The sequence below is a fragment of the Streptomyces sp. NPDC051738 genome (genome assembly GCF_044453205.1).
Lineage (GTDB): Bacteria > Actinomycetota > Actinomycetes > Streptomycetales > Streptomycetaceae > Streptomyces.
This window is the reverse complement of record NZ_JBITCM010000015.1, coordinates 161,114-218,223: the sequence shown is the minus strand read 5'-3', so window position 1 is coordinate 218,223 and position 57,110 is coordinate 161,114. Positions and strand designations below refer to the sequence as shown.

General features: G+C 71.2%; 47 protein-coding genes (1 of these 47 cut by a window edge). 32 read left to right on the top strand and 15 right to left on the bottom strand.

All coding sequences use genetic code 11. The features are described from left to right. The 4 genes from ACIA8X_RS31645 to crcB (ACIA8X_RS31630) form a co-directional block, all read right to left on the bottom strand. Window positions 1-652: the 5' portion of a FadR/GntR family transcriptional regulator gene (locus tag ACIA8X_RS31645; RefSeq protein ID WP_393444383.1), read on the bottom strand. It extends 26 nt beyond the left edge of the window; only the first 652 of its 678 coding nucleotides appear in the window; its start codon is at window positions 650-652; its stop codon lies beyond the left edge, outside the window. Between the two features lie 135 nt (window positions 653-787). Continuing rightward, entirely contained in the window at window positions 788-1,162 is a 375-nt protein-coding gene (crcB, locus tag ACIA8X_RS31640) for a fluoride efflux transporter CrcB (RefSeq protein ID WP_393444045.1), read from the bottom strand. Then, window positions 1,159-1,554: a DUF190 domain-containing protein gene (locus ACIA8X_RS31635; protein ID WP_393444047.1), complete on the bottom strand. Its 396-nt coding sequence runs from the start codon at window positions 1,552-1,554 to the stop codon at window positions 1,159-1,161. Before ACIA8X_RS31635 ends, crcB (ACIA8X_RS31640) begins: the two co-directional genes overlap by 4 nt. Next, on the bottom strand, window positions 1,551-2,012 hold the full coding sequence (gene crcB / locus ACIA8X_RS31630) for a fluoride efflux transporter CrcB (RefSeq protein ID WP_393444049.1): 462 nt from the start codon (window positions 2,010-2,012) through the stop codon (window positions 1,551-1,553). The genes ACIA8X_RS31635 and crcB (ACIA8X_RS31630) overlap by 4 nt, the downstream gene beginning before the upstream one ends. Before the next feature lie 279 nt (window positions 2,013-2,291). On the opposite strand from crcB (ACIA8X_RS31630), the gene ACIA8X_RS31625 reads away from it, so the two are divergent. Beyond that, complete coding sequence (locus tag ACIA8X_RS31625; protein WP_393444051.1) at window positions 2,292-2,762, top strand: SRPBCC family protein; 471 nt, start codon at window positions 2,292-2,294, stop codon at window positions 2,760-2,762. 66 nt (window positions 2,763-2,828) lie between these two features. On the opposite strand, the gene ACIA8X_RS31620 is transcribed toward ACIA8X_RS31625, so the two are convergent. The 3 genes from ACIA8X_RS31620 to ACIA8X_RS31610 all read right to left on the bottom strand — a co-directional run bounded on the left by ACIA8X_RS31620 (window position 2,829) and on the right by ACIA8X_RS31610 (window position 7,019). Continuing rightward, window positions 2,829-3,116 carry an ArsR family transcriptional regulator gene (locus ACIA8X_RS31620; protein WP_393444053.1) on the bottom strand — a complete coding sequence of 96 codons (288 nt, stop codon included), beginning with the start codon at window positions 3,114-3,116 and terminating at the stop codon, window positions 2,829-2,831. 193 nt (window positions 3,117-3,309) lie between these two features. Next, on the bottom strand, window positions 3,310-4,884 hold the full coding sequence (locus tag ACIA8X_RS31615) for an arabinogalactan endo-beta-1,4-galactanase (protein WP_393444055.1): 1,575 nt from the start codon (window positions 4,882-4,884) through the stop codon (window positions 3,310-3,312). A 113-nt stretch (window positions 4,885-4,997) separates the two neighbouring features. Then, complete coding sequence (locus ACIA8X_RS31610; RefSeq protein WP_393444057.1) at window positions 4,998-7,019, bottom strand: beta-galactosidase; 2,022 nt, start codon at window positions 7,017-7,019, stop codon at window positions 4,998-5,000. Window positions 7,020-7,202: 183 nt separating this feature from the next. Between ACIA8X_RS31610 and ACIA8X_RS31605 the strand changes: the two genes are divergently transcribed. The 6 genes from ACIA8X_RS31605 to ACIA8X_RS31580 all read left to right on the top strand — a co-directional run bounded on the left by ACIA8X_RS31605 (window position 7,203) and on the right by ACIA8X_RS31580 (window position 12,421). Beyond that, a complete protein-coding gene (locus ACIA8X_RS31605) occupies window positions 7,203-8,519 on the top strand; it encodes an ABC transporter substrate-binding protein (RefSeq protein WP_393444059.1) in 1,317 nt (438 codons plus the stop codon). After that, a complete protein-coding gene (locus tag ACIA8X_RS31600) occupies window positions 8,516-9,451 on the top strand; it encodes a carbohydrate ABC transporter permease (RefSeq protein ID WP_393444061.1) in 936 nt (311 codons plus the stop codon). The genes ACIA8X_RS31605 and ACIA8X_RS31600 overlap by 4 nt, the downstream gene beginning before the upstream one ends. Then, entirely contained in the window at window positions 9,448-10,356 is a 909-nt protein-coding gene (locus ACIA8X_RS31595; protein WP_393444063.1) for a carbohydrate ABC transporter permease, read from the top strand. Before ACIA8X_RS31600 ends, ACIA8X_RS31595 begins: the two co-directional genes overlap by 4 nt. After that, window positions 10,353-11,384 carry a LacI family DNA-binding transcriptional regulator gene (locus ACIA8X_RS31590; protein WP_393444065.1) on the top strand — a complete coding sequence of 344 codons (1,032 nt, stop codon included), beginning with the start codon at window positions 10,353-10,355 and terminating at the stop codon, window positions 11,382-11,384. Before ACIA8X_RS31595 ends, ACIA8X_RS31590 begins: the two co-directional genes overlap by 4 nt. 212 nt (window positions 11,385-11,596) lie before the next feature. Then, on the top strand, window positions 11,597-11,947 hold the full coding sequence (locus ACIA8X_RS31585; protein WP_393444067.1) for a VOC family protein: 351 nt from the start codon (window positions 11,597-11,599) through the stop codon (window positions 11,945-11,947). An 84-nt stretch (window positions 11,948-12,031) separates the two neighbouring features. Beyond that, window positions 12,032-12,421, top strand: a complete 390-nt coding sequence (locus ACIA8X_RS31580) for a MarR family winged helix-turn-helix transcriptional regulator (RefSeq protein WP_393444069.1) — start codon at window positions 12,032-12,034, stop codon at window positions 12,419-12,421. A gap of 25 nt (window positions 12,422-12,446) precedes the next feature. On the opposite strand, the gene pqqB is transcribed toward ACIA8X_RS31580, so the two are convergent. Together pqqB and ACIA8X_RS31570 are read right to left on the bottom strand one after the other, a co-directional pair. Continuing rightward, window positions 12,447-13,298 carry a pyrroloquinoline quinone biosynthesis protein PqqB gene (gene pqqB / locus ACIA8X_RS31575; protein ID WP_393444071.1) on the bottom strand — a complete coding sequence of 284 codons (852 nt, stop codon included), beginning with the start codon at window positions 13,296-13,298 and terminating at the stop codon, window positions 12,447-12,449. A gap of 133 nt (window positions 13,299-13,431) precedes the next feature. Then, the gene (locus tag ACIA8X_RS31570; protein WP_393444073.1) at window positions 13,432-14,286 is read right to left on the bottom strand and encodes a LysR family transcriptional regulator; all 855 of its coding nucleotides are present in this window, start codon (window positions 14,284-14,286) and stop codon (window positions 13,432-13,434) included. Between the two features lie 346 nt (window positions 14,287-14,632). Here ACIA8X_RS31570 and ACIA8X_RS31565 point away from each other — a divergent pair, with 346 nt between their 5' ends. From ACIA8X_RS31565 to ACIA8X_RS31525, 9 genes are read left to right on the top strand one after another with little or no spacing between them, the layout of a single operon-like run. Continuing rightward, complete coding sequence (locus ACIA8X_RS31565) at window positions 14,633-15,328, top strand: alpha/beta hydrolase (protein ID WP_393444075.1); 696 nt, start codon at window positions 14,633-14,635, stop codon at window positions 15,326-15,328. After that, window positions 15,325-16,164, top strand: a complete 840-nt coding sequence (locus ACIA8X_RS31560; protein ID WP_393444078.1) for a sulfurtransferase — start codon at window positions 15,325-15,327, stop codon at window positions 16,162-16,164. The genes ACIA8X_RS31565 and ACIA8X_RS31560 overlap by 4 nt, the downstream gene beginning before the upstream one ends. Continuing rightward, window positions 16,161-17,030: an ABC transporter permease gene (locus tag ACIA8X_RS31555; protein WP_393444080.1), complete on the top strand. Its 870-nt coding sequence runs from the start codon at window positions 16,161-16,163 to the stop codon at window positions 17,028-17,030. Before ACIA8X_RS31560 ends, ACIA8X_RS31555 begins: the two co-directional genes overlap by 4 nt. Window positions 17,031-17,035: 5 nt before the next feature. Further along, window positions 17,036-17,755: an ABC transporter ATP-binding protein gene (locus tag ACIA8X_RS31550; protein WP_393444082.1), complete on the top strand. Its 720-nt coding sequence runs from the start codon at window positions 17,036-17,038 to the stop codon at window positions 17,753-17,755. Continuing rightward, window positions 17,752-18,723 (top strand): ABC transporter substrate-binding protein, encoded by a 972-nt coding sequence (locus tag ACIA8X_RS31545; RefSeq protein WP_393444084.1) that lies wholly within the window; start codon window positions 17,752-17,754, stop codon window positions 18,721-18,723. The genes ACIA8X_RS31550 and ACIA8X_RS31545 overlap by 4 nt, the downstream gene beginning before the upstream one ends. Before the next feature lie 58 nt (window positions 18,724-18,781). After that, window positions 18,782-19,879 (top strand): LLM class flavin-dependent oxidoreductase, encoded by a 1,098-nt coding sequence (locus ACIA8X_RS31540; RefSeq protein WP_399459719.1) that lies wholly within the window; start codon window positions 18,782-18,784, stop codon window positions 19,877-19,879. 10 nt (window positions 19,880-19,889) lie between these two features. Further along, a complete protein-coding gene (locus ACIA8X_RS31535; RefSeq protein ID WP_393444088.1) occupies window positions 19,890-20,897 on the top strand; it encodes an ABC transporter substrate-binding protein in 1,008 nt (335 codons plus the stop codon). Then, window positions 20,894-22,036, top strand: a complete 1,143-nt coding sequence (locus tag ACIA8X_RS31530; RefSeq protein WP_399459718.1) for an acyl-CoA dehydrogenase family protein — start codon at window positions 20,894-20,896, stop codon at window positions 22,034-22,036. Before ACIA8X_RS31535 ends, ACIA8X_RS31530 begins: the two co-directional genes overlap by 4 nt. Beyond that, the gene (locus tag ACIA8X_RS31525) at window positions 22,033-23,409 is read left to right on the top strand and encodes an FAD-binding oxidoreductase (RefSeq protein WP_399459717.1); all 1,377 of its coding nucleotides are present in this window, start codon (window positions 22,033-22,035) and stop codon (window positions 23,407-23,409) included. Before ACIA8X_RS31530 ends, ACIA8X_RS31525 begins: the two co-directional genes overlap by 4 nt. Window positions 23,410-23,430: 21 nt before the next feature. Here ACIA8X_RS31525 and ACIA8X_RS31520 read toward each other — a convergent pair whose 3' ends face one another. Further along, window positions 23,431-23,832, bottom strand: a complete 402-nt coding sequence (locus ACIA8X_RS31520; protein ID WP_399459716.1) for an SseB family protein — start codon at window positions 23,830-23,832, stop codon at window positions 23,431-23,433. Between the two features lie 119 nt (window positions 23,833-23,951). Continuing rightward, window positions 23,952-25,193 (bottom strand): acyl-CoA dehydrogenase family protein, encoded by a 1,242-nt coding sequence (locus tag ACIA8X_RS31515; RefSeq protein ID WP_399459715.1) that lies wholly within the window; start codon window positions 25,191-25,193, stop codon window positions 23,952-23,954. A gap of 224 nt (window positions 25,194-25,417) precedes the next feature. Between ACIA8X_RS31515 and ACIA8X_RS31510 the strand changes: the two genes are divergently transcribed. Beyond that, window positions 25,418-26,749 carry a phosphoribosyltransferase family protein gene (locus tag ACIA8X_RS31510; RefSeq protein ID WP_399459714.1) on the top strand — a complete coding sequence of 444 codons (1,332 nt, stop codon included), beginning with the start codon at window positions 25,418-25,420 and terminating at the stop codon, window positions 26,747-26,749. A 119-nt stretch (window positions 26,750-26,868) separates the two neighbouring features. Continuing rightward, window positions 26,869-27,780: a peptidoglycan-binding protein gene (locus tag ACIA8X_RS31505; protein ID WP_399459713.1), complete on the top strand. Its 912-nt coding sequence runs from the start codon at window positions 26,869-26,871 to the stop codon at window positions 27,778-27,780. On the opposite strand, the gene ACIA8X_RS31500 is transcribed toward ACIA8X_RS31505, so the two are convergent. Both ACIA8X_RS31500 and ACIA8X_RS31495 read right to left on the bottom strand, forming a co-directional pair. Then, window positions 27,781-28,329, bottom strand: coding sequence for a cysteine hydrolase family protein (locus tag ACIA8X_RS31500; protein WP_399459712.1), 549 nt, complete (start codon window positions 28,327-28,329; stop codon window positions 27,781-27,783). Then, complete coding sequence (locus ACIA8X_RS31495; protein WP_399459711.1) at window positions 28,326-29,828, bottom strand: purine-cytosine permease family protein; 1,503 nt, start codon at window positions 29,826-29,828, stop codon at window positions 28,326-28,328. Before ACIA8X_RS31495 ends, ACIA8X_RS31500 begins: the two co-directional genes overlap by 4 nt. A gap of 179 nt (window positions 29,829-30,007) precedes the next feature. On the opposite strand from ACIA8X_RS31495, the gene ACIA8X_RS31490 reads away from it, so the two are divergent. From ACIA8X_RS31490 to ACIA8X_RS31445, 10 genes are all read left to right on the top strand, one after another. Then, window positions 30,008-30,304, top strand: coding sequence for a hypothetical protein (locus ACIA8X_RS31490; RefSeq protein ID WP_393444107.1), 297 nt, complete (start codon window positions 30,008-30,010; stop codon window positions 30,302-30,304). Window positions 30,305-31,048: 744 nt separating this feature from the next. Next, complete coding sequence (locus ACIA8X_RS31485; RefSeq protein WP_393444109.1) at window positions 31,049-31,723, top strand: response regulator transcription factor; 675 nt, start codon at window positions 31,049-31,051, stop codon at window positions 31,721-31,723. A gap of 46 nt (window positions 31,724-31,769) precedes the next feature. Next, entirely contained in the window at window positions 31,770-35,747 is a 3,978-nt protein-coding gene (eccCa, locus tag ACIA8X_RS31480; RefSeq protein WP_393444112.1) for a type VII secretion protein EccCa, read from the top strand. Window positions 35,748-35,880: 133 nt separating this feature from the next. Next, entirely contained in the window at window positions 35,881-37,287 is a 1,407-nt protein-coding gene (eccD, locus tag ACIA8X_RS31475) for a type VII secretion integral membrane protein EccD (protein ID WP_393444114.1), read from the top strand. Window positions 37,288-37,297: 10 nt separating this feature from the next. After that, window positions 37,298-38,632 carry a type VII secretion protein EccB gene (gene eccB, locus ACIA8X_RS31470; RefSeq protein WP_393444116.1) on the top strand — a complete coding sequence of 445 codons (1,335 nt, stop codon included), beginning with the start codon at window positions 37,298-37,300 and terminating at the stop codon, window positions 38,630-38,632. Window positions 38,633-38,642: 10 nt separating this feature from the next. Next, window positions 38,643-41,900: a hypothetical protein gene (locus ACIA8X_RS31465; RefSeq protein ID WP_393444118.1), complete on the top strand. Its 3,258-nt coding sequence runs from the start codon at window positions 38,643-38,645 to the stop codon at window positions 41,898-41,900. Then, window positions 41,897-45,247: a right-handed parallel beta-helix repeat-containing protein gene (locus ACIA8X_RS31460; protein WP_399459710.1), complete on the top strand. Its 3,351-nt coding sequence runs from the start codon at window positions 41,897-41,899 to the stop codon at window positions 45,245-45,247. The genes ACIA8X_RS31465 and ACIA8X_RS31460 overlap by 4 nt, the downstream gene beginning before the upstream one ends. A gap of 134 nt (window positions 45,248-45,381) precedes the next feature. Then, window positions 45,382-45,717 carry a WXG100 family type VII secretion target gene (locus ACIA8X_RS31455; protein ID WP_399459709.1) on the top strand — a complete coding sequence of 112 codons (336 nt, stop codon included), beginning with the start codon at window positions 45,382-45,384 and terminating at the stop codon, window positions 45,715-45,717. 79 nt (window positions 45,718-45,796) lie between these two features. Further along, window positions 45,797-46,087 (top strand): WXG100 family type VII secretion target, encoded by a 291-nt coding sequence (locus ACIA8X_RS31450; protein ID WP_128429829.1) that lies wholly within the window; start codon window positions 45,797-45,799, stop codon window positions 46,085-46,087. 191 nt (window positions 46,088-46,278) lie between these two features. Next, window positions 46,279-46,620, top strand: coding sequence for a hypothetical protein (locus ACIA8X_RS31445; RefSeq protein WP_393444124.1), 342 nt, complete (start codon window positions 46,279-46,281; stop codon window positions 46,618-46,620). Between the two features lie 309 nt (window positions 46,621-46,929). Here the strand turns inward: ACIA8X_RS31445 and ACIA8X_RS31440 are convergent, their stop codons facing one another. After that, a complete protein-coding gene (locus ACIA8X_RS31440) occupies window positions 46,930-47,316 on the bottom strand; it encodes a hypothetical protein (RefSeq protein ID WP_393444126.1) in 387 nt (128 codons plus the stop codon). Window positions 47,317-47,373: 57 nt separating this feature from the next. Next, on the bottom strand, window positions 47,374-48,471 hold the full coding sequence (locus tag ACIA8X_RS31435; RefSeq protein ID WP_393444128.1) for a hypothetical protein: 1,098 nt from the start codon (window positions 48,469-48,471) through the stop codon (window positions 47,374-47,376). A 2,575-nt stretch (window positions 48,472-51,046) separates the two neighbouring features. Between ACIA8X_RS31435 and ACIA8X_RS31430 the strand changes: the two genes are divergently transcribed. From ACIA8X_RS31430 to ACIA8X_RS31415, 4 genes are all read left to right on the top strand, one after another. Then, a complete protein-coding gene (locus ACIA8X_RS31430; protein WP_393444130.1) occupies window positions 51,047-52,387 on the top strand; it encodes a hypothetical protein in 1,341 nt (446 codons plus the stop codon). Between the two features lie 237 nt (window positions 52,388-52,624). Then, a complete protein-coding gene (locus ACIA8X_RS31425; protein WP_393444132.1) occupies window positions 52,625-53,083 on the top strand; it encodes a YbaB/EbfC family nucleoid-associated protein in 459 nt (152 codons plus the stop codon). Window positions 53,084-53,215: 132 nt separating this feature from the next. Beyond that, window positions 53,216-53,620 carry a WXG100 family type VII secretion target gene (locus ACIA8X_RS31420; RefSeq protein WP_393444134.1) on the top strand — a complete coding sequence of 135 codons (405 nt, stop codon included), beginning with the start codon at window positions 53,216-53,218 and terminating at the stop codon, window positions 53,618-53,620. Window positions 53,621-53,654: 34 nt separating this feature from the next. Beyond that, window positions 53,655-57,110: hypothetical protein (locus tag ACIA8X_RS31415; RefSeq protein ID WP_399459708.1), on the top strand; the 3,456-nt coding region annotated here is incomplete at its 3' end.

The window sequence follows — 57,110 nt, the reverse complement described above, 5'->3', positions numbered from 1 at the left end:
TGCTGCCCGTGCGCGGGGGGCGCACGATGTCGGTGAGGGTCGTCTCGACGCGGTCCAGGTGGTGGGCCATGGCGTCGGTCGCGTCGAGTTCGGAACCGTCGATCAGCGCCTCGACGATCGCCCGGTGCTCGCGGTTGGACTGCTCGCGCCGGCCGCCCAGCTCATTGAGGAAGGCCGACTGACGCGCCAGCGCGTCGCGGATCTCCTCGATGACCCGGCGGAACACCGGGTTCTGGGCGGCTTCGGCCACGGCCAGGTGGAAGAGGGTGTCCATCGCGACCCACGCGGTGGTGTCCGTCTCCCGTTCCATGCGGTCGAGCAGGTGGGCGAGGTGGTCGAGGTTCTCCGGGGTGCGGCGCAGCGCCGCGTACCCGGCGACCGGGATCTCGACGTGCCGGCGCACTTCCAGCAGGTCGCTGGCCGAGTAGTCGCCGAAGGTGGGGTCCTCGACGGCGTTCGCGACGACGAAGGTGCCCTTGCCGGTCTTGGAGACGGTCAGACCCATGGTCTGCAGGGCCCGCAGGGCCTCGCGCAGCACAGGACGGCTGATCTCCAGGGTGCGGCAGAGCTCCGCCTCGGAGGGGAGTTTGTCGCCGATGGCGTACTCGCCGCGCTCGATGGCGTCGCGGAGGTGTGCCAGCACCGCTTCCATGGCGCTGACGCGCCGTGGAGGCTGACTGGCTGTCCGGCTGTCTGACAGGTTCACGGTGGTGATCCTGCGGGTGACATCCGGGAGCTGTCAAGAGAAGCGATTGAGGAAATTCATTACGACGCCCCGGGCCGGTGCCTACGACCACACCGCCTGGGCGATCGAAACCCCGAGGAACGCCGCTGCGAGGCCCGCGGTCACGCTGCCCGCGATGTTGGCGAGAGCGTAGAGCCCCGCCCCGGTCTCGGTCAGCCGCAGGGTCTCGTAGGAGAAGGTCGAGTACGTGGTCAGGGCGCCGCACAGGCCGGTGCCCAGGAGCAGCTGGAGGTGGGAACTCGCGGCGCCGGCCGCCGCCGCGCCGGTGAGCAGGCCGAGGATCAGGCAGCCGGTGACGTTGACCGCGAGCGTGCCCCAGGGGAACACCGAGTCGTGCCGGGACTGCACCGCGCGGTCGGTGAGGTAGCGCAGGGGCGCGCCGACCACGGCGCCCGCGATCACCAGGAGCCAGTTCACGGCGACTTCTCACCCTTCGTGTTCTTGCTCTTCGCGGCAGTAGTGCGCGGGGTGTCGTCGCCGCCGACGTACCGGATGACCTCGCAGTCGTCGAGGGTCACGAGCCCTTCTCCGACGAGCTCGTCCAGCTGCGGCAGGAAGGCCCGGACCCGCTCCTCCGTATCGACGATCACGATCGCGACCGGCAGGTCCTCGCTCAGGGACAGCAGCCGCGAGGTGTGGATCACGCGGGACGCGCCGAAGCCCTCGATGCCGCGGAAGACGCCGGCGCCCGCGAGGCCGGCGGCGTGGGCGCGGTGGACGATCTCCGAGTAGAGGGGCCTGTGCCGCCAGGTGTCGCTCTCGCCGACGAAGACGGTCACACGCAGGGCCCTGCCGGTCAGCCTCGTCATGGCTGCCTCCACTTCAGGACGCGGCGGGTCGCCGTCGCGGCGAGCCAGACCGCCGTGAGCGCCGCGATCAGGGTCGCGGCAAGGTAGGCCAGTCCGGTGCGGGGGTGGCCGCTGTCGACCAGTTTCTGGATGTCGACGGCGTACGTGGAGAACGTGGTGAAGCCGCCGAGGACCCCGGTGCCGAAGAAGGGGCGGACGAGGCGGTGGGCGGCCCACACATCGGTGATGACCACCATGAACACACCGATCACGGCGCAGCCGACCACGTTGGTCCAGAAGGTCGCCCAGGGGAAGCCGCCCGGCGGGGCCGGCCACCACAGGGAGGCCGCGTAGCGGGCCGTGGCGCCGAGGGCTCCGCCGACGGCGACCACCGCGACGATCGGCGCCTGTGTCCGCCAGGCGGGCTGCCGCGCGGTACGGGTGGGGGCGCGGAGGTTCTCGGTGTCCGGGGCTGTCATGGGCGTACGTCTCCTACTCGCCGGGGCCCGGGCAGGCAGGCCGCGTCGTCGCAAGTAGGGACCGTTGGCGGCAGCGCTGCCGCGGTTCGGGTACGGCGGGCCCCACCGCCGCGCCGCGAGGGTGATCGCGGCCGGTGAACAGGGTAACTCCGGGCGTCCGGGGGGAGCACTTCGAGGCCTCGACCTGGGTACGTCCCACTGCTGCGGGTGCCCCGGGTGCGCCGCGCGGCTACCGTCGAAGAGCCCCCTGAGCAGCTGAGGAAATGGAGCGTGGTCGGCTTGGCACGGAACCGTCGCCTGATCCTGAGCTCCCCGTCCGAGGTCTGGAGTCTGCTGTCCGACGGCCATCGCTACGGGGAGTGGGTCACCGGAACCCAGCAGGTCCTCGCAGCGGACCCGCACTGGCCGGAGGTGGGCGCCCGGCTGCGCGTCCGCGTCGGTGTCGGCCGCGTGGCCCTGGAGGACACCTGCGTGGTCCGCATCTGCGAACCGCAGCAGCGGCTGGAACTGGAAGCCAAGGCGGATCCCTTCGGCGCGGCCCGCATCGCCATGCGGCTGATCCCCTGGGGCGAGCACACTCTTCTGCTGCTCGACTGGCACCCGCTCCGGGGTCCCGGCATCCGGATGCACGGACTGCCCGTCGACTACGTCGTCGCGATCCGCAACGGCATGATGCTGACGAAGCTGGCCCGGATCGCGGTGCGCGAGCATGACGAGCTCGGTCGGATGGCCGGACGCGGCGCGGGCTAGCGAGGGCCGGGCCTGGACGGCGACCGACGTGCTCCGGCCGTCCGACCTGCTCCTCCTGCCCTCCGCCTACCAGCCCTTCTCGAACATCCGCGCCACCTCGGCGATCCGCATCTCCTCGCGCCGGTAGTACAGGCGCCGCCGGATCCGCTTCGTGCGCAGCAGGCCGAGGTCCACGAGGAGGCCCAGGTGGATCTCGGCGACCTTGCGCGACACGCCGAGCTTCGCGGCCACGGCGTCCGCGGGGACGCCGTCCTCGACCGGATCGCCGTGTCGTGGCTTGGGGAAGTGTGCGGCCGGGTTCTTCAGCCATTCCAGGATGTCCAGGCGCCTTACGCTGACGGGAGTCCTGAGCATCTCGTCCCTCCCTCCGTCGGGCCGCGTCTTAATGCGCCTTCCCACTGTCGCGCAGTCCAAGCCGCCGTGTCCGGGACTCCTGGACCGTTGTCCGGTACCGAACGGCCGTACGACACAAGGTGGTTCGCCCGGAACGCGGCGGGGCCCGGCCGCATGGGCACGGCCGGGCCCTTCTGTCGCTGATTCAACGAACTCAGCGGTGGCTGAACCACGCCATCGACGACAGCGCCACGTCGTCGTAGCCGAACAGCGCCTGGTTCTCCCATCCGTTGCCGGAAGAGGCGTCGGTCGGGTCCCAGCCGTTGCCGGAGACGGCGGTCCAGGTCGCCTCCCAGTAGAAGACGCCGAGGCCGCGGCCGTTCGGGACAGCCTCCACGATGCTCGTCACGTCGTTCATCCAGCGGCGCTGGCCGGCCGTGTTCGCCGGGTAGCCGGAGACCAGTTCGCCGGTGGTGTTGATGATCTCCTCGTGCGAGTCCTCGCTGTCCAGCCGGAACGGGTAGGCCGTCTCGGCGACGAAGACCGGCTTGCCGTAGCGGGACGCCGCGTCGTCCAGGGTCGTCTGGAAGTCGTAGAGCGAGCCGTGCCAGTAGCCGTAGTAGGACAGGCCGATCGCGTCGAACTTCACGCCGTTGGACACCGCGCTGTCGAACCACCAGCGGGTGCCGGACAGATCGCCGCCCTTGGCGAGGTGCAGCGCGACCGTGGTGGACGAGTTGACCGCCTTGACCGCGTCGTAGCCCGAGTTGAGCAGACCGGCGAGCTGCGACCAGTTGTCCGTGGAGCCCTCGGACCACAGCATGCCGCCGTTGATCTCGTTGCCCACCTGGACCATGTCGGCGGTGGTGCCTTGAGCCTTCAACGCGTTCAGCACGTCGTACGTGTGGTTGTACACGTCGGTCCTGAGTTGACTGTACGAGTGCCCCGCCCAGGCGGCCGGCTTGCTCTGGGCGCCCGGGTCGGCCCAGGTGTCCGAGTAGTGGAAGTCGACCAGCAGCTTCATGCCGGCGGCCTTGACGCGCTTGGCCATGGCGAGCACGCGCGTCTTGTTGTTGTAGCCGTCGGCCGGGTTGACCCAGACCTTCAGGCGCGCGTAGTTCATGCCGGCGTTCTTCAGGATGGTGACCGCGTCGCCGGTCGTGCCCGAACTGGTCTTGTAGACACCGCCCTTGGCCTCGCTCTTGACGAGGGAGGAGATGTCGGCGCCGTGGATCGACGTGCCGCCGGTGCCGGACGCGAAGGTCAGGTCGTCGACATTGATCCAGTTGCCCGCGTTCGCGTCACTGTTGATGCTGATGGTGCACTGACTGTTGGTCACATTGACCGGCACGACGATACGGATCCAGCCGCTCGCCGAGACCGGAAGATCGGTGCGCTGCTCGGCGCCGCCGCAACTCTTCAGCGCTATGTACGCCGAGTTCTGGCCACCGCCGGAGCGGACCCAGGCGGTGAGTTTGTAGTTCCCGTTGGTCAGCCCGGACAGGTACTGGTAGGTCTCCACCTTGTAGGCGGAGGACGAGTAGTGGGTCAGGCGGTAACTGCCGCCGTGGCCGCCGGCCTCGGTGAAGGAGGCCGAGTTCTGGCCGGCCGCCGAGTACGTGGACCAGCCGGCCGGTGTCGCGGTGCCGGTGCCGTCGGACTCGAAGCCGCCGTTGGTGAGCGTGCTCGCCGCCGAGGCGGTCTGCGCGGGCAGGGCGGTGAGGGCGAGTCCTGCGGCGAGCGGTATCAGCAGGCCCCGGAGGGTGCGGGTGCGTCTGGGATGGAACATCGTCGTCCGTCGTCCCTTCGACGTATGGATGGGGGTGTCCCTGGCCGGGGAGGCCGGCGAGGGCAGCCCCTCCGCCCGCGGCTCGTGGCACGCGCGGGCGGAGGGGAGTCGGCTCAGCCGTCGAGTCGTACGACCCGGACGGCTCCCGCGGGCACCTCCAGGCGGCCCGCGGCGCGTTCACCGGTCAGCACCTCGGTGCCGGACGTCTCCAGCGGCACCTTGGCGTCCGACGCGGTGTGGTTGATCGCGAACAGGTAGCTGCCCGACTCGCCGGCGCGGCGCACCACCTCGACGTCACGGGGCAGGTCGACACGCGGGGCGACCTGCGCGTCCTCGATCGCCCAGCCGAGCAGCGCGTCGAGGCCCTCGGCGCCCAGGCGGGTGGAGACGTACCAGGCGGTGCCCTCGCCGAGTCGGTGCCGGGTGACGGCCGGGTGGCCGGCGGTCAGGCCGTCGGCGTACGTCCACACGGTCTCGGCGCCGCGCGGGACGACGAACTCGGTCCACACGTCGCCGCTGAGCTCGGAGCCATCGGGGCCGGTGATCCGCACGAGCTGGTCCTTCAGCAGCGGGGAGAACTCCTCGACCGTGAGGCCGAGGACGTCCCGCAGCGGTCCGGGGTAGGCGCCCTCGTGCACGGCGTCGTGCTCGTCGACGATGCCGGAGAAGTACGACACGAGGAGGGTGCCGCCGTTCTCGACGTACCGGCGCAGGTTGTGGCCGGCCGCCTCCGTCATCAGGTACAGCGCGGGTACGACGACAAGGGGATAGGGCGACAAGTCGGCCTCCGGGTGCGCGAAGTCGACCGTGAGGTGGCGGTCGTAGAGCACTTCGTAGAAGGCGTCGGCGCGCTCGCGCGGGTCGTGGCCCTCGCTGGGCCGCCAGTCGAGGTTCTGCGCCCACCACGAGTGCCAGTCCCACAGCATCGCCACGTCGGCCCGCGTGCGGGTGCCGAGCACGCCGCTCAACGAGTCGAGGGCGGCGCCCAGTTCGACCACCTCGCGCCACACGCGTGTGTCGGTGCCCCCGTGCGGGAGCATCGCCGAGTGGAACTTCTCGGCGCCGCGCCGGGACTGCCGCCACTGGAAGAACATGGCGCCCTCGGAGCCGCGCGCCACATGCGCGAGGGAGTTGCGGGCCATCTGGCCGGGGGCCTTGGCGGGGTTGCGGGGCTGCCAGTTGACGCCCGAGGTGGAGTGCTCCAGCAGGATCCAGGGCGCTCCCCCGGCCACCGAGCGTGTGAGGTCGGCGGCCATCGCGAGGTTGACGTGGGTGCGGCGGCCGTCGGTGATCAGGTAGTGGTCATTGGTGACGATGTCGACCTCGCGGCCCCAGGCCCAGTAGTCGACGGAGTCGCACTGGCTGAGGGCCGTCATGAAGTTGGTCGTGACGGGGACGCCCGGCGAGAGGCGGTGCAGGATGTCCCGTTCCATGCGGAAGTTCTCGCGCATGGTGGCGTCGGCGAACCGCTTGTAGTCCAGCGCCTGTGCCGGGTTGACGGAAGTGGGCGTCAGGCGCGGCGGGTTGATCTGCCCGAGGTCGCCGTAGCGCTGGCCCCAGAAGGCGGTGCCCCAGGCCTCGTTGACCGCGTCGACCGTTCCGTACGTCGACGCCAGCCAGCGGCGGAAGTGCGCGGCGCAGGAGTCGCAGTAGCAGGCGGAGACGGGGACGCCGTACTCGTTGTGCACGTGCCACATCGCCAGCGCCGGGTGGTCGCCGTAGCGTTCGGCGAGCTTGGTGGTGATGGCGGCGGCGGCCGCGCGGTAGTCGGCGTTGCTGTGACAGATCGCGGCGCGCGAGCCGAACTCGTGGCGCACACCTTCCGCGGTCACGGGCAGGGCCTCGGGGTGGGCGCGGTAGAACCACACCGGCGGGCACACCGTGGGCGTGCCGAGGTCGACGCGGATGCCGTTCTCGTGGAGCAGGGCGAACAGGCGGTCCAGCCAGCCGAAGTCGTACTCCCCGGGTGAGGGCTCCAGCAGGGCCCAGGAGAAGATCCCGACACTCACCATCGTGACGCCGGCCTCCCGCATCAGCCGGACGTCCTCCTGCCAGACGCTTTCCGGCCACTGCTCGGGGTTGTAGTCCCCACCGAAGGCGAGCCTGGTCAGGCCCCTGGGGGTGGTCTCCGGCATGGATCTCTCCCGTTTAATCGATCATTTGGGAACGTGCACACATCCGATCAGCGGTGCGAGCCCAACATAACCGCACAGCAACAACCATTGACAAGTGTCCGGGATGTTTCTCTACTGTGAACGCTCACAGAAGCATGGCGGGTTTTCGCAGCAGGCGGAGGCCCCAGGTCAGGGGAGAGATCCATGCCCAACACGAAGCGCGTTCGCCTCGTGGCATCCACCATCGCCGTGGCCCTCGGCGCCACCGCCCTTGCCGCTTGCGGCTCCGAAGACGCGAGCGACGACGCGTCAGGGCCGGCCTCACTGACGTACTGGACGTGGACGCCCGGCATGGACAAGGTCGTCGACCTGTGGAACAAGGGCCAGGGCAAGAAGGACCAGATCACGGTCACGGTGAAGAAGCAGGCGTCCGGCGACACGCTGACCACCAAGATCCTCACCGCGCACAAGGCCGGCAAGGCGCCGGACCTGGTGCAGGCCGAGTACCAGGCGCTGCCGACGCTCGTCAGCAATGACGCGGTCGCGGACATAGCGAGCGAGGTCGGCGACGCGAAGAGCAAGTTCGCCGACGGTGTGTGGCAGCAGACCACGCTGGGCACGGACGCGGTCTACGCCGTCCCGCAGGACATCGGGCCGATGATGTTCTACTACCGCGAGGACCTCTTCAAGAAGTACGGCCTGACGGTGCCGACCACCTGGGAGCAGTTCGCCGAGACCGCCCGCGCGCTGAAGAAGAAGTCCCCCGGCACGGACCTCACCACCTTCTCCGCCAACGACTCCGGGCTCTTCGCGGGCCTCGCCCAGCAGGCCGGCGCCAAGTGGTGGACGACCTCCGGCGAGAATTGGCAGGTCGGCATCAATGACGCCGCCTCCCAGAAGGTCGCGGGGTTCTGGGGCGACCTGGTCAAGGAGGGCGCCATCGACAACCAGCCGATGTACACGCCGGCCTGGAACAAGGCGCTCAACACCGGCAAGCAGATCGCCTGGGTCAGCGCCGTGTGGGCGCCGGGCACCCTGACCACGGCCGCGCCCGACACCAAGGGCAAGTGGGCCATGGCCCCGCTCCCCCAGTGGTCGCAGTCGGAGAACGTCACCGGCAGCTGGGGCGGCTCCTCGACCGCCGTCACCACGGACTCCAAGCACAAGGCCGCCGCCGCGAAGTTCGCCGCCTGGCTGAACACCGACCGTGACGCCCTCAACGCGCTGGCCAAGGAGAGCGGCATCTACCCGGCGTCCACGTCGGCCCAGCTCAGCGGCGCCTTCACCACTCCGCCGGACTACTTCTCCAACCAGGCCGACTTCTACACGAAGGCCGCCGACATCGCCGAGACCACGGCGCCGTCCGCGTGGGGCCCGAACGTGAACGTCGCCTACACGACCTTCAAGGACGCCTTCGGCAAGGCCGCCAAGAACAAGTCGGACTTCGCCGCCGCCCTGAAGACCATGCAGGATGACACGGTCACCGACCTGAAGAAGCAGGGCTTCGAGGTCTCCGAGTGACCAGCACAAGCCGGAGGGCGTACGGGGTGAAGGGGGCCCCGTATGCCTTCCTCCTCCCCGCAACCGTCCTCTTCCTGCTCTTCTTCGCGCTGCCCATCGGCTACGCGGTCTGGCTCAGCTTCCGCAAGGTGAAGGTCTCCGGGCTCGGGCTCGGTTCCGGCGCCCGCAAGGAGGTGTGGGCCGGCCTGGAGAACTACACGGACGCCCTCACCGACAGCGAACTGGTCGACGGCGCGCTGCGCGTGCTCGGTTACGGCTGCATCGTGGTGCCGGTGATGCTGGGCCTCGCCCTGCTGTTCGCGCTGATGCTCGACTCCGACAAGGTGCGGCTCGCGCCGTTCACGCGGCTCGCGATCTTCCTGCCGTACGCCATCCCCGGCGTCGTGGCCGCGCTGCTGTGGGGCTTCCTGTACCTGCCGGACGTCAGCCCGTTCTACTACGTGCTCGACAGGCTGGGCATGCCGCAGCCGGACCTGCTCGACGGCGGTCCGCTGTACCTCGCCCTGTCGAACATCGCGGTCTGGGGCGGTACCGGCTTCAACATGATCGTCATCTACACCTCGCTCCAGGCCATCCCGGTGGAGGTGTACGAGGCGGCCAAGCTGGACGGCGCCACGCCGCTGCAGGTCGCGTTGCGGATCAAGATCCCGATGGTGGCGCCCTCGCTGGTGCTGACCTTCTTCTTCTCGATCATCGCCACGCTTCAGGTGTTCAGCGAGCCGACCACCCTCAAGCCGCTCACCAACTCCGTGTCCACGACGTGGAGTCCGCTGATGAAGGTGTACCAGGACGCCTTCGGCAAGGGCGACTTCTACGCGGCGGCGGCGCAGGCCACGATCATCGCCCTGGTCACCCTGCTGCTCTCCTTCGGCTTCCTGCGGGCCGCGAACCGTCGGAACAAGCGGGACGTCACTCAAGGAGGGGCACGATGAGCTCCCTTGCCGTCGGCAAAGCCGACACGGCCGCCGGCAGCACGTCCGGCACCGCCCAGAGCCGCCGGCCACTGCGCCGCCGGATCGCGCTGATCCCGACGGTCACGCTGCTGCTCGGCGCGCTCTACTGCCTGCTGCCCGTCGCCTGGGTGATGATCGCGGCGACGAAGTCCGGCAGTGAGCTGTTCTCCACGTTCACCTTCCTGCCGGGCACGGGCTTCGCCGACAACTTCTCGGATCTGAGCGCCTATCGCGACGGCGTGTACTGGCAGTGGATGGGCAACTCCGCTCTGTACGCCGTTCTCGGCGCCCTGCTGTCGACGTGTGTGTCGGCGTTCAGCGGCTACGCCCTGGCGATGTACCGCTTCCCCGGCCGCGAGGCGATCTTCAACGTCCTGCTGGCGGGCGTGCTGATGCCGCCGGTGATCCTGGCCATCCCGCAGTACCTGCTGCTGGCCAAGGCCGACCTGACGGACTCGTACCTGTCCGTGCTGCTGCCGCAGATCCTCTCGCCGTACGGCGTCTACCTGGCGCGGATCTACGCGGCCGCGGCGGTCCCCGCCGACGTGGTCGAGGCGGGGCGGATGGACGGGGCGAGCGAGTGGCGGATCTTCACGCGGGTCGCACTGCCGATGATGGTGCCCGGCATGGTGACGGTCTTCCTGTTCCAGTTCGTGGCGATCTGGAACAACTTCCTGCTGCCGTACATCATGCTCAGCGACGACGAGCGGTTCCCGATCACGGTCGGACTGCAGACGCTCCTCGAACAGGGCGCCAACACGCCCGCGCTGTACACGCTGGTGATCACCGGCGCGTTCCTCGCGGTGATTCCGCTGGTGGCGCTCTTCCTGGTCATCCAGCGGTTCTGGAGTCTCGATCTGCTCTCCGGAGCCGTAAAGTCATGACCATGAGCAACACGGGGGGCCGACGCAGACCGCCGACGATCCACGACGTGGCGCGCGAGGCCGGAGTCTCACGGGGCACCGTCTCGCGCGTGCTCAACGGCGGGCACTACGTCAGCCCGGCCGCGCAGGAGGCGGTCAACGCGGCGATCCGCAAGACGGGTTACGTCGTCAACCGCCATGCGCGCTCGCTGATCACCGGGCGTTCGGACTCCATCGGGTTCCTCCTGACCGAGCCGCAGGAGAAGTTCTTCGAGGACCCCAACTTCAATGTCCTGCTGCGTGGTTGCACCCAGGCGCTGGCCGCACACGACATCCCGTTGCTGCTGATGCTGGCGGGCACGAAGGACGAACGGCGGCGCATCACGCGGTACATCACGGCCGGGCACGTCGACGGGGTGCTGCTGGTGTCCAGCCACTCCGGTGACCCTGTGGCCGAGGAGCTGCGTGAGGCGGGTGTGCCGCTGGTGGCGTGCGGCAAGCCGATCGGGCTCGGTTCCAAGGTCAGTTATGTGGCCGCGGACGACCGGGACGGCGCCCGGGACATGGTGCGCCATCTGCTGTCCGTCGGGCGTCGCCGTATCGGGGTGGTCACCGGTCCGCTGGACACCCCGGGCGGTGTGGAGCGGCTCGCCGGGTACAAGGAGGTGCTCACCGAGGCGGGCGTCGAGATCGACGACCGGCTCATCGTCTCCGGCGACTACAGCCGGGCGAGCGGTGAGGCGGGCGCCGAGCAGCTGCTGGCGCAGGCGCCGGAGATGGACGCGGTGTTCGTCGCGTCCGACCTGATGGCGCAGGGCGTGCTGACGGCCCTGGAGCGGGCCGGGCGCCGGGTGCCGCAGGACGTCGCGGTCGGCGGCTTCGACGACTCCTCCGCCGCGCTCGCCGCCCGCCCCCAGCTCACCACCATCCGGCAGCCCTACGACCGCATCAGCGCCGAGATGGTGCGCGTGCTGATGGCGCAGATCGGCGGCGAGGATCCGGCGGCGGTGATCCTGCCGACGGAGCTGGTGCGGCGGGAGTCGGCGTAAGGGCGTGAGCGGGCCACGAGGGCGTGCCGCACGGCGTTGTGGCCGGCGACGCGCCCTCGGGCCTGCGATCGGTGGAACGCCCTCGGCCGGCGATCGGCTGCGCGCCCTCGCCCCACCATCGGTCAGGAATCGAGAAGTGCCCGGCCACTCCCCCGTCCTAGCGTGAAACCACCGACGAGACGCGTCGGACCACGCTGCACGAGGAGTGCGCCATGACCGCCGGACTGAACACGATCATCTACCCCGTCAAGGACCTCGACCGGGCGAAGGCCCTGTTCAGCGCCCTGCTGGGCACGCAGCCGTATGCGGACGAGCCGTACTACGTCGGCTTCAAGGACGCCGGACAGGACGTCGGCCTGGACCCCCATGGCCACGCGAAGGGCATGACCGGCCCGGTCCCCTACTGGCACGTGACCGACATCAGGGCGACCCTCGCGGCCCTGCTGGACACAGGTGCCGAGACGCTGCAGGACGTGAAGGACGTCGGCGGCGGCAGGCTGATCGCCTCCGTGAAGGACGCGGACGGCAATCTCGTGGGGATCCTTCAGGACCCGACCGAGTGACGACCGACACTTGCCCCTCACCTCTATTGCACGTGCACTAGTTGCACGCTCAACGATTGGCCGGATCGGTGTTACCGTTCCGGTATGGCAGTGAAGACGGCCGACGCAGGGCTCGAAGAACGGTGGCGGGACATCCTGTCGGTGCACGCGCGCACGATGTGCGAGATCGATCGCGTCCTGCACCCGCACGGACTGGGCGCGAGTGACTTCGAGGTGCTCGACATCCTGGCGACCGCCTCGCCCGAGGAGGGCACCCAGTGCCGGGTGCAGAATCTCGTCGGACGGGTCCATCTCAGCCAGAGCGCCCTGTCCCGGCTCATCGGCCGGCTGGAGAAGGACGGCCTGGTGGAGCGTTCCATGTGCGCGGAGGACCGGCGCGGCGTGTACGTCGCACTGACCCGCAAGGGCGGTGACCTGCACGCCGAGGTCCTGCCGCTGCAGCGCGACGCACTGGCCCGGATGCTGGGCGCCTGACGCCACCCACCTGAGACCGAGCCGCCTAGAGCACGAACTCCACCCCGTCCGGGAGGACTTCGACGCCCGCCTCCGACACCTGTGCGCGAGCCGCGGAGGCCGGGTCGAGCAGGGGATTCGTGTCGGCGAGGTGGGTGTAGACACGGCGGACGTGCGGGTGGCGGTTCAGGGCGGCGAGGCTGCCGGCGGTCCCCGAGACGGGCAGATGCCGCCCGGCCCGCGCCGCCTCGTCCGCCGTGAAGTGGGTGCCGTCCAGCACGACGCAGTCAGCCGCCGCGACGAGGTCGTCCAGCATCGCGGTCCACGTGCCGACGCTGGGCGCGTACACGAGGACGCCTCCGGTGGCCAGGTCCTCGATCCGGTACACCGTCACCCACCGGCGGTCCTTCGCCCGGCGCGGCACATACGCCGGGGGCTCCCCCACCACCGGGTGCGCTGTGACGACCAGGCCGCCGGCCAGCACGAACCCGCCCTCCGTCAGGCTGTCCGCCCACTCCCACGGGGTATGGCGGTCGAGGGCCGTCCGCGCCGGGGCCAGGGTGGCGAGCACCGGAGGAGCGGCGTACGTCTTCATGCCCGCGGCCTCGCGCAGCACGGCCAGTCCTGCCAGGTGATCGGCCTCCGCGTCGGTCAGCAGGACACCGCGCACCGGACTGTGCCGGGGGCCGGGCCACAGGGCGGAGGCGGCGGTGAGCTGGGCTCGGATGTCCGGCGAGGTGTTCAGCAGCCACCAGTCCCGGGAGTTGCCGCTGACGGCCGCGCACTCCGGGGTACGGGTGGGCAGCTTGCCGTCACGGGCGGCGGCGCACCGCGCACAGGCGCAGTTCCACCGCGGGAAGCCGCCTCCGGCCGCGGTGCCGAGCAGGACGACCCTCAAGACGACCCCCCATCCCCAACACGTCGGCACTCCCGGTGGGATCTTCCCTCTCCATACGGCCGAACCACCCTGCGGCGGGGAGCAGTTCCGGCCGACCTTCACCGGACGGCGCCGCTCACCACCGTCACGCGCGTCACCCGTGCCGCAGCAGTTCCCGTACGGCGCCGAAGGCGGCCTCGGTCGTCGCCGCATCCGCGCCGGGGCGGGCGAGTGCGCTCATCGCGATCGGCGTGACGGCCGGCAGCCCCTCGCACGGGGTGAGCCCGTCGGGCGCGGCGCCGACCGAGGCGAGCAGGGCCACGCCCTGGCCGGTGCGGGCGATGTCGAGGACGCCCGCGAGGTAGCCGGCGTCGCCGACGACCGTGGCAGGCACTCCGTGCCGGGCGAGGGTCGCGATGGCGCGGCGGCGGATCGCGCACGGTTCCTCGATGGCGACCAGCGGCACCGGAGCGGGGGCGGCCGGGGGCGCCCAGCCGGGAACGGCGTGCCAGGTGAGCGGGAGGCCGCCGACGGGGGTGCCCTCGGTGGCGGCGGCCTCGGTGACGTACACCGCGACATCGACGCTGCCGCGCTCCACGGCCTCGACGAGCCGGGCCGAGCGGTCGATCCGGAACCGCACCCGGCAGCCGGGGCGTACCTCCTGGACCGCGGCGGTGAGCCGGGGCAGGAACTGGTCGGCGGCGTGTTCGGTGGAGCCGACGGTGACCGTGTCGCCCTCGACGTCGAGCAGGGTGCGGACGGCCTCGTCGTGCACGGCGAGGATCCGGCGTGCCTGTTCCAGCAGCCGGCGCCCGTCGGGGGTGAACCGGGTGCCCCGGCCCTCGCGTTCGACGACCGGCCGCCCCAGGGTCTTCTCCAGTTTGCGCACATGCTGGCTGACCGCGGACTGGCTCAGCGAGAGCGTCTGGGCGGCGCGGTGGAAGCCGCCGCAGTCGGCTATCGCGGTCAGGCTGCGCAGGGCCACGATGTCGAGGACGGGTTGGGGCATGCCGTGACAGTAGCCCGCCCGGGCGATCGATCGCGATCGCTGATCGGTTTCGATGCGGAATCGTCGTTGGACGTGGTCCACCGCCTGCGGTCATGATGAGCGCATGCTGCACGCGACCGCTTCCGCTGCCCTTCTGACGCAGCGCCGAGTCATCGACTTCGGCGTGGCGTGCAGCGCGCTCTGTCGCTGACCCTGCCTCCGGCTCGCTGATATTCCCCGCGGTGCCCTGCCGCCGTCCGAGCTGATCAGGTTTCCCCGCGCTGACACGTGACAGCGCCTTCTGCCTGCCCGTTCGGTAGCCCTTTCCCTTGACCTCGCCATGCCCTCACACGGGAGTTGCCCCCTCATGTCCTCATCGTTCTCCTGGGACGAACCCGAAGGCCTCGCCGCGCGCGGCACGCTGATCGTGCTGGCCGGGCGGGGTGAACACGGCGGTGTGTACGAGCGGTTCGGCCGCCGGCTCGCCTTCGACGCGTACCGCGTCCGCGCCCTCGGTGACCCGGCCGCCGACCCGTCGGTGCTCGACGAGGCGGCCAAACTGCTGGCCGACGAGTCGCTGCCCCACCCGAAGGTGCTGGTCGGCTCGGACACCGGCGCCCTCTATGCGGCGCGGCTGGCCGAGGAGCGGACGGTGGACGTCGACGCCCTGATCCTGGTCGGGCTGCCCGTCTCCCCCTGGACTGCCGGGAGTTGGGAGGCCGAAGTCGAAGCCCGCACCGCCTGCCCCACCCACCAGGGGCGGCTGACGAACGACGCGGACTTCCGGCGGGACGCGCTCGACTCGCTCCCGGACCTGCCCGCACCCCGGCTCGACCGGGTGAGGGTCCCCGTCCTGGCTCTGCACGGCAAGGACGACACGGTGAGCCCGGTCGATCAGGCACTCGCGGCGTACCAGGGTGCGCGGACGGTCGTCTTCGACGGCGGCCGGCACGACGTCCTCAACGACGCCCTGCACCGCACCGTCGCCGCCACGGTCGTGCTCTTCCTGGAGCGGCTGCGCCTGTCCCCCGAGCTGCCCCTGATCGCGGAGGAGCAGGCATGACCGTCACGACCACCGTCGCCGAACTCCGCGAGCAGCTCGCCACCGCCACTCCCCCGGCCCTGCTCGACGTCCGCTGGGCGCTGGGCGACCCGCACGGCCGCGAGCACTACGCCGAGGGCCACATCCCGGGTGCCGTATACGTCGACCTGGACACCGAGTTGGCGTCCGCTCCGAGCCCGCAGGGCGGTCGGCATCCGCTGCCCTCGGTCACTGATCTCCAGCGGGCGGCGCGCGCATGGGGCATCCGGGAGGGGCAACCCGTCGTCGTGTACGACGACTTGGGCAACACGGCGGCAGCCCGGGCCTGGTGGCTTCTGAGGTACGCGGGGCTCGGGGAGGTGACGCTGCTCGACGGGGCGCTTGGCGCATGGCGTGCGGCCGGACTCCCCCTGGAGTCGGGGGCACCGGCTGACCGGGCGCCGGGCGACGTCGTCCTGCGTGCGGGCGCACTGCCGACCACCGACGCCGACGGCGCCGCCGAACTCGCGGCCTCGGGGCTGCTGTTGGACGCGCGGGCCGCCGAGCGGTACCGCGGCGAGGTGGAGCCGGTCGACCCGCGCGCCGGTCATATCCCGGGCGCCGTCTCCGCGCCGACCGGGGAGAACCTCGCGGTGGACGGGACCTTCCTGCCGGCCGAGGAGCTGCGCAAGCGGTTCGAGGGGCTGAGTGCCGGTACGGGCGGGCGCGTCGGTGTGTACTGCGGCTCGGGGGTGACCGCGGCCCACCAGATCGCCGCGCTGGAGATCGCCGGCTTCGAGGCCGTCCTCTTCCCGGGTTCCTGGTCCGCCTGGTCGGCCGATCCCGACCGCCCGGCCGCGAAGGGGAGCCGGCCATGACGACCAAACCACTGACACTGCCGCGGCAGACCTCCTCGGAGACGCCCGCACCGTCCACCCGCGTCACCATCCGAGGCAGCGCCAAGACCGGCCGCCGCTTCACGGTCCCCCGCTCCGTGCGCCGCGCCGCCGGACCGATCGGCCTCGTCCTCCTGTGGTTCCTGACCTCGGCCACCGGTGTCCTCCCGGAGCCCGTGCTGGCCTCCCCCGTGGACGTCGTGAAGCAGGCCGTGGAGCTGACGCGGACGGGTGAACTCCCCGGCGCCGTCGCCGCGTCGGGCCGCCGTGCCGCCACCGGCTTCCTGATCGGCGCGACCGTCGCGCTGAGCCTGTCCCTGCTGGCCGGTCTGTTCCGGCTCGGCGAGGACGTCATCGACTCCTCGATGGGCATGTTCCGGGCGATCCCGTGGGTGGGTCTGATCCCGCTGTTCATCGTCTGGTTCGGCATCGAGGAGACCCCGAAGATCGCGCTGGTCGCCCTCGGGGTGACGTACCCGCTGTACTTCAACATCTACGGCGGCATCCGCTCCACCGACGCCCAACTCGTCGAGGCCGCACGGATGATGGGGCTCGGCAGGCTCGGCCTGATCAAGTACGTGATCCTGCCGAGCGCGCTCCCCGGCGCCCTCGTGGGACTCCGGTACGCGCTGTCCACCGCCTGGCTGGCGCTCGTCTTCGCCGAGCAGATCAACGCCGACGCGGGGCTCGGCTATCTGATGAGCAACGCCCAGCAGTACTTCCGCACGGACGTCATCGTGCTGTGCCTCGCCGTGTACGCGCTACTCGGCCTGGCCTGCGACTTCGCCGTACGGATCCTGTCGCGGCGGCTGCTGACCTGGCGGGCCAACTTCGAGGGCGAGGCGTGAGCGGCATGGCCAACAGCGTGGAAATACGGGGCCTTTCGCGGGCCTTCGACGGCAACACCGTCCTGCACGAGCTCGATCTCGACATCCGCGAGGGCGAGTTCGTGGCCCTCCTCGGGCACAGCGGCTGCGGCAAGTCGACGCTGCTGCGGATCCTCGCCGGGCTCGACGACGAGATCGGCGGCGAGGTGACGGTGCCCGCGCGCCGCAGTGCCGCCTTCCAGTCGCCGCGACTGCTGCCCTGGCTGAAGGTATGGCGCAACGTCGTTCTCGGACTGCCCGGACGGCCCGACCGCAGCCTCGCCGGGAAGGCGCTCGACGAGGTCGGCATCGCGGACCGTGCGACCGTCTGGCCGAAGACGCTCTCCGGCGGCCAGGCCCAGCGCGTCTCGCTCGCCCGCGCCCTGGTGCGCGAGCCCGAACTGCTGCTGCTGGACGAGCCGTTCGGCGCCCTCGACGCGCTGACCCGCGGCAAGGTGCAGCAGCTGGTCGCCGAACTGTGGCAGCGGCACGGCTGCGCGATCCTCCTGGTCACCCATGACGTGGAGGAGGCGCTGCTGCTCGCCGACCGGGTCCTGGTGATGGACGAGGGCCGTATCGCCCACGAGCTCACCGTCGACCTGCCCCGCCCCCGTGACCTGACCACCCCCGACTTCGTCACCCTGCGCGCCCGCCTCCTCGGCTGGCTCGGCGTCACCACCCGCACTCTGGAAGGAACCCCCTCGTGATCCGCAGACTCGCCCGCGCCGCGCTCAGCCTCACCGCCCTGCTGGCGCTGACGGCCTGCGGCGCGGACTCCTCGGCCGACGCCTCCGCCAGGGACGGCCAGGTCACGCTCACCATCGGCGACCAGGCCAAGACGCTCCAGACGATCGTCGCGGCCTCCGACGCCCTCAAGGGCGCCAAGTACCGCGTGAAATGGGCGGAGTTCGAGGGTGCGGCACCGCTGTACCAGGCCGTGCAGGCGGGCGCCGCCGACACCGGGTACTCCGCCGACCTGCCGGCGCTGCAGGCGCTCAGCGGCGGGGTGAAGGTCAAGAACGTCGCCGCGCTCAAGAACGACGGCAGGCACGTCGGCATCGTCGTCCGCAAGGACTCCGGCATCGACAGGGTGAAGGACCTCAAGGGCCAGAAGGTCGTGGTGTCCTCGGCCAAGGGCAGTATCTCGGAGTATCTGCTGGCCAACGCGCTGAAGCAGAACGGGCTCAGCTACGACGACGTCAAGGTGCAGTACCTGCTGCCGACGGACGCGCAGGCGGCGTTCGCCTCCGGGAAGATCAACGTCTGGGCGACGTTCGGTGTCTACCAGGCCGTCGGACTGGAGCAGGGCGGGAAGCTGCTGATCGACGGCGGCGACGGCCGGGTCAGCGGCATCGGCTTCATCAACGCCTCCGAGACCGCACTCGCCGACAAGTCCAAGAAGGCCGCGCTCGCCGACTTCCTGAAGCGCCTCGGCACGGCCCTGGAGTGGACCAGCACCCACCAGGACGCCTACGCCGAGGCCATCGAGCAGCGCAACGGCGCCGACGCCTCCGTGGCGAAGACGCTGGCCTCGGCGGCGTACAGCAAGGTCCTGCCGATCACGCCGGAGGTGAACCGGACCGTGCAGGGCGTCGCCGACCTGATGAACGGGATCGGGGTCCTCGACCCGAACGTCGACGTGGCGAAGTCGGCCGACACGTCCCTTCTCAAGTGACCTCTCAAGTGACCTCTCAATTGACTGTCAAGTGACCTTCATGACACGGGAGTTGTCCATGCCTGTCGAATTCATCAGCGCCGTCCACACGGACGCGGGAGCCTCCGGTCCGGCCGCCGCGAGCCGCACCGGCCTCGACGTCGACCATCTGCGCAGGTACGCCCGCGCGTTGGACGACGGCGGCTTCGACCACACGCTGGTCGCCTATCACTCGGCGTCGCCGGACGCCTTCCAGATCGCCCAGTTCGTCGCGACGCACACCGAGCGGATCCGCCCGATCCTGGCGCACCGGCCGGGAGTCCTCTTTCCCACCCACGCGGCCCGCGCCCTGGCCACCCTGGATCAGATCAGCAATGGCCGGCTGACGCTGCACATCATCTCCGGCGGCAGTGACGAGGAGCAGCGTCGGGAGGGCGACTACCTGGGCAAGGCGGAGCGGTACGAGCGTTCGGACGAGTACATCCAGATCCTGAGGAAGGTGTGGCAGGCCGACGGGCCCGTCTCGCACGAGGGCAAGTACTTCAGGTTCGAGGGCTACTACTCCGACGTGAAGCCGGTGAACGGGCTGGTCCCGATCTCGGTGGGCGGTTCCTCCCAGGACGCGTACCGGGTCGGCGGACAGCAGGGCGACATCTTCGGGCTGTGGGGCGAGCCGCTCAAGGAGACGGCCGAGCAGATCGCCGCCGTCAACGCGGTCGCGGACGCCGCCGGGCGCCCCCGGCCCCGTATCTGGGTGTCGTTCCGCCCGATCATCGCGCCCACCGAGGAGCTGGCCTGGGAGAAGGCGCACCGCACGCTGGGCGCGCTCAAGGACCAGGCCCGCAACACCGAGTTGCTGCGCCACTACCGCACCACCGGGCGCCCCGCCAACGTCGGCTCCCAGCGGCTGCTCGACATCGCGGACCGGGGCGAGGTCCACGACCGCTGCCTGTGGACCGCGCCCGCGGTCGCCACCAACGCCGCCGGGGCCTCGACCGCGCTGGTCGGCACCCCCGAGACGGTGGCCAAGGCCCTGCTCGACTACGTCGACATCGGCTGCGACCTGCTGTCGATCCGCGGCTACGACCCCCTGGGCGACGCCATCGACTACGCCCGTCACGTCCTGCCGCTGGTCCGGCAGGAACTCGCCCACCGCGCCACCACCCACGCCGCCTGATGGAGCTCCCGTGTCGTTCCGCCGTTCCCTGCGCACGTCCGCCGCCGCGCTCACCCTGCTCCTGCCGTTCGCGGCGGGCTGCGGGACCGAAGCCGAGGCCGACGCCCCGTCCTCCGTCTCCGCGGTCACCCTGAGAGTCGGCGCCACCGGCTGGAAGACCGAGGAGGCCGTCCTCAAGTACGCCGGCCTCGACGACGCCCCCTACCAGGTGAAGTGGAGCCAGTTCCAGGGCGGCGACCAGCAGCTCCAGGCCGTCCGGGCCGGGGCACTGGACCTCGCCTCCTCCAGCGAGATCCCGCCGATATTCGCCGCCGCCGACGGGGCACCCAACTTCAGGGTGGTCGCCGTGCAGCGCGGCTCCACCCTCAACCAGGAGGTCGTCGTCCCCAAGGGCTCCAAGGTGACCGACATCGCCGGGCTGAAGGGCAAGAAGGTCGGCTACGTCCAGAACACCACCGCCCACTACTTCCTCTACCGACTGCTGAAGCAGGCGGGCCTGAAGTGGTCCGACATCGACGCCAAGCCGCTCCTGCCGAACGACGGCCTGGCCGCCCTCAACGGCGGCGGCATCGACGCCTTCGCCTCCTACGGCACGTCGATCATCACGGCCCATCAGCAGGGCGCGACCACGGTCGGCTCGGGCAAGGACATCCTGTCCGGCAACTTCCTCTGGTCGGCGCGGGACAGCGTGCTGAAGAGCCCCGCGCAGAAGGCGGCCGTCGCCGATCTGATCGCCCGGATCACCAAGGCGTACGCCTACGTCCGCGACGGCCACCTCGACGGCTTCGCGAAGATCACCGCCGACGCCACCCACCAGCCCCTCGCCCAGGCCCGGAAGGACCTAGCCGACGCCCAGAACCAGCGCCCGACCCAGGCCCGGACGGTCGGCGACGACACCATCGCCTCGCAGCAGAAGGTCGCCGACGCCTTCACCGAACTCGGCGCCCTGAAGCAGCACTTGGACGTGAAGTCCTTCTGGACGACCGACCTCAACGCCGACCTGAAGAAGGCCCTGTGACGATCGAGACGACCGAGCCGACCGAGCCCGAGACGACCGCGCGCATCGCCGAACTGGCCGTCGAGTACGACCGCTCGGCCGCCTTCCCCGCCGAGTCCCTGCGGATCGCGCACGCGGCGGGACTGCTCACCGCGACGATCGGCGAGCGGTACGGCGGCCGGGGCGGGGGCGTCGAGGAGAGCGCCCGGATCCTGCACTCCCTGGGGCGGCTCGACCCGTCCGTCGCCCTGATCGCGGCGATGACGCTGAACACACACGCCCGGCAGGCCGCTCAGCCGCACTGGCCGAAGGAGCTGTACGCGCGCGTGGTGAAGGAGTCGTTCGAGCGCCCGGTGCTGGTCAACCACGCGCGCGTGGAGCCCGAGTTGGGTTCCCCGGCGCGGGGCGGGCTGCCCGCGACCCGGGCGCGGCGTACGGCCGACGGCTGGGCGGTCAGCGGCACCAAGCGGTTCGTGACGGGCGCCGAGGGGCTGGACTGGTTCCTGGTGTGGGCGCACACCGACGAGCCCGAGCCGCGCGTGGGCACCTTCCTGGTACCCGGCGGCTCGCCCGGCATCGAGATCACCGGCCGCTGGGACCAGTTGGGACTGCGGGCCAGTGGCAGCCATGACGTGACGTTCCACGAGGTGGAGGTCCCGTACGAGCACGTCATCGGGATCGGCCCGTACGGACCCGCCGCCGAGCAGGACAACCGGGCGGGCGCGGCCCTCCATCTCCCGCTCGCCGCCCTCTACTTGGGCGTGGCCCGTGCCGCGCAGGCGTACTTCCACACCTTCGCCAACGCGCGCGTGCCCGCCAATCTGGGGCATCCGGTGGCGCGCACGGAACGTTTCCGGCGCACGGCCGGAGAGATCGAGGTGCTGCTCGCCGCCTCCGAGCAGCTGGTGTTCGACGGTGCCGCGAAGCTCGACTCCGGCGACGCCTCGTACACCCCCGAACAGGCCCTCGGCGCGCGCGTACTGGCCGACCGGCACGGCGTACGGGCCGTGGAGCTGGCCGTACGGCTGCTGGGCAACCCCGGTCTGGCGCGCGGCAACCCGCTGGAGCGGCACTTCCGGGACATCCAGTGCGCGCCTGTGCACGCGCCCCAGGAGGACATCTCCCTGCTCGCCATCGGAACGAAGGCACTCACCCCGTGACCGCAGCCCCCGAGACGACCGCGTCCGCCCAGCTCCTCGGGCTGCTCGCCCGCGACCTGCCGCCCGACCGGCTGACCACCGACCCGGCGGTACTCGCCGCGCACGCCACCGACCGCTCCGGTACCCGGCCCGCCGGGGAACCCCTCGCGATGGTGCACGCCCGGCGGACCGAGGACGTCACGGTCACCCTCCGGCACGCGCACGCCCTGCGGGTGCCGGTGGTGCCGCGCGGCGCGGGCACCGGGCTGTCGGGCGGAGCCACGGCGAACGAGGGCTCGCTGGTCCTGGACCTGTCCGGCATGAACCGGATCCTGGAGCTGTCAGCCGACGACCAGCTCGCCGTCGTCGAACCCGGTGTGATCACGGCCGAGCTGGACCGTGCGGCCGGCGCGCACGGGCTGCGGTACGCGCCCGACCCGGCGAGCGCGGCCCTGTCCACCATCGGCGGGAACATCGCGACCAACGCGGGCGGGCTGCGGTGCGCGAAGTACGGGGTCACCCGGGACAGCGTGCTGGGTCTGGAGGCTGTGCTCGCCGACGGGACGGTGCTCGGGACCGGTCGCCGTACCGTCAAGGGCGTCACCGGCTACGACCTCACCGCGCTGCTCACCGGCTCGGAGGGCACCCTCGCGGTGATCACCTCGGCGACCCTGCGGCTGCGTCCGGTGCCGGTGGCGACGGCGACGATCGCCGCGTACTTCCCCACGTTCGAGGCCGCCGCCGAGGCCTCGTACGCGATCGGCCGGGCCGGTGTCGTGCCCGCGCTGGCGGAGCTGGTGGACGGACCCGTGCTGGGCGCCATCGACCCGGCGCTGCGGCAGCGGGGTGCCGCGCTGCTTCTCGTGCAGTGCGACGGTGCGGGCGCTGCGGCCGAGGCCGCGGTGGTCGCGCGGCTGCTGACCCCGCTCGCCTCGACCGTCGAGACCACCGAGGACCCCGGCGAGGCGGAAGCCCTGCTCGCCGCCCGCCGGCTCGCCCTGCCCGCGCTGGAGCGGCTGGGGCGCCCGCTGATCGAGGACATCGCCGTGCCACGGTCCCGCCTCGCGGAGGCGGTGCGGGAGATCCGTGCCATCTCCGCACGCCATGACGTGCCCGTCTACACCCTCGCCCACGCGGCGGACGGGAACCTGCACCCGATCATCGTCGTGGACCCCTCCCTCGCCCGGCTCCCCGACGCCGCGTGGGAGGCGGCGGGCGAGATCTTCGCGCTGGCCCTGCGGCTCGGCGGCACGCTGACCGGGGAGCACGGGGTGGGCCTGCTGAAGCGGCAGTGGGTGGCCGACGAGCTCGGGCCCACCGCCCATGCCGTGCAGCGGCGGGTGAAGGAGGCGTTCGATCCGCTGGGGATCCTCAACCCCGGCAAGGCGCTGTGAGGGCGGATGCGTCCTTGAGCGCTACGGCCGCGCCAGCAGCGTCCGTACGCCCTCCGAGGTCAGCGTCAGGGGGTGCGGGGAGCCCGCGTCGATGGTGAGCGCCAGGTCCTCGGACGGCCACTGCGAGGCGAGTGCGCCCAGTGGTACCAGGCGGTAGCGGGAGATGAAGGGCAGCAGTGCGGCCATCGCGGGCTCGGAGGTGAACACCGGGACGGTCGGGTCGCCGCCCTGCTGCTCCATGACGGGCAGCGCCACGGTCTCGGGGTCGTCGGCGACCTCCGCGCCGGCGTCGTCGGGCACGGGGACGAGGACGTCGCTGCTCGCGAGTATGTCCATCGCCGCCCTGTCCTCCGTGTTCTCGGCCAGTGCGTCCAAGGCCCGTCGGGCGGGGGTGGCGTCGTAGTTGTTCGCGGGTGTGTGCATGGCGGATCCCCTGGTAGCGGCGGTCTTGCGGCCCTGCTCGCGTACCCGATCCGGACCGGAGCATTCCTGTGGCTGTCCAGGGGATCGGCCGGGTGGTGGTCGGGGGCGGGAGGTCGTTGTCAGGGGATCAACGGAATGTGTTCGGACGGCAGCCCCAGGCGGTCGCAGCCGACCCGGCGGGCGAGGGGCTCGGCCATGGTGGGGCCCACATGGGTCCAGTACGTGGCCGCGTCCCGGAAGTAGCGCTGCATCCGCTCCCCGTCGCGCGCGTGCCGGGAGCCGGCCGTGCGGAAGAGGGTGCCCTGGAGGACGTCCCAGGCCATGCGGCCCGCGTTCAGGAACATGAGCGCGAGGCGGTTGTCCTCGGCGATCGTGAAGGGGGCGGCGCCGATGGTGTTGCGGTGGCAGGTCTCCATCCACTCCTCGGCGGTGCGCTGGAGCGCCGCCTCGGCCGTGTGGATCACGCCGAGGGCCTCGCCGAGGTGTCGTTGGTAGTCGTGGAGTTCGGCGCGGGTGCGGTCGGGTTCGTGGATGAGCGGGCGCTCGGCGACGGCCCGGGCGTATTCGTCGGCGGCGGCGTGGGCGGTACCGATCATGACGGCGGCCAGTTCGCCGTGGAAGAAGCTCGGCGCCCGACCGGCGTACATCGGGTTGCCGTGCAGCTCGGAGCCGACGCTGCCGCCCTCGACGGGCAGGTCCAGCAGGCTGGCCTCGCGGGTGAGATACGTGGGGAGGCGGGCGTGCTCCATGAGGACGCTGTTGGAGCCGGTGCCGCGCAGTCCGAGGACGCCGTGCCAGTCGTCGAGCACCGTCCACACCGAACGGGGGGCGACGAACAGGACCGGCGGGCCCGGCGGGCCTCCGGAGTGGTCGGGGGCGCGCAGGGTCTGCCCTACGTAGTGGGTCGAGTACGGGGCGCCGGAGGAGTACGGCCAGGTGCCGTCGAGGACGACATGGCCGTCGCCGTCGGGCTGTGCGACGCCGATGGGCGTGACCGTGGACGCGGCCCGGAAGTCGCCGTCGGCGCCGAAGATCTCGTCCTGCGCGCGCTCCTCGAAGAGCGTGGCGACCTGGAGGACGTGGGCGGAGGTGAGGGTCAGGGCCCAGCCGGTGGAGGGGCAGCCGCGGGCGATCTCGGTGGCCACGCGGTAGAAGGTGGGCAGGCCGAACTCGTAGCCGCCGTACCGGCGCGGCTGGAGCATCCGGTAGAAGCCGGCCCGTAGGAAGTCGTCGTGGGTGTCCTTGGGGTAGTGCGTCAGCCGTTCGGTCTCCGGCTGACGTTCGAGCAGCACGGGCCGTAGGTGCACGGCGCGTTCGACGATGTCGCGTTCGGTCAGACCGGGCTCGGGAGCGGCGATCACGATGCCTCCTGACGTGTGGGGCCATCCGTTCGTGCCGTGTCGCGGGACGCGCTACGAGTGATTGAACACGGCAACCGCCTCGGGGTACCGACGGGATATCGCCAAGTGGCGGGCCGCGCGGCGGCCAGGTGTCCGGGGCTCGCAGGGAGTCGGCCGCGGGCGGACAGTCGTAGCCTGAAAGGGACGGGACAGGCTCCCGCCCTGGTGGGCGCGGGAGGCGGTGTATGCGTTACGACGACCGCAGGACGGCCGGGCGGCTGCTGGCCGAGAGGCTCCAGGAGCTGCGCGGTCGGGATGTCGTGGTGCTGGGGCTGCCGCGCGGCGGCGTGCCCGTGGCCGCCGAGGTGGCCCGTGGGCTCGGCGCCCCGCTGGACGTGCTGGTGGTGCGCAAGCTGGGCGTGCCCGGGCAGCCGGAGTGGGGTTTCGGGGCGATCGGTGAGCACGGGGTCCGTGTCCTCAACGAGGACGTGATCGACGCGGCCGGGCTGCGGACGGGCGAGCGCGAGGCCGTGGAGGAGGCCGAGCGGGGCGAGCTGGAACGGCGTGTGCGCAGCTATCGGCGGGAGCGGCCTGCGCTGCCGGTCGCCGGTCGCACGGCCGTCGTCGTGGACGACGGACTCGCCACCGGCGCCACGGCCGAGGCCGCCTGCCGGGTCGTACGAGGCCAGGGCGCGGCCCGGATCGTGCTCGCGGTGCCCGTCGGGGCGAGCCACAGCGTGGCCCGGCTGGAGCGGGTGGCCGACGATGTCGTCTGCCCGCACACGCACCAGATCCTCGGCTCGGTGGGCGCCTGGTACCGGGACTTCACCCAGGTCACGGACGCCGAGGTCACGTCCCTGCTCGCGCAGGCCGCCCGCGCCGCACCCCGCTCTTCCGCCGCGCCCGCCGCCGCATCGCCGTCGGACCGCGAGGTGCTGGTCCCGGCCGCGGGCGCGCGGGTCGGTGCCCGGCTGGTCGTGCCGGACGGGGCGCCGGCGGCCGTGGCGTTCGCGCACGGCAGTGGCAGCAGCCGGCACAGCCCGCGCAACCGGTACGTCGCCACCGCCCTCAACCGGGCGGGTCTGGCCACGCTGCTGCTGGATCTCCTCACCGACGAGGAGGCACAGGACCGGCACAACGTCTTCGACATCCTGCTCCTGGCCCGGCGCCTGCACGCCGCTTCGATGTGGCTGCGCGGTGAAACCGGGCTGCCCGTCGCCTACTTCGGGGCCAGTACCGGAGCCGCCGCCGCGCTGGAGGCCGCCGCGCTGTCCGGGTCCGACGTCCGCTCGGTCGTCTCCCGTGGCGGCCGCCCCGATCTGGCGACCCCGGCGGCGCTGATCCGCCTGCGGGCGCCGACCCTGCTCATCGTCGGCAGCCGCGACACCCAGGTGCTCAGCCTCAACCGCCTGGCGGCCGACCGGATGCACTGCGAGCACCGGATCGCGGTCGTCCCGGGCGCCACCCACCTCTTCGAGGAACCCGGCACCCTCACCACCGTCGCCGAACTGGCCCGCGGCTGGTTCACCGCCCACCTCGACCGGCCCGGCACGGGGGCGCCACGCCGTTCCGCGTAGGCCCGGGCGGCTGGTTCCCGACCGTCCGGAGGGCCCGGCTCCGCCAGTTCCGGGGTCATGGAGATTGCGTGCAGACCATTTGCTTAAACTCCGAACATCCGTACGGAGAGGGATCCCGCGTGAGTGAACCGAACGGTCCTGTCTGCCCCGAGTGCGGCATGCCCCGGGCATCGGACGGCACTCCGGACTGCTCGTGCGGCCAACTGGCGTCCGACACCCGTCGCGAGTCGCGCATGGCGGAGGCGGCGGCCGCGGAGGACTTCGACCCGGTGCGGATCCGGCCGTTCGTGGACCTCGGTGGCGACGCCGCCGCGGACGCGGACGAAGTCACGCGCGAGCCGCGGGAGTTGACGAAGTCCGACGACGCCCTGCCGATGCCCGCGGACACTGAGGAGGCGCCTTCCGACCGGGCGCCCCTGCGCGACGCGGATGCCCGGGAAGGTCCCCGGCGCAGGCGCCGCACACTGCTGCTCACCGGAGGCGCCACCCTGGTCGTCCTGCTGACGGGCGCTTTCCTGGGCGGGTTGTTCACCTATGACAGCCCGTCACGGGACGGGACCGCGTCCGACGAGATACGGGCACCCGTCCCGGACGGTTCGTCCGAGGACGGCACCTCCCCCGAGGGGCAGTCCTCCGGCACGTCGCCCGCATCGCCGTCCCGCAGCTCGACGCCCTCCCCCGGCACGACTCCGGCCGACAGCTCCCCCACGTCGACCGACGCCCCCGCCACCCCGACGACGGCCCCCTCCGGCGCGGGAGCCACCCCGAGCGTCACGGCCCCGGAACCGACCGATGCGGAAGGAGGGCCCCCGGTCCTCCGCTTCGGCGACCAGGGTCCGGAGGTGGTCGAACTCCAGCTCCGCCTGCGCCAGATCGGCTCCTACGGCGGTGCCGCCGACGGTGACTACGACCGCGAGGTCGAGAGCGCGGTGCGCACCTACCAGCTCACCCGCGTCGTCCTCGCGGACGATTCGGGCGTCTACGGCACGGCGACCCGGGCCTCGCTGGAGTCCGAGACGTCGGAGCCGTGACTAGGCCGTCTCCGCCAGCAGCTCGGCGACCGTCGTCACCCGGATCAACGGCCGGTACAGGTCCAGCACCTGCAACGCCCTGACGTGCGAGTCGTCGTCCGCGCCCGCGCAGGCGTCGGCGACGACCAGCACCTCGACGCCCGCGTCCGCAGCCGCCAGCGCCGTCGACAGGACACAGCAGTCGGTGCTGACGCCGGCCAGGACCAGGCTCCCCTCCGAGGTGGCGCGTCGGGACAGTTCCGGGGTCCATTTGCCGAAGGTGGTGGCGTCCAGCACGTGCCCTTCGAGGGACGCGAACTCGTCCGTCAGCCGCCAGAGTGGAGCGTCCGGAGGTTGCAGGGCGAAGGGCCACTGCTCGTAGTACGCCCGCCAGGCGCCTTCCGGCTTGTCGGGCGCCACGAATCGGGTGAACGTCACCCGGTCCCCGAAGGCCGGCAGCAGCCGTCGTACACCCGCCGCCGCTTCGGCGAATCGGGGGGCGGCCCAGGGGCTGTCGGGGTCGGCGAAGACGCGCTGCATGTCGATGACGACGAGCAGCCCGGAGGTCATGTGGCCGCCCCTTCGTCCGCCGTCGGGCTCGGTGCCTGTGCCTCCTGTGCGCGGATGCGTCCGCGTCGCAGGGCGAGTGTGCCGAGGAAGCCGAGGGCGAGGGCCGCGAGGACGCCGAGGTTGGCGTATGCCCAGGCGCCGGACCTGCCGCCGAGGCCGAGTGGGCCGAGCAGATAGCCCTGCCAGTCCAGCCAGTTCGCCGTCGAGTTGGTGACCAGGCCCCAGCCGAGTGCGGTGGCCGTGACGGTCAGGAGCAGCGGGGTGAGCGGTACGTCGCCGTAGCGGCCGGACGGGCGGTAGAGGTCGGGCTCGTCGTAGTCGCGGCGGCGCAGGGCCAGGTCGGCGAGCATGATGCCGCACCAGGCGGCGATGGGGACGCCGAGTGTGGTGAGGAAGCCCATGAAGGGGCCGAGGAAGTCGTCGGCGACGAACACGATGTAGATCGAGCCCGCGATCATCAGCACGCCGTCGAACAGGGCCGCCACGTAGCGCGGCACGCGCAGACCCGCCGAGAGCAGGGCCAGGCCGGACGAGTAGATGTCGAGGACCGCGCCGCCGACCAGGCCGAGGACGGCGACGACGGCGAACGGGACCAGGAACCAGGTCGGCAGGATCGTCGTCAGCGCGCCGATCGGGTCGGCGGCGACGGCCGCGTTGAGCTCGCTGGATGAGCCGGCCAGCAGAAGTCCGAAGACCAGCAGGAGCAGCGGCGCCAGCGACGCGCCGAAGGCGGTCCAGCCGATCACGCCCCTGCTCGACGCGGTGCGCGGCAGATAGCGGGAGTAGTCGGCGGCCGCGTTGACCCAGCCGAGGCCGAAGCCGGTCATCATGAAGACGAGCGCGCCGATGAACTCCTGGGCGGATCCCGCCGGCACGGCGCTGACGGCCGACCAGTGGACGTGGTCGGCGACGAGAACGATGTAGACGACGGTGAGCACGCCCGTGACCACGGTGATCACGGTCTGGAACCGCATGATCAGGTCGAAGCCCATGACGCCGACGACAACGGTCAGCGCGGCCACCACGACAAGGGCGACCACCTTGGTCTCGGTGCCGCCGCCCCAGCCGAGCCGCCCGAAGACGGTCGCCGTGGCCATGGTGGCGAGGGCGCAGAGCACGGTCTCCCAGCCGACGGTGAGGACCCAGGAGATCACCGACGGAAGGCGGTTGCCGCGCACGCCGTACGCGGCGCGGCCGAGCACCATCGTCGGCGCGGAGCCGCGCTTTCCGGCCACGGCGACGAACCCGCACAGCAGGAACGAGAAGACGATGCCGACGACTCCGGCGGCCAGCGCCTGCCAGAAGGAGATCCCGAAGCCGAGCGCGAAGGCACCGTAACTCAGGCCCAGGATCGACACGTTGGCCCCGAACCAGGGCCAGAACAGGGTCCGTGGCGTGCCTTTGCGCTCGGCGTCGGCGATCACGTCGAGGCCGTGGGTCTCCACCTGGAGTCCTCGGCGCGAGGGCCTGCCGTCCAGTGGGTCCGAGGATGTGATCATTGCGGCATCGTCGCACCGCTCGCCCCGCCGGGGAACTCCTCGATCGCGAACGAAGCAGTCGGGGCGCCCGTCGAGCGGTTGCCATGCAGCAGTCACTCGTCCGAGTGGGTCTTGGTGTACCGGTTGCCGTCCGAGGGTGATGTTCATGTGGCAACAGCACCCAATCCACAGGAGTACGCATGCGTATTCGCACCGCACTTGCCGCCGCCGCTCTCGGATCTCTCGTCGTCCTCGGCGGCGCCACCGTCGCCGTCGCGGATGTCGACGACCAGAGCACCACCGGTGCCGCCTTCGGGAACGAGAGCTGGCAGGGGCCGTCGTTCGACAAGGGCCAGAGCGGCGCCGCCTTCGGGGACGAGGCCTGGTCAGGGCCCTCGTTCGGGGACAAGGCGGGCGGCGCCTCCGGCAGTGAAGCGACCCAGGACATGGGACAGGCGCAGGGCTTCGGTGACGCCGGCAGCTCGTTCCAGCAGTAGGTAGGGTCCAGCCGATCAGCGGGACCGTCCGGACCGGCGGCCGAGGGCGCCTCGTATGCATGTCGCGTACGAGGCGCCCTCGGCCGTTGCTGGAGCTGAGTGACGGGCCCGAGGGCTCGCTCGCAACAGGGCTCCGCCGAGACCGCCCGGATCGCGAAATGCATCGCGCGCGAGGAAATTCCAATTACCGGCTGGTAAGTATGCGAGGGAAATCCCGTCAAGGACCGACAGCAAATTGAAATCCGGTCAGCAGTTCGCCGAAATTCCGCGGGGACGGCGTGGGCAACTGGTGAACGTTCGATGAACTCATCGACCCTGCGAGCGTATTACCTTCGCCACACGTGGAGCCCCCCTGTGCCACATAACCCGTGGAACGACTAGCCTCCGACCTCAACCGGAGGCGCGGGCGCCTTGCCGACCTGCCGAATTACCAAATCTTTGCTTGACCGGCCCATCTCGGTGCTTTAGAAGTAAAGCAACTTTTGCGCATGCGCCGACGCGCGCACATTGCGCTGCTGCGACTTAGGGGACCCGACGAGGCCACCGCCACTCCCATTCAGCTTGTGAGGTACACGTCAACTCAGGGTTTGTCCGGTGGTCGAACGGGCCGCTGGAAAGGGAAAGGACCCGCGAGCGCGTGGGGTTAGCACCACTCAGTATTGGAGCGTCTATGGCCAGTGTCCGATCTCTCGTGGTGCGCGCCGTCGCTGATACGCGCCGCCCGGTCGACGCAGGCTGGTCGGTATGGCCGCCCGCACGGTAGAGGCGCCGGTCGTCGGCGAACGGGGCGCGGTGGTCGGCGTGGCCGTGCACGCCGGTGACCCGGTCAGCGGCGAGGGCGCCGTCGCCTGTCTGCGCTCCGTCCCGGGGATCACGCTGCTCCCGCCCGACCGCAGGTGCGAAGCCGACGTCCTGCTGGTCACGGTCCACCAGACCACCGAGGACATGGTCTGTTGGATGGAACGCGCCGCCGCCGAGTCGACCAACCCCGACATGCGCATCGTGCTCGTCGCCGAGACCATCTCCGAACACCACCTGATGCGCGCGGTCACCAGCGGGCTGGTGGCCTTCCTGCCGCGCGAGGAGGCCAACCGGGACCGTGTGGTGAAGACCATCCGGGACAGCAGGCGCGACCGCGCGCTCGTCCCCGAGCAGATGGTCGGATGGCTGCTCGAACAGGTCCGGACGATCCAGCGGACCGTGCTGGTGCCCAACGGCCTGACCGTCGGCGGTCTGCAGGAGCGGGAGGTCGAGGTACTGAGGCTGCTCGCCGACGGCCTGGACACCGTGGAGATAGCGCAGCGGCTCAACTACTCGGAGCGGACCATCAAGAACATCGTCAGCGGCATGCTGACCCGGCTGAACCTGCGTAACCGCTCGCACGCGGTCGCCTACGCGATGCGCTGCGGAGCACTGTGAACCTCTGGGAGCGCTTCCACTCGATGTCCATGGAAGAAGGACGGGGATGACGAACACGGTGCCGGTGAAGCGCGGCTCGCGCGCGACCGCTCCCGAGATGCCCGAGGGCGAGATAGAGCTGGCCGAGCCTCCGGTGCTCGGTGAGCCGGCGAGCGTGGAGTTCGGGTCGGCGCTGGCCTTCCTCCCCATGGGTCTGGGCTCGGCCGCGATGGCGGTGGGCCTCTCCATGGGCAACGGCTCACCGACCACGTACATGATGTCCGGGATGATGGGCGTCTCCATGATCGCGATGAGCCTGACCCAGCTGGGGCAGGCGGGCCGGGAACGCAAACGCCGGATGCGGGCCGAGCGCCGGGACTATCTGCGCTACCTCGCCCAACTGCGCAAGCAGGCCAGGGACGCCGCGGGCGAGCAGCGGGCCGCCGTCGCCTGGGACCATCCCGAACCCGACGACCTGTGGTCGCTCGCCATGAGCCCCCGGCTGTGGGAGCGCCGCGCCAGCCACGACGACTTCGCCCGGGTCCGGGCCGGGCTCGGCTCACGGCGGGCCGCGCTGCACTTCATCCCCCCGGAGACCAAGCCCGTCGAGGACCTCGAACCCCTCTCGGCGATCTCGCTGCGCAGGTTCATCAAGGCCCACCAGACGGTCGAGGGCATGGCCGTCCCCGTCTCGCTGCGCAACTTCAGCAGCGTCGAGTTCGCCGGGGACGGCACCTACGCGTTCGCCCTGGTCCGGTCGATGCTCTGCCAGCTGGCCGTCTTCCACTCGCCGGACGAACTGCGCATCGCCGTACTCACCGACGAGCGGGGCCGGGCGGACTGGGACTGGGTGAAGTGGCTGCCGCACAACGCCGATCCGCGCGAGCACGACGCGGCCGGTGCGCTGCGGCTCGTCGCCACCGACCACGACGCCCTCATGGATCTCCTGGGCCAGGACGTCAGCGACCGCCCCGACCACGACAAGTCGGAGGCGCCCAGCACCTCCGAGCCGTTCGTGGTGATCGTCGCCGCCGGCACGCGCATACCGACCGGCTCCCGGCTGCTCGGCGCCGGACTGCGCAACGTCGTCCTGCTCGACCTGACCGGCGCCATGACCGGCGGCTCGAAGGTGCTGCGCCTGACCACCGAGAAGGGACAGGTGACCTTCCCGTCCGGCGACTCGACGGCGTCCGCGCGGGCCGACTCCCTGAGCCTCGCCGCGGCCGAGAGCCTGGCCCGGTACCTCGCGCCGATGCGCACCAGCGGGATCGTGGACCTGGTCGACGAACCGTTCGAGAACGACTTCGACCTGACCGCCCTGCTCGGCATCCGCGATCCGCGGGCGTTCGACGTGTCCTCGCAGTGGCGGTCGCGCACCCAGCAGCACTCCCGCCTGCGGGTGCCCGTCGGTGTCACCGAGGACGGTGAGATCGTCGAGCTGGACTTCAAGGAGTCCGCCCAGAGCGGCATGGGTCCGCACGGTCTGCTGATCGGTGCCACCGGCTCCGGCAAGAGCGAACTCCTGCGCACCCTGGTCATCGGCCTGTGCGCGACCCACTCCTCCGAGATCCTCAACCTGGTCCTGGTCGACTTCAAGGGCGGCGCCACCTTCCTCAACATGGAGAAGCTGCCGCACACCTCCGCGGTGATCACCAACCTGGCCGACGAGCTGCCGCTGGTCGACCGGATGCGCGACTCGCTCCAGGGAGAGGTGATCCGCCGTCAGGAACTGCTCCGCGAGGCCGGCTACCCCTCTCTCTTCGAGTACGAGAAGGCCAGGCTGGGCGGCGCCCGGCTGGCCCCGATGCCCTCGCTGCTCCTCATCGTCGACGAGTTCTCCGAACTGCTCTCCAGCAAGCCGGAGTTCATCGAGCTGTTCGTGATGATCGGACGCGTCGGACGAAGCCTCGGCGTGCATCTGCTGCTCGCCTCGCAGCGCCTCGACGAGGGCAGCATCCACAAGGTCGCCGGCCACCTCTCGTACCGGATCGCCCTGCGCACCTTCTCCTCCATGGAGTCGCGCAGCGTCATCGGCGTCACGGGCGCCTACGAGCTGCCCTCTGCGCCGGGCCACGGCTATCTGAAGATCGACACCACCAACCTCGTCCGGTTCAAGGCCGCCTACGTCTCCGGGCCCTGTCCGGAACCGCAGGTCCGTGCCGCCACGGGCGACGACTTGAGCGGGCCTGCCGCCGAGATCGTCCCCTTCGGCCTGGAGCAGCGGCCGCCGCTGCCGGCCGACCTGGCGTCCGCCGACCCGGACGACTCACGGGATTCGGACGAGCCGTCGGACGACGAGGAGCAGTCCGAGAGCTCCGAGAGCCTGCTCGACGTGCTGATCGACCGACTCAATGACGCCGGCCCGCCTGCCCGCCAGGTGTGGCTGCCGCCGCTGGACGAGTCGCCGAGCCTCGACCAGCTGCTGCCGGGCATCGTGCCCGACCCACTGCGCGGGATGAGCGCGAGCGACTACCCGGCGCTCGGCGCCCTGAAGGTACCGCTCGGCATGGTGGACCGGCCCTACGAGCAGATACGCGAACTCCTGGTCGCCGACCTCTCCGGGGCCGACGGACACGTCGGCGTCGCGGGAGCACCACAGACCGGCAAGTCCACCCTGCTGCGCAGCCTGATCCTCTCGCTCGCCCTGACGCACACACCGGAGGAGGTCCAGTTCTACTGCCTGGACTTCGGCGGCGGCGGCATCGTCTCCGTCGCGGGTCTGCCGCACGTCGGCTCGGTGGCCACTCGTCTGGAGCGCGACCGGGTGCTGCGCACCGTCGAGGAGATGACCCAGGTACTGGAGACACGCGAGGAGCGCTTCACCAGCCTGGGCCTGGAGTCGATGGCCGCCTACCGCGCGCTGCGCAGGAGCGGGCAGATCGACGACCCGTACGGTGACGTCTTCTTCGTCGTGGACGGGTGGGCCACCCTCCGGCAGGACTTCGAGGAACTGGAGGACCGCATCGCCGAACTGGCCTCCCGCGGCCTCTCCTTCGGCGTGCACGTGGTGGCCTCGGCGGTCCGCTGGTCGGAGATCCGCCCCAAGCAGCGTGACCTGATGGGCACCAAGCTGGAGCTCCGGCTCGGCGACAGCATGGAGTCCGAGGTCGGAACCCGTCAGGCCGCCGGAGTACCCTCGCGGCCGGGGCGCGGTCTCACCAGTTCGAGCCACCACTTCCTGTCGGCGCTGCCCCGGCTCGACGGCTCGTCGGACATCGAGGACCTGACCAGCGCGACCAAGGCCGCGGCGGCGGAGATCGAGACGTTCTGGCCCGGCCGGTCGGCACCCGGCGTCCGGCTGCTGCCCAGCAACCTGCCGGTGGACCAGCTGCCGCCGCCGGAGGGCGACATGCGGGCCTGCCTGGGCTGGGACGAGAAGCGCCTGCAGCCTGTCTGGCACGACTTCGCCAAGGTGCCGCACCTGATGACCTTCGGCGACGACGCCACCGGGAAGACCAACGCGCTGCGCCTGGTCGCCAGGGCGATCACCGCCCGCTACACCCCCGACGAGGCGCGCATCCTGCTCGCCGACCCCAGTCGGCAGCTCCTGCGGGACGTCCCCGAGGAGTACCGCGTCGGCTACGCCGTGGGCACCGAGGCGCTGGCGGAACTGGCGGCCAGCGCCGCGGTGTCGGTGAGCGGCCGGGTGCCCGGCCCCGACATCGCCCCCGAGCGGCTGCCGCAGCGCGACTGGTGGACCGGACCGCGGCTGTTCATGCTCATCGACGACTACGACCTGTTCGCGACCGGCAGCGCCATGGACAACCCGATGACGCCCATGGTGCCGCTGCTGGCCCAGGCGGCCAACATCGGGCTGCACATCGTGGTCGCGCGCAGCACCTCCGGAGCGATGCGCGCCATGATGGATCCGCTGCTGCGCCGGATGTGGGAACTGGGCAGCCCGGCGCTGCTCCTCTCCTACCCCAAGGAGGAGGGCAAGTTCATCGGCGAGGCCAAGCCGCGCACCCTGCCCCCGGGCCGTGCCCAGTTCGTCACCCGGCGCGGTGTCGGGCTGCTCCAGACCGGACTGGCGGCTCCGCCGTGAGCCGGGCCTCCGCCGGGCGCCGGCTCTCCGCCGGGCGCCGCACACCTGGCGCCCGGCGCCCGAGCGCCGCACCGACCTTCCCCAGCGCATCGAACCCGCCCCGTTTTCCCCGTCTTTGCACCGCAGGAGAACCATGAGCACCGCCGCGTCGTCCCCATCCCGTACCGGGCACGGGGGGACCACCGACGTCTGCCGACTGACCGTCAGCGCGGCCAAGGGCCGCACCGACCTCGCGGTGCCCGTCACCGCCACCGTGGCCACACTCCTGCCCGTCGTGCTGAAACCGTCCGTGAACGAGGAGGACCTCGGCGGCAGATGGGCGCTGCAGCGCCTCGGCGAAGCCCCGCTCGACCTGGACGGCACCCCGGAGACGCTCGGCCTGCGCGACGGTGACGTGCTGTATCTGCGGCCGAAGGACGACCTCCTGTCGGAGCTGCGGTTCGACGACGTGGCCGACGGGGTGTCCACCGCGCTCAACGCCCAACGCGACCGCTGGCGGCCTGAGTTGACCCGCCGGCTCTGCCTCGTCCTGGCCTGCCTGGCGCTGGCCTCCCTCGCCGCCATGGTCGTCGCCACCCGCCCCAACCTGCTGACCGCGTTCACCTGCGGCCTGCTCGCCTTGGGCCTGATCGTCGGCTGCGGCCTGGTCACCAAGAACCTGGAAGACCGGGCCATGGGGACCATCACCGGCCTGGGCGCGTGCCTGTTCGCCGCGCTGGCCGGACTGTCCGCGGTGGCGGGCCCCGCCGGGCTGTTCGCGCCCGGCCGGCTGGACGGGCTGCTCACCGCCGCGTTCACCGGAGTGGCGGCCGCCGCGGTCCTGGCCACCGGCCGGGTGCCGATCGCGGTCTTCGGCACCCTGCTGATGCTGGCGGGCACGGTGGAGGTCGGCTCGTTCCTGTCGATCGTCCTCGCCTGGGACGCCACCCGGGTCGCCGCGGTGCTCGCAGCGACCCTGTTCGCGCTGTCCCCGGTCCTTCCGCGCCTGGCGCTGTTCGCGGCCCGACTGCGCGTCGTGGAACTCCCGCACAACGCCGAGGAACTCCAGCAGGGCATCGACCCGCTGCCCGAAGCCCTGGTCAACCGCCGGGCCGCGGTGGCGGACGGCTACCTCAGTGTCTTCTTCCTCTCCAGCGCCGCGGTCTTCACGGTGGCCTCCGCCCTGCTGGTCCAGGCCCCGAACTGGTCGGGCTGGGTCTTCGCCGCCGTGTTCAGCCCGGCGGTGCTGCTGCGCGCACGCGCGGTGGGCAACGCCTCGCAGCGCATCGCCCTGGTGATCGCCGGCGCGCTCGGCGCGATCCTGGTCCTGCTGTCCCTCACCCTCCACGCCGGCCCCGTCGCACAGGCCGGCACCATGCTCGGGCTGTTCGCCGTCGCCGCTCTGCTGCTGACCGGTGCCTGGCGGCTGCCCGGGGCGCGGCTGCGGCCCATCTGGGGACGCCTCGGGGAGATCTTCGAGGGCCTCACGGCGCTCGCCCTCATCCCGCTGCTGCTGCAGGTCCTGAACGTGTACGCGTACTTCCGCTCGCTGGCCGGCTGAGGGGGCTGCGGTGCAGAATCGACGCGATCACGTCCAGGCCCACCGGTTCGCCGTCGGCCGGCTCGTGTCGGCCTTGCTGGCCGGTGATCCGGGTCCCGTCGAGGTCCCCATGCGGCGGGGAAACCTCGGCATGCAGTTCGGCGCGCTGGTCGCCGTCCTGCTCGCCGCGGGCTTCGGGGTCTACGGCCTGATCAGCCCCAAGGAGAGCACGGCCTGGCGCAATCCGGGGTCGATCATCGTGGAGGAGGAGACCGGCAACCGGTACCTCCTCCTCGACCAGCAGCTGTACCCCATGGCCAACTACGCCTCCGCGCTGCTGGTCGCCGGGGCCCGTGCCAAGACCGTCTCCGTCGCACGCGACACCCTGGCCGAGGTCCGGCGCGGCCCTCAGCTCGGCATCGTCGGCGCACCCGATGACGTGCCTCCCGCCACCGACCTGCTCTCCGGAGACCGCGCGGTGTGCCTGCCGCCGGGCAGCGCGAAGACGCTGGTGGACCTCGACCCCGCCGGCCGCTCCACCCCTGTCCCGCGCAACCAGCGGGTCCTGCTCTCCGGGCCGGACCGCACCAACTACATCGTGTGGAACAGCCGGGCGTACAAGCTGTCCCATACCGAAATGGTCGCGCTCGGCATGGTGGCCCAGCAGACCGTCCGGGTCTCCTCGGCCTGGCTGGACCAGCTGCCCTCCGGCGGGAAGCTGACCGCCCCGCGCATCCCGGAGGCGGGCTCCGCGGGCTCCTCGGTGGCCGGCGAGTCCGCGAAGGTGGGGCAGTTGTTCGAGACGACAGCCGCCGGCGCGCGCGAGATGTACGTGCTGCGGGCCGACGGCCTGGCCCCGATCAACCGCACCGAGTTCGCCCTGCTCAGCGCCGTACCCGGCGCCTCCGTGCCGAGGCAGGTGACCACGGCCGACATCGCGGCGGCCCCCGTCTCATCGGACCGCTCCCTGCTGACCGCGGTGCCGGACCTCCTCGCCGGGCCGGCGTTCAACCCTGGCGGCTCGGCGCTGTGCGTGCTGCAGAAGGCCGGTAGTTCCAAGGGCGGCACGGTCGTGACCGAGCCCATCGCGGCCGGCCCGCGGCCCTCCGGTCTCTTCGTGCCGCCCACCAAGGGCCTGCTCGTCGCGGCGGAGTCCGCGCATGCGCCCGACGCCACATCGCGGCTCTACCTGATCACCGACAGCGGCAAGAAGTACCCGTTCGCCAACACCGACGCGCTCGCGGCGCTCGGATACGGCCAGGCCAAGGTGCGGACACTGCCCCGCCAGCTGCTCGATCTGGCACCCACCGGTCCGACGCTGGATACCACCACAGCCAAGACCGCCGTCTCGGCACGTGCCGGATAGGGGGCGGGACATGGTGCAACTCGATCGCGGTTCGCGCAGCTCAAGCCGTGCCGGACTGGAGTGCCGGAGCATCGGCGGTGCGCTGCTGGTCCATCCCACGGGGAAGATCAACCCTCAACTGCACGCCTTCGCCGGCGGACTGGCCCACGACCCCGAACACACCTTGGTCGTCGTCGACCTCCCGGAGGATCCGCCGGCCGAGGACTGGGAGTCGGTGGCCAGTCTGCTCAAGCGCCGAGGGCGTTCCTTCCGGGTGATCATCGGCCGGCCGAGCCGTGAGACCGCCATGACGGCCGGTCAGCTCCTGGCCGACCGGCTCGAACGGACCGTGCTCACCCCGGACGGCTGGGTGCTCCCCGCCGCCGGGGGTGTGCTGTTCGTGCCGGAGGCCGCCGGTTCCGGCTGGCTGGGCTTCCAGCCGCGTCGCTCGTCCACCTGGGCCCGGCTCGGGCCGCCCAGGCGCGCCCCCCAGGTGTCGCGCCGGTTCCCCGTGCCGAAGTGGGATCACGCCGTGCCCGTGGGCTCCTTCGCGACCAGCGCCAACGGCACGGCCGAACCCGTTCCCGGCGGCGTCTGGGTCAGGCGGACCGACCAGCCCGTGAGCGAGCAGGACGTTCATCGCCGCCGGCTGGCGGCCTCCCTGCTCTGCCAGTCCGACCGGCTCGTCGTGGTACTCGGCTGCCCCGGTGGCGCGAACCTTTCGGTGGAGGACATCGAGCGGTTCTGGGGACGCGTCGCACCGGCCGCCCGGCCGCTGGTGCGCTTCACCGCCTACGGCCCGGTGGCCGTGCCGAAGGGCAGCTCGCTCGGTCAGGTACTGGCCGACCGGTTCGGCCAGCAGGTCACCGTCTACGCCGGGCTGCCGACGGTCGGCGAGCCGGGCACCGACGGTGCGCAGATCCGCGTACTGGCCACCGACGGCACCCCCGGCCCGCCCGCCTTCGTCCGCGAGCTGGTCTACCGGCCCGCGGCCGCCCCCGGCTCCGCGGCGCCGCCGCCCGAGCTGCGCGGCCGCCGCCGTCCGGCGGACGGCTTGCCGGAGGTCTCCACCGGCGTGTACGAGTACGCGCCCGACGCCGTTCTGGAGGTCACCCAGAGCGGACTGTGGCTACGTCCACCTGCGGCTGCGTCCGACGCCCCGGCGGTGCACCGCGTCCCGGCCGACCCGGGCGTGACGGTCATCCACTTCGACGCGGGCACGCCGGAGTCCGCGGAGCGGATGCGGGCACTGGCCGAGGAGGTCCGGCAGAAGCTCGATCCGGCACTCGCCGAAGGCTGCCGGGTACTGCCCGCCCCGAAGCATGCGGCCGAGACGAACTCCGGCGCGGCGTCCTCCCGGAGGGGTGGGGCGGGCGCGCCTGACGCTGCCGCTGGGGTGGCGGGGCCGAGGCGGGGGCCGGTGTCCTTGGCCGGCGAGCCTGCGCAGGTGGCGGGCGTGAGTGAGCCTGGGCCTGTGGGCGGGGTGCCGGGGGCGTCGCGGCCTGCGGCGGACCGGACCGGGCCCGCGGCGCAGGCGCCGGGGGCTGTGGTGGGCGAGCCCGGACCTGCTGCCGAAACAGTGGCTGCTACGCCGGGCCGGATCGGCCCTGCCGGTGGGGCTCCTGGGGCTGATGGCGGGGTGTCCGGTCCTGCTGGGACCCCAAGTGGTGTGCCCGGGGCAGACGATGGGGCGTCCACGCCCGCAAGTGGTGTGCCCGGGGCCGAAAGCGGAGTGTCCCGACCTGCAGGAATCGGCGTCGATGTGCCCGGCCCCGCAACCGGGACAACTGGGACCGCGAGCGGTGTGCCCGGGGCCGAAGGCGGAGCCTCCGGGCCCGCAAGTGAGGTGCCTGGAGCCGACTCCGGCGCGCCCGGAACCGAAGGCGGTGGGCCCGGTCCCGTACCGGTGCCTGTTGTCGGTGCGTCAGAGCCCGCGGGCTCGGCGCCGGAGCCTGCGGTGGGCCGATCCGGTTCTGTGGCCGAAGCGTTGGAGCCCATGCCGGTGCCCGGTGTCAGCGAACCCGGGGCCGAGCCTGCCACCTCGGCGGGCGTGCCCCCCGAGGCTGCGGCTCCCGTCGATCCGGCCGCGTCCGGCGGACGGCAGGCGCAGGCGTCCGTGCCCGCGCCCGCTCCCCTGCGTCCGCGGTCCCTCCGGCTGGAGTCGGCCCCGCCTGCCGAGGCCGCGTCCGCCGAATCGGCCGAGGCCGCGCCCGCCGGTGCCGGCACCGTGGATCCCGAGCCCGTGGCAGACCCGGCGCCGCCGGCGGCACCACCGCGACCGGCTCCGCGGCCGGCGGCCACGTCCTCCCCGGCGCCTCCTCCGGCGGCCGCCCCCACGTCGGCCCGGACCCCGGCCCCGCCTCCGGCCCCCGCAGCGGCCCCCGCTCCCCCGGGAACGCCTGCTCCCGCGCCGGCCCCCACGCCCGCCGCGCGAACCAAGGCTCAGCGACCCGCCGTACGCATGCAGCCCGTGCCCGCACCCGACGCCTGCGCCGTACCCCCGGAGCGCGGCATCGAGCAGGAACGCACTTGGTTGCGACGCACGTTGAAGGAGCAGTACGACTCCGCCTCCAACCACGTGGCGCGGGTGCTGTCGGAGTCCCCCGGGCTGCGCGGTGGTTCCAAGCAGTCTGCCGATGACGTGGTCACCGACCTGGTCGCGGTCCGGCTGTATCTGTCCGGTGGAACCGACCGGATCGACAGCGCGGTGCGCGGAGCGACCGTCGGCCCCCATGTGCCGCTGGCCCGCTGCGTGGCCTCGGGGCTGCGCCGACTGCCGTCCTATCGCGGAGCCACGCTGCTGCGCGCCGCGCTGAGCGAGGCGGAGTGGCAGTGGTACGGCAAGCGCCGCCTCGTCACCGAGTGGGCTTTCTGCTCCGCGCTGACCGCCGCGCATCCCGAGATGACCGGCGACGTCGACGTACTGATCTGGTCGATGACCGCCCGCCGAACCGCCCTGCTGGACCCGACCGTTCCCGATCGGGTGCTCTACCTGCCAGGCACCAGTTTCAAGGTGCTCGGCGTGCGCGACGAGGAACGGCGCGTGCTGTTGCTGCGGGAGCTGACGGGCCCGGAGATCGGCGCGGACGGGAGCGTCGACATCCGGCGGCTCCCGCTGGACGACCTCGCGATGACCAGGCTGGAGCAGGCCGACACGGAGTGGCGGGACGCCAAGCCCGCCACACGGCTCCCGGCTGCGGCCCTCGGCGCGCTCCGCAATCCACCGGGGCTGATCGTGACCGGCCGTGGCGCCGGCACCGCACCACCCAGAAAGGGAACGACGCCATGACGAGGCAGGTCCTGCTGGTCTCCCGGGACCGTCCCGGCGCCTACCAGTCCATAGGCGAGGCGCTGCGCGCCGCTTCCGACGGCGCGGTGATCACCGTGGCCGCGGGGACGTACGAGGAACCCCTGGTCATCACGCGCATGGTGACCATCTCCGCCGCGAGCGGCGGGAGCGACGTGCGGATCCAAGTGGGCTCGGGCAGTGCCGTCGTCGTAGACACCGAGGCGGTGCAGCTCTCCGGTCTGACGATCTCCGGCGGGGACGACGACACGGCCGCCGTGGAGATCCGGCGCGGCGAGGCCGCACTCGACGCCTGCCGGATCACCGGTGCGGGGTGGACGGCGATCCTGGCGTGGCATCAGGGAACGCTGGTGGCACGTGACTGCCGGATCGACGAGGCGCAGGGCGCCGGCATCGTGGTGACCTCGCCCGGTGGCAACACGGTCGAGAAGACCGTCGTGAAGGAGACCGGCTCGTCCGCGATCGTGGTCGCCGAGGGCGGGCGGCTGGCGGTCCGGGAGAGCGTCATCGACCGGCCGGGCGGCAACGGCATCTGCGTCAACGGCAACGGGCGCGCTGAGGTCAAGGACACGGCGATCACCGCGAGCGGCAAGCCGGCGCTGGTCGTCGAGCAGAACGGCGCGGCGACCGTGTCGGGTGTCACCGTGACCGAGAGCGCGAGCGTGGACGCGTACCTCACCGGCAAGGGCCGGATCACCCTCACCGGCTGCCGGTTCTCCGGTGCCGGCGCGGAGTCGGTGCACATCGCCGGAGGTTCGGCCCCGCTGCTCAAGGGATGCGGCCTCTCCGCCCCGAACGGGACCGCCGTCCGGATCACCGGGAAGTCGCGGCCCCGGCTGGAGAACTGCGAGATCACGCGGGCGTCGGTGGGCGTGAGCGTGGAGGGCGGCAGCACGGTCGCTCTCAAGCAGCTGGCCGTACGCGAGGCGGCCCAGGCGGCCGTGCTCGTCACCGAGGGCGCCGCCGTCGAGGCGGAACAGCTGACGGTGGCGGAGGGCGCCGGCATCGGGCTGCGGGTGGCGGGCGGCGCCAAGGTCATGGTGCGGGACAGCGACATCGCCACCGACCGGGCGAGCGCGGTGGAGCTGGCCGAGAAGGGCACCGGCAGGTTCCAGGAGCTGCGCCTGCGCACCGCCGGCGGCAGTGGGTTCTCCCTCACCGACGGCTCCGAGGCGGAGGTGGTGTCCGCCCGGCTCCAGGGCTGCGAAGTCCTCGTCGGGAAGGACTCCGCGCTCACCGTGCGGGACAGCGAGATCGCCGGCTCCGGGACCGACGCGATCCGGGTGACCGGCGGCGGATCGGTCACGGCCATCGGGTGCCGGGTGCACAGCGCCCGCGGGCACGGCGTCAACATCCAGGCGACCGCGCGGGCCGAGGTCAGCAACTGCGTGATCTTCGACAACGCCGGGGACGGCGTCCGCACCAACACCGAGGAGCCGGTCAGCGTCCGCGACTGCGAGGTGCGGGACAACGGCGGCCTGCAGGTGCACCAGCTCCGGGACAACCCGCAGTTCTCGGCCGGCAACCTGACCGGCGGCGACCGGCAGGACAAGTCCGGGCGTGCCGCATCGAAGGGGAAGCAGCGGGAGGAGGCCGGCGGCGCGGAGCGATCCGAAGCGACGGAGACCGCGCAGCACACCGGCACCGGACCGCTCGCCGAACTCGACGCGCTGGTCGGGCTGGAGAGCGTCAAGCACGAGGTCACCAGCCTCATCAACCTCAACAAGATGGCCCAGCGCCGGGAGGAGATGGGACTGCCCATGCCTCCGATGAGCCGGCACCTGGTGTTCGCCGGCCCACCGGGCACCGGCAAGACCACCGTGGCCCGGCTCTACGGCGCGGTCCTCGCCGAACTGGGCATCCTCAGCAAGGGCCACATCGTGGAGGTCGCGCGCGCCGACCTCGTCGCGCAGTACATCGGCGCCACGGCCATCAAGACCACGGAGGTCGTCACCAAGGCGATCGGCGGTGTGCTCTTCATCGACGAGGCCTACACGCTGACCAGCCAGGCCAAGGGCAGCGGCCCGGACTTCGGTCAGGAAGCCGTCGACGCCCTCATGAAGATGATGGAGGACCACCGCGACGAGATCGTGGTCATCGTCGCGGGCTACTCCGAGCAGATGGACCAGTTCCTGTCCTCCAACCCCGGTATGGCGTCACGTTTCTCCCGCACCGTCGAGTTCCCCAACTACTCGGTGGACGAGCTGGTGACGATCGTCCGGGGCCTGTGCGCCAAGCACTACTACGAGCTCACCGATTCCGCGATGGAGGGCCTCACCACCTACTTCGAGCGGATCCCGAAGGGGCCGACGTTCGGCAACGGCCGGGTGGCCCGCCAGCTGTTCGAGTCGATGATCAACCGTCAGGCATCCCGGCTGGCCACTCATCCACCCACCGCCGACTCGGAGTTCACGCGTCTGACGGCGGACGACGTGGAGAAGCCGCCGGGGGCGGAGCCCGCCGCATCCGGCCCCGGGGACAACCGGCAGCCGCAGGAGCCGCGCAGCAGCCGGCGCATCGCGAACCTGGTCGGGCTGGAGACGGTGCGCACCTCGCTCCTCGAACGGCTCGCCGGGCTCACGGAGCTGCGCCGGCAGCGTCAGCCGGTCGCGGGGCTGATGAACCTCGTGTTCGCGGGCAAGGAGGGCAGCGGCCGCGGTGCCGTGGCCGGGCTGTACGCGCGGTGCCTCGCCGAGTACGGGCTGCTGGAGACCGGCGCGGTGCACCGGCAGGCCCTCTCCGAGTTCCCGGCGGGCTGGCGGGAGCAGGCCGAGACGTTCGCCGCCGCCGTCTTCGACGAGGCCGCGGGCGGCCTGCTGCTGCTCGAACTCGACCAGGCGTTCCAGACCCGCCCGGAGTCGGAGCGCGCCGCCGTGATGAGCGCGCTGCGCGCCGCCGCGGACGCCAACGGTGGGGTGGCGATGGTGCTGTGCGGCGAGGAGTCGCTGCTGGCGGAGGCCCTGAACGCGCGCCCGGGTTCCGAACTGGCCGCCTGCTTCGCCGAGTACCTGCCGTTCGCCGACTATTCCGGGGCGGAGCTGGCCGAGCTGTCGTGGCGCTATCTGACGGTACGTGGATTCACGGTCGACGCTCCTGTGCGCACCTCGCTCGTCGAGCATTTCACCGAGTCTCCGCCCCCGGCGGGCGCGTACGGGGCGCACCGGTTCGCCGAACGTCTGGCCGCTGCCGACTCCCCCGCGATCCGGCCGGCCGCCCGGACGGACGCCGTCGACACCGACTCCGCCGACGCGGGAGCAGGCGCAGGCGCAGGTCAGGTGCCTCCTGAGGAGGGCAGTCCGGCCCTGGCAGAGGCGGGCGCGGGGGCCTGACGGGAGTCGTCGGGGCAACGATCGCTGGTGGACGGGGCAAGGGACGGCGAATGCGGTTCCTTCGGCCCCCGCCATTCGAGAAGGTATGACCAGGCGGTTCAAGAAGGAACCCGCACCAAGAACTGGAGGGCTCGATGGCGGGCAATATGACACAGGTCGACCTTGCTGGACTTCAGAAGGCCATCAACGTCTTCTCGAACGGCGTCGCCAACTTCGACGGCCAGTACAAGGCGATGTCCACGACGGTCGGCAACATTCAGTCCGTGTGGACCGGCCAGGCGTTCATGGCATTCGACCGGGCGCTGCAGAACTGGCTCGTCGACTTCAACAAGGTGATCACGGTGCTCAACGGCATGGAGAACGCCCTGAGCCAGAACACCAGCGTGCTGACGCAGACGAACGAGGAGACCATCCAGAAGGCCCAGCAGGCCGCCGCCGGGATCACCACCCCGACGCTCCCCGGATTCTAGTAAGTCAGCTTTCACTCAGCTTTCACAGACAGCTTTCCCAGACAGCTTCCCCGGAAGCTTTCACAGACAGGAGAAGAACATGGCAGATTACAGTCTTCAGTTTGACGGCCTCGAGTCCGCGGTCACGGAAATGAGCCGGATTTCCAAGCAGATCAACGACTTCCTGGAAGAACTGCAGAGCGGCACGATGCAGGCCATCACCGAGTGGGAGAGCGGCGCGCGCGACCTGTTCGACAGCCAGCGGAGCGTCTGGGCCACGGCCGCCAACGACATGACCGTGCAGGCCGCCAACGCCCAGAACTCGCTGACCCAGATCATCGGCCAGTACGCCGATGGTGAGAGGTCCGGCGTCAACATCTGGAACCGCTGATGCCGGATACAGATTCTCTGAACTGGGAACCCAGGGAGAAGAAGCCGCCGCCCCCTCCTCCCAAGGAGTGGGACCCGACGACGTTCCACGCGCCGCACACACGGTCCGGACCTGAGACGCACGACCCCACGCCGCCGCCGATTCCGGGCGGTTCCGGCAACGGGCGCAGGACCTCGGTCGACACGCCGTCCATGGAACTCTTCGCCGGCAACATGGACAAGCTCGCGGAGCCGGTGAAGCAGGCGTACCAGAAGCTCATGGAGCTCCAGCGGGTCAATCCCGGAGCCTTCTACGACGCCTATATGCTCCGGCAGGTCTCCTGTGGCGCCAACGGCGACACGGGCCTCCAGAACACATACCTCAAGATTCTCCACGATCTCGGTCAGGGTCTGGCAGACATCAGCACCGGCATGCGCCAGCTGAGCGCGAAGTACAAGACCACCGAAGAAGAGGCCAAGATGACGGCCGAGGATCTGAACAAGGCGATGCAGTCCGCTCAGAGCGATTTCACCAAGCTCGGCACTGGCGGATGAGAACAAGCTATCCGGCTGCCTGTGGCGGCGTCAGGTGTCTTTGGACCTGACGCCGCTTTAGGCGTTTGCCCATCCAGGCACGAACGAGAGCGTCGACGTCATGGCAGACAAGAAGGACTACAACTCCGGCAACACCACGCAGTCGGACAAAAAAGCCGGGATCTTCGGCAACAACTCTGTCATGGGGTCGCCGAACGACTACGACACCTGGGACTGGAAGCAGATCGAGGCCGTCATCGTCGGCGCTTCCAACCTGGCGTCCGGGCAGGAACAGGACCGGGCGCAGAGCGTGGCCACCCCGCAGAGCCTCTACGACGCCGGCAACGCGTTCCAGTTCGTGCAAGAAGTCCTGCAAATGGTGTCGGAGAACCTGGTCGCGCAGGCCAAAGCGCTGGCGGGCAACACGGACTCGCCGTGGCAGGGCACTGCGGCGGATTCCTTCATGACCATGATGGAGACCTTCTCCAAGCAGGTGGCCTCCGGTGCCAATGCGCTCTCCGGGGGGAGTATGAGCGCATCGGTCGCGCAGACTCTCGTCGACGCCGGAAACAACCTCGCGGTGGCCCAGGCGAACATCGTCACGATTGACCAGTGGTACGCGCAGCAGGCGCAGATCATCGGCATCAAGCCGATGAAGAACGGGCTCATACCGGTCAGCAAGAGCCCGGAGATCGTCAAGATGATGACGGACGACATGCGCAAGGTGCTGCACACGCTGGCCGGGCAGTACTCCGCCGAGACGCGCACCCTGAATCAGGTCTCCACGACGAACATCACGTCGCCGCTGAGCGGTAACACCCCGAATATCTCGCAGCCGCCGGGTACTGGCAAACCGCCGCAGACCACAACCCCGGTACCCCGGACCAGCGTCGAGGCGCGCACCCTCCCCACCGGCTCCACCACGCCCATCAACCTGGGGCCCGGGCCGCAGACGAAGACGCCCACGCCGTCGCGCGTCACGCTGCCGAATACGTCGCCCGTGACAGCGCCGGTGAAGACTCCGGTCAGCTCGCCCGTGAATTCGCCGGTGCTTACGCCGAGTCCGAGGGGGAACCTGCCCGCGAACACGCCGGTGAATGTGCCGGTGACGACCCCCACGCCGATCACCTTGCCGACCAACACACCGGTCACGCCGACCAAGTTCACTTCGACACCGGTGAACGGTCCTGCGAACTCTCCGGTGAATTCGCCGACGAACGCACCCGTGACGACCCCCACGCGGATGACGTTGCCGAGCAACACGCCGATCAAGCCGACGAAGTTGGCTTCGGCGCCGGTGAACTCACCACTGCCGTCGACCACCCCGTCGACCACCCCGTCGACCACGACGACATCCACACTGGCCCCTACACAGCTGAACCCCGGGAAACTGAATCCCGCGATGCACGCCGCCCTCAATCCGGGTTCTGTGCCCACCAGCACGTTGCCGACGGCGCCGAGCACCAAGAGCCCGAACACCACGGCGTCGCCGACTGTCGGTACTCCGTCGCGGATGCCGTCGAATTTGCTGAACGGCGGCGGCAACGGGAGCACGCCGCCCGACACGAGCACCATCAACCCCGTTTCTCTCGCGTCCAGCCCTTCTGCCGGTGGCGGCGGTGTCTCGCCGACGACGGGCACCGTCAGCCCTGTCAGCCCCGTCAGCCCTGTGCTCCCGTTGCAGACCAACTCGGCGAACCAGCGCAAGAGCGCTGCGGGTGGGGGTACGGCGCCCGAACTCGGCTCTGCGACGCCGATGCCGTCGAACCTGTTGAACAGAAATGGCAACGGGGCAACGCCGCCCAACACCTCCACGGTCGGCGCGGGTGGCGTTACGTTGCCGACTGGCACCGGTAGCGGACGCACGGGCATCAACCCCGTCTCCCTCTCGTCGAATCCGCCTACGAGCAAGACGACGTTGCCGAACGGGTCTGCTGGGTCTGCTCCGAGTGTTCCTGTGTCTCGGGTGCCGTCCGATTTGTTGGGTCAGGGGGGCGCTGGTGGGGTGAAGTTGCCTGGTGCCGGTGCCGGTGGCGGTGGGGTGTCGCTGATGGGCACCCCCGGCGCGGGTTCGGGATCGGGCTCGGGTGGGCCGTCAGCGAAGGCGCCTGTTGGTGGCGGTGCTGGGATGCCGTTCATGCCGATGGCACCTGGAGCCGGAGGCGCACCGAAGGACGATCAGCGGTCCGATGCCTCCGGGCTCGTGTCACGCAATGTCGAACCATGGTCGGGACAGGGCGCTGAGCCGCCGGGCACAGGCGAGATCTCGCCGACGTCGGGTGCTGGTGCGGGCGGGGCTGGACTGGTGACGCCGCTGCCCAGTGGGGCGTTGCCGAACGGATCCGTGCCAGGGCGGTCCCTACCGAACAGCTCCCTGCCGAACTTGTCGCTGCCGAACGCGTCCGTGCCCGGCGGCTCTGCCTCCCGTATGCCCTCTGACCTGCTGAACCAAGGGGGCGCCGGCGGCCTCAGGATGCCTGGCACCGGTGCCGGTGCCGGTGGAGTGTCGCTGATGGGCACCCCCGGCGCGGGTTCGGGATCGGGCTCGGGTGGGCCGTCAGCGAAGGCGCCTGTCGGTGGCGGTGCTGGGATGCCGTTCATGCCGATGGCACCCGGAGCCGGTGGAGCGCCGAGGGACGAGCAACAATCCGACGCCTCCGGACTCGTATCACGCAACGTCGAACCATGGTCCGGACAAGGCGTTGAACCCCCGGCCACAGGCGAAATCGCCCCGACTACGGGTGCCGCCGCAGGCGGAGCCGGACTGGTGACACCACTACCCAATGGCGCGCTGCCTAACGGATCCGTGCCAGGGCGGTCCCTACCGAACAGCTCCGCGCCGAACGTGTCGCTGCAGAATGCGTCCGTGCCCGGCGGCTCTGCCTCCCGTATGCCCTCTGACTTGTTGGGTCAGGGTGGCGCTGGTGGGGTGAAGTTGCCTGGCACCGGTGCCGGTGCCGGTGGGGTGTCGCTGATGGGCACCCCCGGCGCGGGCTCGGGTGGGCCGTCAGCGAAGGCGCCTGTTGGTGGCGGTGCTGGGATGCCGTTCATGCCGATGGCACCCGGAGCCGGTGGAGCGCCGAGGGACGAACAACAATCCGACGCCTCCGGACTCGTATCACGCAACGTCGAACCGTGGTCCGGACAGGGCGCTGAGCCGCCGGTCACAAGTGAGATCTCCCCGACGACGGGTGCCGCTGCAGGCGGGGCCGGACTGGTGACGCCACTGCCCAATGGGGCTCTGCCGAACGGATCGGTGCCAGGGCGGTCCCTACCGAACGGATCGCTGCCGAACGGGTCCGTGCCCGGCGGCTCGGCCTCCCGTATGCCCTCTGACCTGCTGAACCAAGGTGGCGCCGGCGGCATCACGGTGCCCAGCACCGGTACCGGCGCCGGTGGCGTGTCGCTGGGCGAGGCCCCGACCTCCGGCTCGGTCCCGCAGGAAAGCCCTGCCGCCGGCGGTGCTGGTGCCGGGATGCCGTTCATGCCCATGGCACCCGGAGCCGGAGGCGCGCCGAGGGACGAACTACAATCCGACGCCTCCGGACTCGTATCACGCAACGTCGAACCATGGTCCGGACAGGGCGTCGAACCCCCGGCAACGGGTGAAGTCTCACCGACGACGGGCGCCGCCGCGGGCGGAGCCGGACTGGTGACACCACTACCCAATGGGGCGCTGCCGAACGGATCCGTGCCAGGGCGCTCCGTACCCAACGGGTCCGTGCCCAACGTGTCGTTGCCGAACGGGTCTGCGCCGACCGCCCCTGTTTCGCGTATGCCGTCTGATCAGCTGAACCACGGTGGCGCCGGCGGGGTGTCGCTGGGCGAGGCCCCGACCTCCGGCTCGGTCCCGCAGGAAAGCCCTGCCGCCGGCGGTGCTGGTGCCGGGATGCCGTTCATGCCGATGGCGCCCGGAGCCGGTGGAGCGCCGAGGGACGAGCAACAATCCGACGCCTCCGGACTCGTATCACGCGGCGTCGAACCGTGGTCCGGACAGGGCGTTGAACCCCCGGCCATGGGTGAAGTCTCACCGACGACGGGAGCCGTTGCCGGTGGACCTGGGCTGGTGACGCCCGGCACAGGTGCTGATGGGTCGATCGGGCAAGTTCCGGGGTCGGTGATGCCGCTGCCCAGCGGGGCGTTGCCGAACGGATCGGTGCCAGGGCGCTCCGTACCCAACGGGTCCGTGCCGAACGTATCTCTGCCCACGGGATCCACACCGCACGTGTCGCTGCCTACGGGTTCCGCGCCGAGTGCCCCTGTGTCTCGTATGCCGTCCGAAGCGCTGGACCACGGCACCGCCGGTGGAGTCCGCTCTCCCGGCGTCGGTGCCGGAGCCGGTGGGGTGTCGTTGGGTGAGGTCCCGGCCCCCAGCTCGGCCCCGGAAGGAAGCCATGCGGGTGCCGGTGCCGGCGCTGGTGCTGGTGCCGGTGCTGGGATGCCGTTCATGCCGATGGCGCCCGGAGCCGGTGGGGCGCCGAGGGACGAGCAGCGGTCCGATGCCTCCGGGCTCGTGTCACGCGGTGTCGAGCCGTGGTCGGATGCTCATGGTGAGGTGCCCGGGGAGGGCGAGGTCGCGTCGGCCGCAGGGGCTGCCGCGGGTGGGCCTGGACTGGTGCATCAGGGCGCGGGTACGGCGGTGCCGCCCGGCGTCGGCGGTGGTGTGACGGGTGCCGACATCCCCGCGCCGGCCGAGGCCCGGGAGCACCGTGACCACGACGTGGTGCCCGTTCCCGCTCCGTTTCCGCTGCCCGTCCCGCAGCCGGGGTCGGTCCAGCCGGCGCCGCCGGCGACCCGGGGAAGCGGTGCGGGCGAAGTGACCCCGGTGCGTCCGGGGACCTTGCCGACCGCGTCCCGGGTGGGCGTCGGTGGGGTGTCGGTGCCTGCCGAGGGCTCGGCGGCTGCCGCCGAGGAGGCCGCTCCCGGCGAGGCGGCTGCGGCCGAGGGAGTGGCCGCGCGGGAAAGCGGCATGATGCCGCCGTACGGGATGCCCGGTGGCGCCGCTCCCAGGGGCGGTGACGAGCGCTCGGACTCTTCCGGTCTGCTGCTGGACACGGAGAACGGCTGGGCCGATCCCGAGGTCGGGGACCTGCCGGGCGGGACGCAGGGGGCCCCGGCCGGCGGGGCGACTCTCTTCGGCGCGGATTCCGCGGCGGCCGAAGAGCTCGACGAAGGCCGTGTCGCCGTGGTCCCCAGCGCGGAGGCCGCGGAGGACACCAGCGCGTGGGGGGCCGGCGACCCCGCGATGCTGTGGGCGTTCGGGGGGCGCCGTGCGGAGGACGAGGAGGAGGAAGAGCTCCAGCCCAAGTACGTCCTCAGCGACGACGACGGGTGGAGCGACGAGGACGGCGCGGTGTCCGAGGCCGGAGTCGGCGAGGACGGGGCGGAGAGCCCGGACGAGGGCGGCGCTGCCGCCGTGGTGGAGGAGCCGGGGTGGAGTGACGAGGACGGCGCGGTCTTCGCCGCCGGGCTCGGCTTCCCGCAGCCCTCCGTTTCCTCGGACTACGCCTCCGCCGAGCCGGTCACCGGCCCGGGCCTGGCCACCTGGCGGCCCGACCGCTCCCAGGCCGCGGCCGCCGAGGAGCTGCCGCCGCCGGTCACCGGGTACGCCGGGATGCTGCTCAGCACCGCGGAAGTACCCGATGACGAGGATGAGGACGAGGAGGACGAGGACGGTCCGGAGGAGGACGGCGACGAGGCGAAGAGCGGCCGCGGCGTCGCCGATCTGCTGAGGCAGGGTGCCGACTCCTGGGGGGCTGTGCCCCAGCGGGCCGACGAGATCGGCTGACCGGCCGGCGCCGCGAACGGTGCGGCGGACGGTGCGGCGGACGTGCCGGCAATATCCGCCGCGTCCGCCGTACCGGGTCGTTGGGGCAGAGGTCGGTGTCCTTCGGGTCATGACCTGCCGGATCAGGCTTACGCCGCCCGCGGGGGCATGTTTGCTGTCCCTGACGACTCTGCGTGACGGGGCGCGGAAGCGCTTCCCCGCTGGGCGGCGCGTCACCGCAGGTGGGAGAGGAGCACCATGTCGAGTCCGTACGACCAGCACATAGAGGAGCTGCTGGGCGCGTATCGCAGGGAGCGGGCGCAGGTCGGCGAACTGCAGCGCAGGATGCGTGAGGTCAAGGCCAGCGCGACGGCTCCCCGGCAGGCTCTGAAGGTCACCGTGAACTCGCAGGGCGAGGTCACCGAGATCGAGTTCCCCACCGGCGCCTACAAGCGCATGGCTCCCGTGGAGCTTTCCCAGATGCTCATCACGACCATCCAGAAGGCCCGGGCGACGGCCATGGCGGACGTCGCCGAGGTCCTGTCCGGTCATCTTCCCGCGGGGATGTCCGCCACCGACCTGCTCCAGGGCAAGGCCGATCTGGGCGGACTGTTGCCGGAGACTCCGCCCATGGCGGACGAGGTCCAGGAGTACGTCGCCAGCGGCCGTCCAGGCCGAGGGTCCGGCCCCCGTATCGCGCGGCCTCCGGTCGCCTGACGAAACGTCGGAATTCCACATTCCCGGAATCCCAAAATCGCGGAGCCCAATCCCGGATCCCAATCCCAGAGTCCCAAATCCCGGAGTCCCGAGTTTTCTCTCCCCCCGAGCTGATGTGAAAAGGAGGTCGCGGTGTCTTCCAATTACTTCGCGGTGGACCCTGACGCGCTGGCGAAGAACGCTCCCAATGTGCGGGCCTATTCCGACCAGATGAGGCAGCTCGTCACCCGGCTGGAGTCGCGCCTCAACGAGCTCGGCGACTGCTGGGGCGACGACTCCATGGGAAAGGCTTTCGCGGAGCAGTACGTCACCCCTCGCAAGGACATGGTCGACGGGCTCAAGGGGCTCGTCGAGGTGCTGGACAGCACGGCTGACGGACTGGAGACCATGGCGAAGGGCTTCAACGCGACCGAGGACGAGAACACGAAGACCGCCCGCAGCTTCGAGCGCGGTACCACCGACACCCACACGCCTTCCGTTTCCGTCCCGGACACCAACACGTCCGGTGGTTCGCACCGCGGTACCACGCGCGGCTGACGTGTTGCTTCCGGTGGGAGAGGCCTCGTAGCTCATGAGTATCCAGCTGCCACCGGAATTGGGATTCGTCGCCAAGATCGCCGTCGGGGACGAGTTCCCGAAGGGGAACGAGGACAAGCTCGCCGAACTCGGTGCGGTCTGGAACGCGGCGGCGCAGGAGATCAACCAGCTCCTCGGGCAACTCAATCCGTCGACGGCCGCGACGTTCGAGAGCATGGCCGGGGCTCCGGCGGAGCAGTTCGGGCAGTTCGTCACCGCCCTGAGTTCGACCCTGCCCGTGATGGCGACGTCGGCCGCGCAACTCGGTGTGATGGCCGACAACATCGCGCTGGAGATCGAGTACGCGAAGTACATGATCATCCTGAATCTGGCGTGGATGGCCGCGGAAATCGCTTATCTGACGGCCACGTTGTTCGGGTCGGCGGCGATTCCGGCCGTGGTCACGGCGGGCCGGTTCGCGGTTCAGGCGATCCTGCGGGAGCTGTTCATCGCGGTGCTGTCGAACATCGTGATGCAGGTCGGCATGGATGTCGCGGTGCAGGTCATCCAGTTCCTGAAGGGCGACCGCACACACTGGGACCTGAGCAAGACCAAGGGCGCGGCGGAGATGGGTGCGATCGGCGGCGCCCTCGGCGGCGGGCTGGGGCAGATCATGCGCCACCTGGCCCCGAAGTTCGCCGACTCCTTCGTCGGCAATGTCACTCACGGCGCTCTGACCGGTCTGACCACGACCGCGGTGACCAACGTCTTCAGTCCCGGGCAGAACCTCGGGCTGGGCACGCTCTCCGAAGCGATCGGCGGGGCCCTCGAAGGTGGCGGCCGGCGTGGCGGGCACAGCGCGGGAGACGGGGTGTCGCCGGAGCACATCAGTGTGCCCAAGATCGACATCCCGTCCTTGCCGGACATGCTGAAGAACGCGAATCCGGGCGAGGGCCAGCAGGGCACCCCAACGGTCCCCACGTCCACCACGACTCCGACGACCTCCACAACCCCGACGACCGACACGACCGATACGACCGACACGACTCCTGCGACCTCCCCGACCTCCCCGACACCCGCGATACCCACAACCTCAACGACACCCACGACACCCGCGCGTTCGGGGCAGGTGCCCGAAGAGACCTCGGGGCAGGTACCCGACGAGCAGACCGGGCAGGTGCCCGAGGAGAACTCGAGCGGTCAGCGTCCCGGCGAGGAAGAGCTCGATCTGCCGGACGCGCCGCCGCCGTTCGACCCGTCGGAGCTGCCGGACCCGTCGCCCAGCACACTCGTCACCGACCTTCCCTCCGCGCCGACCGGGACCCTGCCTCCGCTGCGGCAGGAGGTGCAGACCCGCGTCAACGAGCTCAGCAGGATCGCGCGGTCGGCCGGGCTGCCCGAGTCGGAGTGGCGGCCGCGGGCCGACTCGGTGCGCGAGTCGGCCGGCTCGGGCGACTGGGCCGAGACGGGCCGGCGTCTGCAGGATTTCCGGACGACGGTCGAACAGCAGGTGCTCGACCAGCGGCTCGCGGACTTCCGCGCCCATGTGGAGACCCAGGTCGACAACGGCTTCTCCCGGCTGCGCGATCTGGGCGTCGACGAGGACGCCTGGCGTTCCCAGGTGGACGCCGTGGAGCAGGCGCAGCGAACGGGCAACCCGGTCCTGGTCGACAGCCAACTCAAGGAGTACACCGACTTCGTCGAGCGTCATCTTCCGGTCGAGGTGGTGTCGGAGAACGGCCCGCGCTCCTTCGACCCGGGAGTGGAGCAGCTGCGCCGGGAGCTGACCACGGTCAGCGACCCGGCCGCGCGGGAGGCCCTGCAGAAGGACCTGGAGTGGCACCAGCAGGTCCAGCAGCGCATGGACCGCCTGGCGCAGTCCGATCCCGACTCCGACATCATGCGGCGCCGGACGATCGCGCAGGAGGAGTCGGCGCGGTCGCCGGAGGAGGCGTCCCAGGCCCGTCGGACGCTGCAGGACTTCCAGAACCAGCGCGACATGCAGCGGCAGCTCGACGACGTGCGCCAGGGCACGTCCCAGACCGACCTGGAGCGACGGCTGGACGCGCTGCGCGAACGGGCGCTGCCGGATGCGCGCGGGCAGGAGCTGCTGCAGCGGCTGCAGGACGCGGCCACGCCTCAGGAGACCGAACAGGCGCTGCGTGATCTGGTCGAGCACAACCAACTGACGCAGCAGGAGCGGCAGTTGAACGAGCTGCGCGAAGGCGTGCTGCCCACCTCCGACCCGCAGCGCGAGCAGCTCGTCCAGCACGTGGAGAACGCGCGGACGCCGGAGGAGGCGCGCCAGGCGCAGCAGGAGCTCAGGGAGTTCACGGATCGTCAGATCGAGGAGCAGCAGCAGTCGTTCACCGAGCGGCTGAACTCGCAGGAGGATGCCCGGGCGCAGGCGGCGGACGAGGACCTGCTGCGGCGGCTCGACAGTCTGAACGCCGGTACGCCGCAGGATGCGCGCGAGGCGGAGCTGCGCCAGCAGCTCGATACCGCGACGAGCCCGCAGGAACGGGCCCAGGTCATCCACGAGCTGGGGGTGCACCAGCAGGGCGTGCTCCAGCAGCGGGTCGATGCCGCGACGACGCCGCAGGAGCGCAGGCAGGCGCTCGACGCGCAGGCGAAGTTCAACGGCTGGACGCCGGTGGAGCGGCGGCTGGCCGATCTGCGCACGGTGCTGAACCCGGGCGGCGCGCCGGAGGCGGACGCCCACCGGGCGGACCTGGTGCGACAGGTGGAGAACGCCCGGACGCCGCAGGAGGCGCGCCAGGCCCAGCAGGAGCTCAAGCAGCACACCGACCGTCAGATCGAAGAGCAGACGCGGCACTTGGAGGAACGGCTGCGTCAGCAGGCCTCTGGTGGCGGCCAGGGGTCGGCTGCCGCGGCGGCCAACGCGGACCTCATGCGGCGGTTCGAGGAGCTGCGCGGCGACGGGTCGCACCAGGACCCGCGCGAGGCCGAGCTGATGCGGCGGATGGAGGCCGCCGACAGCCCGCAGGAGGCGCGGTCCGCCGAACAGCAGCTCAAGGACCACCTCGCCGACCGGGAGCAGCAGCGCCAGGTCGGCGAGCAGCAGCGGCTGGAGCAGGTCCGCACCCACGGGCAGGAAGCCACCCAGCTGCGCGACCAGCTGACCCAGCAGCGCCGGACCGGCGCGCCGGAGGAGGTCGTACAGCAGACGCAGCAGCGACTGGAGCAGGCGGAGCAGCGCCTGGCCACGGTGCGGACCCCCGACGAGAACACCGCCGCGTTGCGCCGCGAACTCCAGCAGGAGATCGAACGTCCGGCGTCGGGCTCGGACCGTCCCGGTGCCGGGTCCGGCCGGGGCGGGGGAACGGACTCCGGCGGTACGGGTTCCGACTCGGGCTCCGGAAGCCGGCTGGACCGACTGGTCCAGGAAGGCATCTCCAGGCAGACCGAGCAGGGCCTCGCGCATACGCAGGAGGAGCAGCAGTTCCTGCGCCAGGAGCCGGACGAGCGCGCCTCGTTCACCCTGGACGAG

What these genes read in the sequence shown, in the direction of transcription:
- ACIA8X_RS31455 (WP_399459709.1), top strand. Translation starts at nt 45,382, where the DNA reads ATGGCGGGCAATATGACACAGGTCGACCTTGCTGGACTTCAGAAGGCC.
- ACIA8X_RS31425 (WP_393444132.1), top strand. Translation starts at nt 52,625, where the DNA reads ATGTCGAGTCCGTACGACCAGCACATAGAGGAGCTGCTGGGCGCGTAT.
- ACIA8X_RS31560 (WP_393444078.1), top strand. Translation starts at nt 15,325, where the DNA reads ATGACCGTCACGACCACCGTCGCCGAACTCCGCGAGCAGCTCGCCACC.
- ACIA8X_RS31495 (WP_399459711.1), bottom strand. Translation starts at nt 29,828, where the DNA reads ATGATCACATCCTCGGACCCACTGGACGGCAGGCCCTCGCGCCGAGGA.
- ACIA8X_RS31440 (WP_393444126.1), bottom strand. Translation starts at nt 47,316, where the DNA reads ATGTCGTCCGTCATCATCTTGACGATCTCCGGGCTCTTGCTGACCGGT.
- ACIA8X_RS31565 (WP_393444075.1), top strand. Translation starts at nt 14,633, where the DNA reads ATGTCCTCATCGTTCTCCTGGGACGAACCCGAAGGCCTCGCCGCGCGC.
- ACIA8X_RS31595 (WP_393444063.1), top strand. Translation starts at nt 9,448, where the DNA reads ATGAGCTCCCTTGCCGTCGGCAAAGCCGACACGGCCGCCGGCAGCACG.
- ACIA8X_RS31500 (WP_399459712.1), bottom strand. Translation starts at nt 28,329, where the DNA reads ATGACCTCCGGGCTGCTCGTCGTCATCGACATGCAGCGCGTCTTCGCC.
- ACIA8X_RS31450 (WP_128429829.1), top strand. Translation starts at nt 45,797, where the DNA reads ATGGCAGATTACAGTCTTCAGTTTGACGGCCTCGAGTCCGCGGTCACG.
- ACIA8X_RS31570 (WP_393444073.1), bottom strand. Translation starts at nt 14,286, where the DNA reads ATGCCCCAACCCGTCCTCGACATCGTGGCCCTGCGCAGCCTGACCGCG.
- ACIA8X_RS31460 (WP_399459710.1), top strand. Translation starts at nt 41,897, where the DNA reads ATGACGAGGCAGGTCCTGCTGGTCTCCCGGGACCGTCCCGGCGCCTAC.
- ACIA8X_RS31435 (WP_393444128.1), bottom strand. Translation starts at nt 48,471, where the DNA reads ATGCCCGTGCGTCCGCTACCGGTGCCAGTCGGCAACGTAACGCCACCC.
- ACIA8X_RS31430 (WP_393444130.1), top strand. Translation starts at nt 51,047, where the DNA reads ATGCCGATGGCGCCCGGAGCCGGTGGGGCGCCGAGGGACGAGCAGCGG.
- ACIA8X_RS31490 (WP_393444107.1), top strand. Translation starts at nt 30,008, where the DNA reads ATGCGTATTCGCACCGCACTTGCCGCCGCCGCTCTCGGATCTCTCGTC.
- ACIA8X_RS31485 (WP_393444109.1), top strand. Translation starts at nt 31,049, where the DNA reads ATGGCCGCCCGCACGGTAGAGGCGCCGGTCGTCGGCGAACGGGGCGCG.
- ACIA8X_RS31610 (WP_393444057.1), bottom strand. Translation starts at nt 7,019, where the DNA reads ATGCCGGAGACCACCCCCAGGGGCCTGACCAGGCTCGCCTTCGGTGGG.
- eccD (WP_393444114.1), top strand. Translation starts at nt 35,881, where the DNA reads ATGAGCACCGCCGCGTCGTCCCCATCCCGTACCGGGCACGGGGGGACC.
- ACIA8X_RS31445 (WP_393444124.1), top strand. Translation starts at nt 46,279, where the DNA reads ATGGAACTCTTCGCCGGCAACATGGACAAGCTCGCGGAGCCGGTGAAG.
- ACIA8X_RS31465 (WP_393444118.1), top strand. Translation starts at nt 38,643, where the DNA reads ATGGTGCAACTCGATCGCGGTTCGCGCAGCTCAAGCCGTGCCGGACTG.
- ACIA8X_RS31635 (WP_393444047.1), bottom strand. Translation starts at nt 1,554, where the DNA reads ATGACGAGGCTGACCGGCAGGGCCCTGCGTGTGACCGTCTTCGTCGGC.
- crcB (WP_393444049.1), bottom strand. Translation starts at nt 2,012, where the DNA reads ATGACAGCCCCGGACACCGAGAACCTCCGCGCCCCCACCCGTACCGCG.
- ACIA8X_RS31520 (WP_399459716.1), bottom strand. Translation starts at nt 23,832, where the DNA reads ATGCACACACCCGCGAACAACTACGACGCCACCCCCGCCCGACGGGCC.
- ACIA8X_RS31580 (WP_393444069.1), top strand. Translation starts at nt 12,032, where the DNA reads ATGGCAGTGAAGACGGCCGACGCAGGGCTCGAAGAACGGTGGCGGGAC.
- ACIA8X_RS31585 (WP_393444067.1), top strand. Translation starts at nt 11,597, where the DNA reads ATGACCGCCGGACTGAACACGATCATCTACCCCGTCAAGGACCTCGAC.
- ACIA8X_RS31510 (WP_399459714.1), top strand. Translation starts at nt 25,418, where the DNA reads ATGCGTTACGACGACCGCAGGACGGCCGGGCGGCTGCTGGCCGAGAGG.
- ACIA8X_RS31590 (WP_393444065.1), top strand. Translation starts at nt 10,353, where the DNA reads ATGACCATGAGCAACACGGGGGGCCGACGCAGACCGCCGACGATCCAC.
- ACIA8X_RS31615 (WP_393444055.1), bottom strand. Translation starts at nt 4,884, where the DNA reads ATGTTCCATCCCAGACGCACCCGCACCCTCCGGGGCCTGCTGATACCG.
- ACIA8X_RS31605 (WP_393444059.1), top strand. Translation starts at nt 7,203, where the DNA reads ATGCCCAACACGAAGCGCGTTCGCCTCGTGGCATCCACCATCGCCGTG.
- ACIA8X_RS31555 (WP_393444080.1), top strand. Translation starts at nt 16,161, where the DNA reads ATGACGACCAAACCACTGACACTGCCGCGGCAGACCTCCTCGGAGACG.
- ACIA8X_RS31550 (WP_393444082.1), top strand. Translation starts at nt 17,036, where the DNA reads ATGGCCAACAGCGTGGAAATACGGGGCCTTTCGCGGGCCTTCGACGGC.
- eccCa (WP_393444112.1), top strand. Translation starts at nt 31,770, where the DNA reads ATGACGAACACGGTGCCGGTGAAGCGCGGCTCGCGCGCGACCGCTCCC.
- ACIA8X_RS31620 (WP_393444053.1), bottom strand. Translation starts at nt 3,116, where the DNA reads ATGCTCAGGACTCCCGTCAGCGTAAGGCGCCTGGACATCCTGGAATGG.
- ACIA8X_RS31540 (WP_399459719.1), top strand. Translation starts at nt 18,782, where the DNA reads ATGCCTGTCGAATTCATCAGCGCCGTCCACACGGACGCGGGAGCCTCC.